This window comes from Deltaproteobacteria bacterium (genome assembly GCA_040223695.1).
GTDB lineage: Bacteria > Desulfobacterota_D > UBA1144 > Nemesobacterales > UBA2774 > JAVKFU01.
On the sequence record JAVKFU010000006.1, the window covers coordinates 1 to 57,671 of the forward strand.

General features: G+C 50.8%; 49 protein-coding genes (1 of these 49 running past the window's edge). 19 read left to right on the forward strand and 30 right to left on the reverse strand.

Annotated features, from left to right (window positions below; translation table 11 throughout):
- Nucleotides 1-864: 864 nt before the first annotated feature.
- A complete protein-coding gene (locus tag RIG61_00265; GenBank protein ID MEQ9617589.1) occupies nucleotides 865-1,866 on the reverse strand; it encodes an LLM class flavin-dependent oxidoreductase in 1,002 nt (333 codons plus the stop codon).
- 118 nt (nucleotides 1,867-1,984) lie between these two features.
- On the opposite strand from RIG61_00265, the gene RIG61_00270 reads away from it, so the two are divergent.
- The 5 genes from RIG61_00270 to RIG61_00290 all read left to right on the forward strand — a co-directional run bounded on the left by RIG61_00270 (nucleotide 1,985) and on the right by RIG61_00290 (nucleotide 8,036).
- Nucleotides 1,985-2,944, forward strand: coding sequence for an aminopeptidase (locus tag RIG61_00270; protein MEQ9617590.1), 960 nt, complete (start codon nucleotides 1,985-1,987; stop codon nucleotides 2,942-2,944).
- A gap of 42 nt (nucleotides 2,945-2,986) precedes the next feature.
- Nucleotides 2,987-5,239 carry a glutamine amidotransferase gene (locus tag RIG61_00275; GenBank protein ID MEQ9617591.1) on the forward strand — a complete coding sequence of 751 codons (2,253 nt, stop codon included), beginning with the start codon at nucleotides 2,987-2,989 and terminating at the stop codon, nucleotides 5,237-5,239.
- A 78-nt stretch (nucleotides 5,240-5,317) separates the two neighbouring features.
- A complete protein-coding gene (locus RIG61_00280; protein MEQ9617592.1) occupies nucleotides 5,318-6,082 on the forward strand; it encodes a type III pantothenate kinase in 765 nt (254 codons plus the stop codon).
- Nucleotides 6,066-6,464 (forward strand): DNA polymerase ligase N-terminal domain-containing protein, encoded by a 399-nt coding sequence (locus RIG61_00285; GenBank protein MEQ9617593.1) that lies wholly within the window; start codon nucleotides 6,066-6,068, stop codon nucleotides 6,462-6,464. Before RIG61_00280 ends, RIG61_00285 begins: the two co-directional genes overlap by 17 nt.
- Before the next feature lie 231 nt (nucleotides 6,465-6,695).
- Nucleotides 6,696-8,036: an SLC13 family permease gene (locus tag RIG61_00290; GenBank protein MEQ9617594.1), complete on the forward strand. Its 1,341-nt coding sequence runs from the start codon at nucleotides 6,696-6,698 to the stop codon at nucleotides 8,034-8,036.
- A 50-nt stretch (nucleotides 8,037-8,086) separates the two neighbouring features.
- Here RIG61_00290 and mce read toward each other — a convergent pair whose 3' ends face one another.
- The 7 genes from mce to RIG61_00325 form a co-directional block, all read right to left on the reverse strand.
- The gene (gene mce, locus RIG61_00295; GenBank protein ID MEQ9617595.1) at nucleotides 8,087-8,515 is read right to left on the reverse strand and encodes a methylmalonyl-CoA epimerase; all 429 of its coding nucleotides are present in this window, start codon (nucleotides 8,513-8,515) and stop codon (nucleotides 8,087-8,089) included.
- Between the two features lie 41 nt (nucleotides 8,516-8,556).
- Nucleotides 8,557-8,979 (reverse strand): thioesterase family protein, encoded by a 423-nt coding sequence (locus RIG61_00300; GenBank protein ID MEQ9617596.1) that lies wholly within the window; start codon nucleotides 8,977-8,979, stop codon nucleotides 8,557-8,559.
- Between the two features lie 129 nt (nucleotides 8,980-9,108).
- Nucleotides 9,109-10,173, reverse strand: coding sequence for a lipocalin-like domain-containing protein (locus RIG61_00305; protein ID MEQ9617597.1), 1,065 nt, complete (start codon nucleotides 10,171-10,173; stop codon nucleotides 9,109-9,111).
- Between the two features lie 85 nt (nucleotides 10,174-10,258).
- Nucleotides 10,259-12,823, reverse strand: a complete 2,565-nt coding sequence (locus RIG61_00310) for an FtsX-like permease family protein (GenBank protein ID MEQ9617598.1) — start codon at nucleotides 12,821-12,823, stop codon at nucleotides 10,259-10,261.
- 26 nt (nucleotides 12,824-12,849) lie between these two features.
- Nucleotides 12,850-13,563: an ABC transporter ATP-binding protein gene (locus tag RIG61_00315; GenBank protein ID MEQ9617599.1), complete on the reverse strand. Its 714-nt coding sequence runs from the start codon at nucleotides 13,561-13,563 to the stop codon at nucleotides 12,850-12,852.
- Nucleotides 13,564-13,685: 122 nt separating this feature from the next.
- Nucleotides 13,686-14,441 (reverse strand): Ig domain-containing protein, encoded by a 756-nt coding sequence (locus RIG61_00320; protein MEQ9617600.1) that lies wholly within the window; start codon nucleotides 14,439-14,441, stop codon nucleotides 13,686-13,688.
- Between the two features lie 80 nt (nucleotides 14,442-14,521).
- The gene (locus RIG61_00325) at nucleotides 14,522-16,009 is read right to left on the reverse strand and encodes an Rne/Rng family ribonuclease (protein MEQ9617601.1); all 1,488 of its coding nucleotides are present in this window, start codon (nucleotides 16,007-16,009) and stop codon (nucleotides 14,522-14,524) included.
- Nucleotides 16,010-16,203: 194 nt separating this feature from the next.
- Here RIG61_00325 and RIG61_00330 point away from each other — a divergent pair, with 194 nt between their 5' ends.
- On the forward strand, nucleotides 16,204-17,205 hold the full coding sequence (locus RIG61_00330; protein ID MEQ9617602.1) for a LysM peptidoglycan-binding domain-containing protein: 1,002 nt from the start codon (nucleotides 16,204-16,206) through the stop codon (nucleotides 17,203-17,205).
- 104 nt (nucleotides 17,206-17,309) lie between these two features.
- On the opposite strand, the gene RIG61_00335 is transcribed toward RIG61_00330, so the two are convergent.
- The 4 genes from RIG61_00335 to RIG61_00350 all read right to left on the reverse strand — a co-directional run bounded on the left by RIG61_00335 (nucleotide 17,310) and on the right by RIG61_00350 (nucleotide 22,157).
- Complete coding sequence (locus RIG61_00335) at nucleotides 17,310-18,026, reverse strand: protein-L-isoaspartate(D-aspartate) O-methyltransferase (GenBank protein MEQ9617603.1); 717 nt, start codon at nucleotides 18,024-18,026, stop codon at nucleotides 17,310-17,312.
- 308 nt (nucleotides 18,027-18,334) lie between these two features.
- Entirely contained in the window at nucleotides 18,335-20,044 is a 1,710-nt protein-coding gene (locus RIG61_00340; GenBank protein MEQ9617604.1) for an NAD-binding protein, read from the reverse strand.
- Nucleotides 20,045-20,740: 696 nt separating this feature from the next.
- Complete coding sequence (gene meaB / locus RIG61_00345) at nucleotides 20,741-21,700, reverse strand: methylmalonyl Co-A mutase-associated GTPase MeaB (protein MEQ9617605.1); 960 nt, start codon at nucleotides 21,698-21,700, stop codon at nucleotides 20,741-20,743.
- Nucleotides 21,701-21,743: 43 nt separating this feature from the next.
- Nucleotides 21,744-22,157, reverse strand: a complete 414-nt coding sequence (locus tag RIG61_00350; GenBank protein ID MEQ9617606.1) for an EVE domain-containing protein — start codon at nucleotides 22,155-22,157, stop codon at nucleotides 21,744-21,746.
- Between the two features lie 128 nt (nucleotides 22,158-22,285).
- Between RIG61_00350 and RIG61_00355 the strand changes: the two genes are divergently transcribed.
- The 7 genes from RIG61_00355 to RIG61_00385 all read left to right on the forward strand — a co-directional run bounded on the left by RIG61_00355 (nucleotide 22,286) and on the right by RIG61_00385 (nucleotide 28,931).
- Entirely contained in the window at nucleotides 22,286-22,945 is a 660-nt protein-coding gene (locus RIG61_00355) for a hypothetical protein (GenBank protein MEQ9617607.1), read from the forward strand.
- On the forward strand, nucleotides 22,946-23,668 hold the full coding sequence (gene hisA / locus RIG61_00360) for a 1-(5-phosphoribosyl)-5-[(5-phosphoribosylamino)methylideneamino]imidazole-4-carboxamide isomerase (GenBank protein MEQ9617608.1): 723 nt from the start codon (nucleotides 22,946-22,948) through the stop codon (nucleotides 23,666-23,668).
- On the forward strand, nucleotides 23,668-24,426 hold the full coding sequence (gene hisF, locus RIG61_00365; protein MEQ9617609.1) for an imidazole glycerol phosphate synthase subunit HisF: 759 nt from the start codon (nucleotides 23,668-23,670) through the stop codon (nucleotides 24,424-24,426). Before hisA ends, hisF begins: the two co-directional genes overlap by 1 nt.
- Nucleotides 24,427-24,462: 36 nt before the next feature.
- The gene (locus RIG61_00370) at nucleotides 24,463-25,512 is read left to right on the forward strand and encodes a deoxyguanosinetriphosphate triphosphohydrolase (GenBank protein MEQ9617610.1); all 1,050 of its coding nucleotides are present in this window, start codon (nucleotides 24,463-24,465) and stop codon (nucleotides 25,510-25,512) included.
- A 106-nt stretch (nucleotides 25,513-25,618) separates the two neighbouring features.
- Entirely contained in the window at nucleotides 25,619-26,413 is a 795-nt protein-coding gene (locus RIG61_00375) for a menaquinone biosynthesis protein (protein ID MEQ9617611.1), read from the forward strand.
- A gap of 26 nt (nucleotides 26,414-26,439) precedes the next feature.
- Nucleotides 26,440-27,273, forward strand: coding sequence for an MqnA/MqnD/SBP family protein (locus RIG61_00380; GenBank protein MEQ9617612.1), 834 nt, complete (start codon nucleotides 26,440-26,442; stop codon nucleotides 27,271-27,273).
- 218 nt (nucleotides 27,274-27,491) lie between these two features.
- Complete coding sequence (locus RIG61_00385) at nucleotides 27,492-28,931, forward strand: aldehyde dehydrogenase family protein (protein MEQ9617613.1); 1,440 nt, start codon at nucleotides 27,492-27,494, stop codon at nucleotides 28,929-28,931.
- Between the two features lie 24 nt (nucleotides 28,932-28,955).
- Here the strand turns inward: RIG61_00385 and cofC are convergent, their stop codons facing one another.
- Complete coding sequence (gene cofC / locus RIG61_00390) at nucleotides 28,956-29,609, reverse strand: 2-phospho-L-lactate guanylyltransferase (protein ID MEQ9617614.1); 654 nt, start codon at nucleotides 29,607-29,609, stop codon at nucleotides 28,956-28,958.
- Between the two features lie 206 nt (nucleotides 29,610-29,815).
- Between cofC and RIG61_00395 the strand changes: the two genes are divergently transcribed.
- Complete coding sequence (locus RIG61_00395; GenBank protein MEQ9617615.1) at nucleotides 29,816-32,707, forward strand: FAD-linked oxidase C-terminal domain-containing protein; 2,892 nt, start codon at nucleotides 29,816-29,818, stop codon at nucleotides 32,705-32,707.
- Here RIG61_00395 and RIG61_00400 read toward each other — a convergent pair.
- The 5 genes from RIG61_00400 to RIG61_00420 all read right to left on the reverse strand — a co-directional run bounded on the left by RIG61_00400 (nucleotide 32,685) and on the right by RIG61_00420 (nucleotide 37,169).
- The gene (locus tag RIG61_00400) at nucleotides 32,685-33,734 is read right to left on the reverse strand and encodes a gamma-glutamylcyclotransferase (GenBank protein MEQ9617616.1); all 1,050 of its coding nucleotides are present in this window, start codon (nucleotides 33,732-33,734) and stop codon (nucleotides 32,685-32,687) included. The two genes, RIG61_00395 and RIG61_00400, sit on opposite strands and share 23 nt — an antisense overlap.
- 17 nt (nucleotides 33,735-33,751) lie before the next feature.
- Nucleotides 33,752-34,987, reverse strand: a complete 1,236-nt coding sequence (locus tag RIG61_00405; protein MEQ9617617.1) for an amidohydrolase family protein — start codon at nucleotides 34,985-34,987, stop codon at nucleotides 33,752-33,754.
- Between the two features lie 72 nt (nucleotides 34,988-35,059).
- Nucleotides 35,060-35,926 carry a diaminopimelate epimerase gene (gene dapF / locus RIG61_00410; protein MEQ9617618.1) on the reverse strand — a complete coding sequence of 289 codons (867 nt, stop codon included), beginning with the start codon at nucleotides 35,924-35,926 and terminating at the stop codon, nucleotides 35,060-35,062.
- A 122-nt stretch (nucleotides 35,927-36,048) separates the two neighbouring features.
- Nucleotides 36,049-36,717 carry a septal ring lytic transglycosylase RlpA family protein gene (locus tag RIG61_00415; protein ID MEQ9617619.1) on the reverse strand — a complete coding sequence of 223 codons (669 nt, stop codon included), beginning with the start codon at nucleotides 36,715-36,717 and terminating at the stop codon, nucleotides 36,049-36,051.
- Between the two features lie 47 nt (nucleotides 36,718-36,764).
- The gene (locus RIG61_00420) at nucleotides 36,765-37,169 is read right to left on the reverse strand and encodes a septal ring lytic transglycosylase RlpA family protein (protein ID MEQ9617620.1); all 405 of its coding nucleotides are present in this window, start codon (nucleotides 37,167-37,169) and stop codon (nucleotides 36,765-36,767) included.
- A 96-nt stretch (nucleotides 37,170-37,265) separates the two neighbouring features.
- On the opposite strand from RIG61_00420, the gene RIG61_00425 reads away from it, so the two are divergent.
- A complete protein-coding gene (locus RIG61_00425) occupies nucleotides 37,266-38,450 on the forward strand; it encodes an aminotransferase class I/II-fold pyridoxal phosphate-dependent enzyme (GenBank protein ID MEQ9617621.1) in 1,185 nt (394 codons plus the stop codon).
- A 54-nt stretch (nucleotides 38,451-38,504) separates the two neighbouring features.
- Here the strand turns inward: RIG61_00425 and RIG61_00430 are convergent, their stop codons facing one another.
- Nucleotides 38,505-42,401 (reverse strand): translocation/assembly module TamB domain-containing protein, encoded by a 3,897-nt coding sequence (locus RIG61_00430; protein ID MEQ9617622.1) that lies wholly within the window; start codon nucleotides 42,399-42,401, stop codon nucleotides 38,505-38,507.
- A gap of 246 nt (nucleotides 42,402-42,647) precedes the next feature.
- Here RIG61_00430 and RIG61_00435 point away from each other — a divergent pair, with 246 nt between their 5' ends.
- Both RIG61_00435 and nuoH read left to right on the forward strand, forming a co-directional pair.
- The gene (locus tag RIG61_00435) at nucleotides 42,648-44,246 is read left to right on the forward strand and encodes a molybdopterin-dependent oxidoreductase (GenBank protein MEQ9617623.1); all 1,599 of its coding nucleotides are present in this window, start codon (nucleotides 42,648-42,650) and stop codon (nucleotides 44,244-44,246) included.
- A gap of 22 nt (nucleotides 44,247-44,268) precedes the next feature.
- Nucleotides 44,269-45,336, forward strand: a complete 1,068-nt coding sequence (gene nuoH / locus RIG61_00440; GenBank protein MEQ9617624.1) for an NADH-quinone oxidoreductase subunit NuoH — start codon at nucleotides 44,269-44,271, stop codon at nucleotides 45,334-45,336.
- Between the two features lie 90 nt (nucleotides 45,337-45,426).
- On the opposite strand, the gene RIG61_00445 is transcribed toward nuoH, so the two are convergent.
- The 11 genes from RIG61_00445 to RIG61_00495 all read right to left on the reverse strand — a co-directional run bounded on the left by RIG61_00445 (nucleotide 45,427) and on the right by RIG61_00495 (nucleotide 56,103).
- Nucleotides 45,427-45,795, reverse strand: a complete 369-nt coding sequence (locus RIG61_00445; GenBank protein MEQ9617625.1) for a cupin domain-containing protein — start codon at nucleotides 45,793-45,795, stop codon at nucleotides 45,427-45,429.
- Between the two features lie 35 nt (nucleotides 45,796-45,830).
- Nucleotides 45,831-48,266 (reverse strand): DNA topoisomerase (ATP-hydrolyzing) subunit B, encoded by a 2,436-nt coding sequence (gene gyrB, locus RIG61_00450; protein MEQ9617626.1) that lies wholly within the window; start codon nucleotides 48,264-48,266, stop codon nucleotides 45,831-45,833.
- A 219-nt stretch (nucleotides 48,267-48,485) separates the two neighbouring features.
- Nucleotides 48,486-49,040 carry a dCTP deaminase gene (gene dcd / locus RIG61_00455; GenBank protein ID MEQ9617627.1) on the reverse strand — a complete coding sequence of 185 codons (555 nt, stop codon included), beginning with the start codon at nucleotides 49,038-49,040 and terminating at the stop codon, nucleotides 48,486-48,488.
- A gap of 118 nt (nucleotides 49,041-49,158) precedes the next feature.
- On the reverse strand, nucleotides 49,159-50,178 hold the full coding sequence (gene pheS, locus RIG61_00460; protein ID MEQ9617628.1) for a phenylalanine--tRNA ligase subunit alpha: 1,020 nt from the start codon (nucleotides 50,176-50,178) through the stop codon (nucleotides 49,159-49,161).
- Between the two features lie 3 nt (nucleotides 50,179-50,181).
- Nucleotides 50,182-50,688: a DUF456 domain-containing protein gene (locus RIG61_00465; GenBank protein MEQ9617629.1), complete on the reverse strand. Its 507-nt coding sequence runs from the start codon at nucleotides 50,686-50,688 to the stop codon at nucleotides 50,182-50,184.
- 38 nt (nucleotides 50,689-50,726) lie between these two features.
- Nucleotides 50,727-51,644 (reverse strand): protein translocase subunit SecF, encoded by a 918-nt coding sequence (gene secF / locus RIG61_00470; GenBank protein ID MEQ9617630.1) that lies wholly within the window; start codon nucleotides 51,642-51,644, stop codon nucleotides 50,727-50,729.
- Between the two features lie 26 nt (nucleotides 51,645-51,670).
- Nucleotides 51,671-53,269 (reverse strand): protein translocase subunit SecD, encoded by a 1,599-nt coding sequence (secD, locus tag RIG61_00475; GenBank protein ID MEQ9617631.1) that lies wholly within the window; start codon nucleotides 53,267-53,269, stop codon nucleotides 51,671-51,673.
- The gene (gene yajC / locus RIG61_00480; protein MEQ9617632.1) at nucleotides 53,266-53,649 is read right to left on the reverse strand and encodes a preprotein translocase subunit YajC; all 384 of its coding nucleotides are present in this window, start codon (nucleotides 53,647-53,649) and stop codon (nucleotides 53,266-53,268) included. The genes secD and yajC overlap by 4 nt, the downstream gene beginning before the upstream one ends.
- Nucleotides 53,646-54,761 carry a tRNA guanosine(34) transglycosylase Tgt gene (gene tgt / locus RIG61_00485; protein ID MEQ9617633.1) on the reverse strand — a complete coding sequence of 372 codons (1,116 nt, stop codon included), beginning with the start codon at nucleotides 54,759-54,761 and terminating at the stop codon, nucleotides 53,646-53,648. The genes yajC and tgt overlap by 4 nt, the downstream gene beginning before the upstream one ends.
- A 55-nt stretch (nucleotides 54,762-54,816) precedes the next feature.
- Entirely contained in the window at nucleotides 54,817-55,617 is an 801-nt protein-coding gene (gene dapB, locus RIG61_00490) for a 4-hydroxy-tetrahydrodipicolinate reductase (protein MEQ9617634.1), read from the reverse strand.
- Nucleotides 55,618-55,620: 3 nt separating this feature from the next.
- Nucleotides 55,621-56,103, reverse strand: a complete 483-nt coding sequence (locus RIG61_00495) for a hypothetical protein (GenBank protein MEQ9617635.1) — start codon at nucleotides 56,101-56,103, stop codon at nucleotides 55,621-55,623.
- Nucleotides 56,104-57,036: 933 nt separating this feature from the next.
- Here RIG61_00495 and RIG61_00500 point away from each other — a divergent pair.
- Together RIG61_00500 and RIG61_00505 are read left to right on the forward strand one after the other, a co-directional pair.
- Nucleotides 57,037-57,573: a DUF4416 family protein gene (locus RIG61_00500; GenBank protein ID MEQ9617636.1), complete on the forward strand. Its 537-nt coding sequence runs from the start codon at nucleotides 57,037-57,039 to the stop codon at nucleotides 57,571-57,573.
- On the forward strand, nucleotides 57,570-57,671 hold the start of the coding sequence (locus RIG61_00505) for a YicC/YloC family endoribonuclease (protein MEQ9617637.1). 768 nt of this gene lie beyond the right edge of the window; the window shows 102 of its 870 coding nt (coding positions 1-102); the start codon lies at nucleotides 57,570-57,572; its stop codon lies off the right edge, out of view. Before RIG61_00500 ends, RIG61_00505 begins: the two co-directional genes overlap by 4 nt.

Sequence of the window (57,671 nt, forward strand, 5' to 3'; positions counted from 1 at the left end):
TTCGGGATCGTACCCTAAAATATTTTTACGATTCCGTAATTTATTTTTTTAACGCAATTTCTGTAATGTCGGGAAAGGAAAAAGACGAGATCCTGAATCGGTGTTCAGAATGACTGCTAAAGATTAAGGACTGGATTTCTCTAGGTTATACGGCGCAAGGTAAGTGAAGGCGTCCAGCTGCTCTTATTCATCGCAGCTGTCCCCAATCCTGACCTTCCCCCAATTTGGGGGGAAGGAACTGTATTGTACAGGGTAGGAGTATGCGGAGGAGTAGGGAAGAAGGGGGGTATCCTTCGACTGCACACTTCGTGTGCGCTCAGGATGATTGGGTTCTTTGTCGGCTGCTGGTGATATTCGGAGGAGCACCGAAGAAATCGTATATGAGCGGCACATAACATGTGTTTGTATTCGAGAGTAACGAAACGGAAGAAGATAATCGATCAGGCTGGGGAGATAGGAAGAATCGAGTATCAGCGGACATTGTCCGCAGAAATCGTATATGAGCGGCACACCACGTGTGTGTGCTCAGAACTAGCAGGTGCTTAAAATGATACCAATTGATAAAATCCACCCTATTTTGGTTACAAGTAAGCAATGCATGGAGTTAATGAACCTCTATGCCTTTGGCGGGGTTGTCCGATTTGTTTGGATTACACAATACGTTCCCAGGAACATCAACAATGTTGCACTCAGCTCAAGGTGTCCGAATGTTTCGTTTTCAGAAAGTTTGTCCGAAGTTCAAGCACATTCTTGCATTTAGCCAAGGTCGACCAGCTCTTCACTCGCTCAAAACTGTTGCATTCTCGAATTCGTTGCACGCTCAAAATCGTTTCCTTTTTCAAGGGAGGGAATCAAAGACAAGGATTAGCCCCCGGGAGCGAGACCGAGGATCGTCTCTCTCACAAGCGGACGCGAGGCTTTAGGGGGGAAAACAAGAATGGGGAAATCGACCCCATGTCTGTAGTACTCATTTATTATCGACTTGCCGTGCGCGGCGTCGCCTGAAACCGACAGGGAGTCGAGCATGCGGCCGCTCACACCGTCTGCGGCATCGTTCCTGCCGCCCTTCTTCCACGCATCGTATATGACGCGCGCCTCGTCACCGAAACCGTAACGGCTCACTGTATCCCTGTAAAACGCTCCCATCCCGCCCACGTAGTAGGCGATATGCTCTTTAACGGCGCTTCTCGCCGAATCCGCGTCCTCTGACACCAGGGACGTGACATAAGGGCATATCATAATTTTCTCAGGCTCTCTTCCCCTTGACCGAGCGCCTCGACGGAGATGTTCTGTTGCGTCTTCTATATGCTCCACGGGTATCATGAAGGGAATCCATCCGTCCGCGACCTCCCCAGTAAGCGTGATGTTTTTAGGCCCGATGGCCGCAACCAGAACGGGGACGTCGCTCCTCAAAGGGCTGAACTGGAGACGAAAACCGCTCAGAGAGAATATTTCCCCTTCGTAATTAGCCCTCTTTGAATCGAGAATCATCTTTATTATCTCTACATATTCTCTCGTGCGCTGAAGGGGCTTCTCGAATTTAAGGCCGTGCCAGCTTTCTATTACCGCAGGACCGCTCGTACCGAGGCCGAGCATCATGCGGCCGCCTGAAATCTCATCGAGCGTCGCCAGAGTCTGGGCGATGACAGCGGGCGTGCGGCTATAGACCGGTATTACGCCGGTGCCGAGTTTTATCTTATTCGTGCAAGTAGCCAGGAGACCCAGGATTGAAAACGCGTCCCTCCCCCACATCTCGGGAACCCAGAGGGAGTGGTACCCGAGCTCCTCGGCGAGCCGCGCTACCTCGATGAGCTCTTCTTTTTTAATATCGCTCCAGTAAGGGACAACGATACCGATTTTATTCATATCTGCTCATATTGATTATTTAGCTTGCGCATAATGTTTACAGCGGAGTAGAACATAGGGCATTATTATAATGTCTAAATAAGTGAGCTCAAAACGCGATATACCGGAGGCCTGTCGAATGGATAAACTTATGAGTGCTGCGCATATTGCTGTAAGGGACTGCATGGCTGTGAAAGAGGGGGAGAACGTGCTCGTTATAACGGACGAGCCGCTGAGAAAAATCGGATACGCCCTGTGGGAAGCGGCCCGGGACGGGGAAGCGGAAGCGGTGATTGTAGAGATAATACCCAGGAAATCTAACGGCGAGGAGCCGCCTGCGCCCGTGGCCGAGCTGATGAAGCTAATGGACGTGGTACTGATACCCACGTCGAAATCTTTAAGCCACACGGACTCAAGAAGAAACGCATGCAAGGCGGGCGTAAGGATCGCTACACTGCCTGGAATTACGGAGGAAACGATGGTCAGAACTCTTAACGCCGATTACGAGAAGATCGCCGAGAGGAGCGATAAGCTGGCCGGGGTTATAAGCCGCGGCTCCAGGGTACAAATCACAACGGACAAGGGAACGGACATTAATCTCGTGATCGAGGGGAGAGAGGGGAATTCGGACACGGGATTAAATCACAGCCGGGGGGATTTCAGCAATCTGCCCGCGGGAGAGGCCTACGTGGCCCCGCTCGAAGGGAAGTCAGAAGGGGTTATAGTTTTTGACGGCTCCATGGCGGGGGTGGGGAAGCTCGACAATGAAGTTATCAGGGTCAAGGTCGAGGAGGGATTCGCCACTGAAATCACAGGAGGGAAAGGGGCCGAGAAGCTGCTGTCAATAATGGAGCCCTTCGGGAAGCCCGCTTTTAACCTTGCCGAGCTCGGCATCGGAACCCATGACAAGGCTCTTATCACCGGAAGCGTGCTCGAGGATGAAAAAGCGATAGGCACAATACACATAGCTTTCGGGGACAACAAAAGCATGGGCGGTACCGTGAGGGTCGCGAGCCATCTGGACGGAGTGGTAATGAACCCGACGGTGGTGGTTGACGATGCGGTAATAATGAAAAACGGAAAGCTTCTTATAATATGATTTTATAAGAAAACCCCCAACCCTTGTGGTAAATTTAAATTAATGGACAAAGCGGTAAGCAAGCTCGTTTTTCTCAACCCTCCAGGCGCGGTGGAATGGGTTTTATTAATCCTGTTTTTTCTGATTGTCATATACGGCTCTCTCAGAAGCGTGAGGCACCTGCGAAGCGCGCGAAGGAAAGCCGCGATAGTCTCGCTCCATATTACGGCGTTCATTCTAATCTCGATAATTCTGATGAACCCCGCGTTGAGAATAGAAAGTTATAAAGAGCAAAAGAGAAACCTGGCGGTTCTCGTCGACGGCTCGTGGAGCATGAATCTCGCTGGAGACAGAAGCGGCGAGTCCAGAATAGAAGCGGCGAGAGGCTTTTTGGAAACGAACAACGATTTCTTCACCGGTCTTGAAAAGAACTTTTTTGTGGACTACTACAGTTTCGATGAGAGCCTGAAGCCCGTGACTCCGGAATCGATCTTGCGGGAGACGCCCGAAGGCATACACACGGATTTAAGCGGGATGGTCGGCCAGCTAAGGAACAGGGCCGAAAGGGGGGAGCTCGACGAAGTCATTCTGATATCGGACGGGGGAGACAACGGGGACGAGTCCGAAAACACCGGTGAAAACCTGAAGGACTCCGGAGTAAGAATTAATACGGTGGGAGCGGTTACAGAGGAGAGAACGGATGATTTCTGGGTCGATGAAATAAATTCGAGCGAGGTTTCCTTTCTCAGATACCCTTACTCCGTTGAGGTCGTCGTTAAATCCGCCGAAAGGGGCGGAATGAAAATTCCCGTGTCCCTCTACGAGGGAGATAAACTGATTTCGATAAAAGAGGCCCCGATAGACTCCGCCTCTAAACAGGGAAAGGTGGAGTTCGGGATTAATCCGATAACGCTCGGGAGAAAGATTTATACCGTATCGATCCCCGTTCTATCCGACGAGCTCGTACACGAGAACAACCAGAAGTCCTTTTATACGGACGTGATAATAAATAAGATCCGGGTGCTGCACGTGGCGGGAAGCCCGTCCTGGGACGTAAGGTTCCTGAGAAAGACGCTCAAGCGGAACCCGAATATCGACCTCGTTTCATTCTTCATCTTGAGAGACCCTTCGGACCTGGTATTCGCCACGGAAAACGAGCTCAGCCTCATACCCTTCCCGGTGAACGAAATATTCGGAAGCGAGCTCGGGACATTCGACATCGTTATATTCCAGAACTTTAATTTCCAGCCCTACGGCATCTTCGGATTTCACCTGAGGAGCATTAAGGACTACGTGCTTAACGACGGGGGGGCGTTTCTGATGATAGGAGGGAGCAAGAGCTTCGACAGCGGCAATTACGGGAGGACTCCGATCTCCGAGATTCTGCCCGTAGAGCTCGATTACCTGCCCCGCACACTGTCGGAAACAATAAGCGACGACACATTTCACCCCAAGCTCACAATCGCCGGCAAGAACCACCCGATAATGAAAATAACTCCGAATAAAGAGGAGAACGAAAGACAGTGGAACAATATGCCGGAGCTTGAGGGATTTAACATTGTGCAGGGATTAAACCCCGAAGCCGTGCCGCTTCTTGTCTCTCCCGAGGGAGAGCCCATATTTGCCGTGGCCAAGGTTAAATCGGGCAAGGTCGGGACATTCCTCTCGGACTCCTCATGGAAATGGAATTTTGTAAAGGGAAGCGAGGGCGACGTATCCCCTCATTATGAGAGATTCTGGAACAGGCTCTTTCTCTGGTTCGTAAACGACCCGGAGCTCGATGATATACGCATTGAAACCGATAAGGCCATATACAATCCGGGAGAGAACCCCGAATTAAAAATAAACGTGCTGAACCTCGAAGAGGACGAGGTCGAAATTAAGCCTCTGCTGACGCTCCCGGACGGGAGCAAAATCGATATTACTCCCGAGAAGGTATCCTCCGAGAGATATACCGGGCGGATAGAGGCCCCGGAGCCCGGAACATACGGCGTATCGCTGGACAGAGCGGGGGACACGGGACCGCACGCGGATTCCGAACCCGGACGGATATCGTTTATTGTCATCCCTCCCGATAGGGAAGTGCGGGGACCTACCGCGAATACGGGACTTTTAAGATCTATAGCCTCCGGGACGGGCGGGAGCTATATCAACGTAAAAGACGATCCCGAGAAGCTTAAAATAGACCGCTCCGGAAAGAAAACCATAACGGGTTACGAGACTGTAGCGCTGTGGGACAAGCCTGTATTTTTTCTCCTGATAATGGCATTATTATTCTCTGACTGGTTTTTGAGAAGAAGGTGGGGTCTCAAATAAAAGTGGGACTCCGCCCGACGAACCCGCATTCGAAATTAATAAAAAAAGAGAGTTAAGAGAGACCGGGAGATAAAAGATATGCTGCTTGCGGTTGACATCGGCAATACGAACATCGTTTTCGGTATATTCGAGGGCAGTAAAATTGCCTGCCACTGGAGAATCGCAACGGACAAATCAAAGACAGCCGACGAATACGGCATATTGTTCAGAAAGCTGATGGAGTTAAAGGAGATAGATATAAAATCGGTGACCGGAGCGGTGATTTGCTGCGTCGTGCCGCACATACAGTCAACCGTTTTCGATGCCCTAAAAATCTATTTCGATGTAAGCCCTGTTGTCATAGGCCCCGGGGTGAAGAGCGGAATGCCGATATTATATCACAACCCCAGGGAAGTGGGGGCCGACAGGATAGTGAACAGCGTGGCCGCCTTCGATAAATACAGGAAGAGCATTATAATAGTCGATTTCGGCACGGCCACTACTTTCGACTGCATATCGGAGAAAGGGGAATATATGGGAGGGGTGATCACGCCCGGGCTCCTGATCTCCGCAGACGCCCTTTACAGGGAAGCGTCCAAACTGCCGAGGGTGGAAATACTAAAGCCCGAGAGCATAATCGGAAAGACCACAGTCGAGAGCATTCAGTCGGGGCTTGTGCACGGGTACGCGGGGCTCGTGGACGGTATAGTGGAAAAAATAAAATCCGAGATGAAAACGAAGCCTCACGTTCTCGCCACGGGGGGAATCGCGCATCTTATAGCTCCCGAGAGCAGGACAATCGAGACAGTGGACGACTTCCTCGCGCTCAGGGGACTCAAACTCATATATGAGAGAAATACCTGAATTCGCAGTACGAAAACATAAAACGGAAAAGCCTCACTTCGATCTTGTGCTCATTCGGAACGGGCAAAGAAGGCACTGGATTATCCCGAACAGCATTCCGAAAAAATACGGGGAGAAGAGAATCGCGGTAGAGGAGGACTATCATGATGAGGTTGATGCGGGCGGAAAGTCATCGAGAGCCCCGGAAGACAGATACGGCGGCGGGGCATCGGAGCTCTGGGACAGAGGCGATTGCGAAGTTGTCGAATCCAAGAAATTCAAGCTCGTCATAAAAGCAGGCGGAGAGAAATTCCGGGGTAATTATCTTTTGTTTCTTCCGGGCTGGGGCAGATGGACGAAAAGAAGGCTCTGGGTGATTGAGAGAATCAGGGGAAATTCATAATCGCGTATATCTTTTATCTCCTCCATATGTTTCTTATAGATTCTGCCTGTTTGCTCATGCCTGTTAATTCCCCCGAATTAACACTCCCCTGGGTCCTTCCATTTCAAGCACCCGTTTTCCCTTTATTTGCAATAACCTGGCGTGTATTCTAAGATGCTAATGTCATATATACCCATTTTTAATATTAAGCAGATTTAATCGGATCCGAGCTTGGATCCGACCGGTTCCGTAATGAAAAAGAATCTTGTTATAGTTTTAAGCGGCCTGGTTTCATTCGCGATTTACTTTCTTTTACCCGTAGAAAAAGAAATTCTCAAAGGCCTGTCCATTTTATTTTTCATAGCCGCCCTGTGGCTGACCGAGGCTGTTCCCCTTACCGTAACCGCGCTGCTCACGCCGATTCTCGCGGTACTGACCGGAATCCTGGACGTGAAGGGGGCGCTCAGCCACTTCGCCAATCCGGTCATATTTCTATTCATGGGCGGGTTCGCGCTCGCCGCGGCGCTCCACAAACACGGCCTCGATGAGCTTATCGCGGGGCGGATAATGAAGGCCGCGGGCAAGAAATCACTCTATTCGATTCTGGGGTTATTTTTATCGACGGCGCTCCTCAGCATGTGGATAAGCAATACCGCTACCGCCGCGATCATGCTTCCGGTGGCGCTCGGAATTATATCGAATTTTAAAGACCCCTCCCCCTCAAGGGACGCCTTTATACTTCTGGGGGTCGCGTATTCGGCAAATATAGGGGGGATCGGGACCATTGTAGGAAGCCCCCCAAACGCGATAACCGCCGCCAATCTCGGACTCAGCTTCAGGGACTGGATAGCGGTGGGGGCACCTATCGTGGCAATCCTGATGCCGATTATGATCGCAGTCCTTTACTACGTGCTTAAACCGGCCCTCCCCGAGCGAAATATTCAGCCTTCAGGCAACATCAACGCCCCTAAAACAAGGGATATGTACAAGGTGGGTCTTATATTCCTGGTCATCGTCACGCTGTGGCTGTTCAGCAGACCGATCTCTAAAATGCTAGGAATAGAAGGGGATTTCGACTCCATAGTGGCCCTCTTCGGGATTTTCCTCCTCGTCTTTTTCAGGACCATAAAATGGAACGAGATACAAAGATTTACGGACTGGGGCGTGCTGATTCTTTTCGGCGGGGGGCTAGTCCTGAGCGCGGTCTTATCGGAGACGGGCGCAAGCGGCTATCTGGCGGGGCTTGTGGAAACCCATATGTCCGTATACGGTCCGTTTCCGCTTATTCTCGGCTCGGTGCTGCTCATGATATTCCTTACGGAGGTAGCGAGCAACACCGCAAGCGCGGCAATAATGGTCCCGATTTTTCTGGCGCTCGGTCAGGAGACGATTCATTCCTCGCCCAGGACTATCGCGCTGAGCGTGGGGATAGCAGCCTCGTGCGCGTTCATGCTCCCTGTGGCGACTCCGCCTAACGCGCTCGTCTACGGGACCGAGAAGGTACGGCAGAGGACAATGATAAAAACGGGGCTTTATTTAAATATTATCTTCGCGGTGGTGATATCGGTCGTCGGCTATATTTTCTTGAAATAGTCCGCGGGGCCGGGAGTAAGAAGACCGGAGCACACTTCGGCTTTGAAAAATTATTCATCCTCCGAGAGCTCGGCGAGCTCTATGAGCACTCCGTTTACGGCTTTGGGGTGTATGAAAGCTACCCTTGAATTGTAAGCGCCCGGACGCGGGGTCTCGTCTATAAGTCTCACGCCTTCTTTTTTAAGCCTCTCGAGAGCAGACTCTATATCATCGACCATGAAACAAATATGGTGAATACCCTCTCCCCTTTTGTCCAGAAATTTGGTAATCGGGGAGTTTTCGTCGAGAGGCTCAAGAAGCTCTATGGCCGTCCCTCCCTTCTCCGGCACGAGCATGGAAGTCCTGACTCCCTGCTCCTCCACCACCTCCCTGTGCTCTACCCTGAGACCGAGCGCGGTCTCGTAAATTTTCTCCACCGCGTCGATATCGTTAACGGCGACCGCCACGTGATACAGGTTTTGAAGGATGCCTTTACCCACTTGATTCACTCCGTCTATCCGTATGAAATCCGAGCCCTGAATTACCCCGTCTCCGCCTTCGGGGACTGAAATTGCTGCTTTCTTCTGATGCCCTTCTTGAACCTTTCCTCGTTGATAATGTACATATCATTATATCCCGTCGCTATCTTCTCCACGTCGTCATAGGCTTCGATCTTGAAATAGACCTTATCGCCTTCTATTTTAACGATCTCGGCCCTGATATTTATTGGAGATCCGATCGGGGCGGAGGCGAAATGACTCATTTCGATCCTGACGCTGACCACCATTTCCGTATTGTCCAGGAAGGGGGCCATCAGATCGGCGCATGTCGTCTGCATGAAAGTTACGAGCGAAGGACTCGACAGCACGCGGGGCGAGTTCTCATGAAAGCGGGAAGCCGCCATTTCAGGCTTCGTCTCTATCTTTTTTTCTATGAACATCCCGGTCTGAAACGATTTTCTCATAATGACACCCTGACGATTATAAAATAATGATCCTGCACTGAACACATAGTCCTTATACAATAATAGGACAATCTAAATATACCTGCGAATTAATATTCTGCATATGTAAAAAGCCCGGAACGCGGTCGTTTACAAGCTGTCCCCGTAACCGGTGAGCTCTACGTACCCGCTCCCTTCGAGCCCGCCGCCTGATACACCGACAGCGCCCTCCCAGTATACAAACGAGAGGAGGAGCTCCTGCCCGGCCTGATATGGGGTAACAGCAAATTCCATTCCGAGACCGGGAATTTTAATCAGCCATCCGGAGGGGTACACGATCCCGGTATCGGGACTTTTCCATCTGTCGAGGACCTCGATCTCAAACTCGTCCGCGCTCAATGGGACTACCGATCCGTCCTCGCTTACGAGTGTCCCGGAGGAGGACGCGTCCATACCTCCGCCTTTCAGTCTCAGCCGGTAAAGCATCAGTTCCCGGCCGTCATCAAACTGAAGGGAAAACCAGTCCCACCCCTCCTGCTCGGGCCCGAGCGCGCTCGTGCTCCATTCGCGGTCAAGCCAGCTTAGACCCCGGACCTCATATTCCCCGCCCTCTACGGAAACAGTGCCGCTTGTCTCAAGGCGGGTTTGAGAAAAGTAATAGGAGGCGTTTCCGGGCTCCTTACTCTTCTGGCTGAGACCCTCATCCCCTTGAAGCACAACCGGTTTTAAGGGATTTAATTTTAAGTCGATTGAGACCGATTCGGCATTCGCGGCAAGCTCGTAGAGGTCGCCTGTCTTTTTGACCGACCACTCGCCCACCCATACCTTGAAAGGCCCGGCTGCGGCGCCGGCAAGCCCCATGCTCCCCCTCCCCCACCGTTCATACGAATGGAATTCTTCCTCCCGTATGTCGCTGAGCGCGAAGTGGGCGAAGTAAACCTGGTTCGTCCCCCACTTCGATTCCCTATCAGGGTTTTCCGGACTGAGCCCCCTTCTGAAAAACGTAAGCTGGTATCCGAAGCGCCTGCCGGACGGAGAGGTCACATTGCCGGTGTAGTACCACCATTCAGTCTGGAATTCGGGATGCGGCCCGAAGTCCTCCGGAAAAACGAAGGGGCGTTTTTCATAAGCCCTCTCGAACCCCTCCGCTCCGTCTTCCGAAAGCATCCGGGCCACGTCCAGCTTGGGAGCGGCCCGTTGCTCAGGTCTCTTCATTAAAATCCACGCTCCCCCCAAAACCGAGGCAAGCAGAAAGAATAATATTAAGAAGCGCAATTTTATTTTAACCATGATCGAGCGCCTATTCTTCCCTCATGAGGGAAGCCGTGTTTAGTTTTCCAATTCGGAAGGCTGGATATATACCGGCGCATACGGCCGCTACAAGGGCTATCACAAGGGCCTCTATAAAGTACCGGGGCTCGGCGGAAAATTCGAGCGTCCAGCCGAACGAACGGAGATTCACAACATAAATAAGTATAAGGGAGAGAACCACGCCGATAGGTATGGAGAGCATACCCGCGGTCAGTCCTATAATACCGTTCTCGAGAAACGTCATCCTTCTCAGTTGTGAGACGGTCACACCGAGCGCCCGCAACACCCCGAACTCTCGCGCCCTCTCAAGCTGGAGGGACATCAGCGAGCTGAGCACTCCGATAAAAGCGACAATTACGACGAGTATTCGAAGAGCGGTCGTTATGGTGAAAGTCCGGTCGAAAGTGTCGATCGCGGATTCCTTAAGTCCCCTGTTCGACCTTAAGGTCAGATTGTATCGTCCCGAAATCGAATTTCGCATTTCCTCCATAACCCTTCCCACATCAGAGCCGGGGGAAACAAACGCGGCGACGGAGGTGATTAGCCTGTCTTTCCAGTATTCGCGGTAGAGCTCGTCGGACATTAGCACTATTCCCCCCTGAGCGCCGTAATCGTAATAGACGCCGGAAATTTTGAACTCCATTGACCCGCTGTCGGTCGGAAGCTCCACAACCGCCCCCGGAACATGTTTTATACCGTTACGGTTGGCGAAGGATTCGGAAACAAGTACGGAGCCGCTTTGCATCTTCTTCCAGAGATCGGCTCCCCCGGATTCGCTCCAGAGGAACTTTCTGTTCTTTATTCCCACATCCTCGGTTACGGCGACCAGATTCAGGCGGCCGTAACGGGGGGTATTGAGTATCACCCTTCTTACGGTGGCCGCTCTATCGACACCGGGAACCCCTTTGAGCCTGTCTATAATGCCGGGGTCTATTCCCGCGTCGCCGCTTATGCTTCCCGAGGGCATCGAGATAAAAATGTCGGCGTTCAGGGTATAGTCCAGCCAGTCCGCAACGGTTGTCCTGAAACTGCCTATCATTATGTCTACGCTTACGATTACCGAGACCGCTATTGTGAGTGAGGCGATCGCGACTCCGGTCCTGCTTATGGAACGGATGATATTCCCGGGGGCCATACGGTAGACAGCGCCCGCCCTTCTCAGAAGAACCGAGTATAAACGGGTGAGCCGGTTTGTAGCGAGAGGGACAAGAAATGATGACCCGAGCAGTATCAGGAATAACGATACGAGGCTCAGACCGAGGCCGCTTCCAGGCAGGTATATAGCGAAAACGCCGAGTAATAACAAAGCTATACCGATCAGGCTTAAAACCGGAATCGATTTAAGGAGAGAGCTTTCCAGCAGAGAGCGCCGGAAGGCGCCCGCCGGCTTGACCCCGGAAGCCTCCGCAGCCGGTATGAGGGCGGCAAAGACGGAAGCGGCAACGCCTAATAATAGTCCTTTGAGTAAGGTGTAATAGGAAACCGTGAAATCCGTTACGGTGAGCGTGAAGTAAAGATCGTTTATCGTCCTCGTAACGAGACCGACTATACCCCGTCCCAGTAATACGCCCAGAGCGAGCCCGGCAAGGGCGCCGATTAAACCGATTACCAGCGCTTCGGACAAAACCATACCGAAGACCTGCCGCCTCGTTACGCCCAGGGCCCTGAGCGTGCCGTACATTTCCCTCCTCTGTAAAACGGAGAAAGTAACCGTGTTATAGATAAGGAAAACGCCTACAAAGAGCGCGAGCAGGCTGAGCGCGAGCAGGTTGAGCTCAAAGGCCCTTGTCATGCTTCTGGTGGATTCCGCTAAATTGCCGGGACGCTCGACCCTGGCGCCCGCAGGCAGAATTTCCCTTATCCGGCTGAGCGCAGCTTTCCCCTCAGGCGTGTCTTCATCGACGGCAATGTCTATGTAAGTAAGAAGACCGATCTTGCCGAGAAGCTCCTGAGCGGTGGAAATATCGGCGATAAAAACGCCGCCCAGACTTTCGGGAACGCTCTCTTCTCCGGTATCAATAATGCCTATAACACGCACGGCGATCGTGTCCGCTCCGTATTCAAGCTCCAGGGTTGTGCCGACATCCAACTCGTATTTACTAGAAATATCACCCGAGACAAGCACCCCGCCGGGCTCTGTTAATAGCTCATCCAGTGCTCCTTCGGGGACATATTCCATGTAGCTCCGCTCGCCTCTGCCGGGACCCGCGCCCGCCAGGGGGTCGATGCCCAGGATGCGGAATGTCCTGCCGTCAAGGGGGGGCGCTTTCACATAACCCTCAACGTGAGGGGAGATAGCGCGGACACCCGGCACCAGTGTCAGCTCGCGGTATAACCGCTCTTCTATACCGGAACCGTCGGCGGTAATCCTGTGACTAAACCCGCCTGTAAGGGTTTCCGTCGAGAGGGCGAGCGAACGGTTCGCGCTCTGATTCGCAAGGTCCACCGACACTACCAACGCCACACCGAGCGCGATTCCCAGAACGAGCAGGAAGCTCTGGAGTCCGTGCTTCGAGATGTAGCCGATACTCACATTTAAGAGTGAAAAATTCATTTTAAGGTTGCTGACCGATTTTACGCTCAGGTTCGCAGGACACGGGAATCTTTGTCATCTGATACCGGAATGAGCCTCCCGTTGTGAATCGTGTAAACGGCATCGGAGAAACTCTTTATCTCGGCGCTGTGAGTGGCGATTATCATCGTTTTACCCGACTCCCGGACCAGATTGAGGAGGAGGGACAGGACCTCGCCCGCGGTGTCTTCGTCCAGATTGCCCGTGGGCTCATCCGCCAGAATAAGGTCGGGATCATTGATAAGCGCCCGCGCTATGGCAACCCTCTGCTGCTCGCCCCCCGACAGGCGGTCGGGATAGGAGTTACTCCTTTCAACGAGGTTTACCCTTTCGAGTAGCCCCGCCGCTTTCCGACGGCTCTCCGCGCGGGCGAGGCCGTTTAGCTCCCCTGGGAGCGTAACGTTCTCAATTACGGTGAGAGTCGGAATGAGATGAAAAAACTGGAAAACAAGCCCTATACGGCTCCGGCGGAACAAAGTAAGCTCCTCCTCGGTCATATCTGAAAGCGAAGTATCCCCTATCAGCACCTCTCCCTCGTCGGCAGAGTCTATGCCGGAGATTATGTTAAGGAGCGTCGTTTTGCCGGAGCCGCTTTTTCCCAGAAGAGACACAAGCTCCCCGTTGTAAACCACGGCATTGACGTCCTCGAGTATATCGACCCTTTTTCCGCCTTCGTCAAAATGCTTGCTCACGCCTTTTAATCGCAATTTAGCTTCTTTCATAGTTTGACGTATTGAAATCCCTTGTGAGAGGTCAGGATTATGATTGGGAGCGCCATAACTCACAGAATATTAAGGGTAATGATTAGACGATTGTTTTCAAGGAAAAGCGGCGGCGGGAGGATCTATTGAAAGGCGGATTCCTCATCCGGGTTTATCGACAGCGTGAGCTCCTGTACGGCCTGAGCGCCTTCTGAATCCGAAACGATAATTGTAACAATATAGTCCCCAGCATCTTCTCCTCCGTATTCCCAACGGATAAGACCCGTAGCGGGCTCCATCGTCATACCCGCGGGGGCGTTCCGGAGGGTAAAATCGACGGGGTCTCCGTCAGGGTCCTCCGCCATGACCGTGTAGCTGAACCCGCCTTCTTCAAAAGAAGCCCCCGGCTCTGAGATTATAACGGGCGGAGAGTTGGGTATCCTGAAGCTGCCCTCTGCCGACAGGGCGCCCTGCCCGAGACCGCTGTAGGGCGTGACTGAGACCGTTATGGTATCCCCTTTTTTAAATTCATCGCGCCATTCGAGCTCCTCGCCGCTTTCGCCCGTTATATCATCTCCGTTCAGCTTCCAGTCATACAAAAAGCTCGTATCATCGGGTTCGTTCCCGGAGTGAACGACTTCGGCCTTAAAGCCGTCTCGCGGATTCTCGGTGAGTGTAACAACCTTTATCGCCTCTACCCGGGATAATGACGGCACGGATGAATCGTAATCATCGTAAACGGGCGTTGTCCCGGCGAGCTCATCCTCCGAAAACGAAGGCGCCTCCGGGGTCGCCTCGGGCGAATCCACGCCCGCTTCGACCGCTTTTTGACTTTCGTCGCCGCAGCCTGAAGAAAAGAGCATGATTATAAAAATACATAACGTGAAAAAAATTCGCATTGATGATCCGTCGTTCATTCCGAGCACAGCCTCAACACTAATAATAATGCCGACTGAAAATCAAATACAGTCCTCACTGGTCAATTAACGATTAGCTCGTATTTCCCGACTTTACCGTCAACCGACTTAAAACCGATTTTGATGCCGCTCTCCTTTTCGAGCTGTTTCAGATTTTGAAGCTCGGACTCCTTTAACCTTTGTATCACACCGGGATCCGCGTGCACCTGGATCTTCTTCACATGGGGTTTTGAGACGTGGTATTTAATATCCCTGATGATTTCGTAAGAGACAGTGTGCCTGGATTTGAGCAGACCGACGCCGTCGCAATTCGGACACGGCTCCGCAAGCTCGGTCAACAGGCTCTCTCTGATACGCTGACGGGTCATTTGTATTACGCCGAACTGGGACATCTCAAGAACGGCGGACCTGGCCCTGTCCTGCTTGAGCGCCTCGACAAAAGCCTCATATATCTCATCGCGGAGCTGCCTGTTTTTTATATCGATAAAATCCACAACGACAATACCCACAAGATTTCTGAGCCTGATTTGCCTTACAATCTCAGTGGCGGCTTCGAGGTTTAATGTATAGATAGTCTCTTCCTGGTCTTTTCCGCTCTGGTACCTGCCCGTATTCACATCCACTACGGTAAGCCCCTCGGCCTCGTCTATGATTATATGGCCGCCCGACTTGAGCCATACCTTTTTACTGAAAATTTTCTTTATTTCACTCTCCACCCCGAACCTTCTGAACAGAGGTTCCTGGTCCTCGTAGAGCTCGACGGTCATATCCGCGTCAGGGAAATTGCGCTTGAGATAATCGGTTATCTCACCGTAAACCGGCTCGGAATCAACCAGCACTTTTTTTATGTCCGCGGATATAAAATCCCTTATAGCCTTGATATACAGCCTGGGTTCCTCATAGAGCAAAGACGGTCCTTTTTTCTCTTCGCTCTTCCGCTTTACGTCTTCCCAGATTTTAATTAACTCCCTCGTGTCCTGTTCCAGCTCCTCTTTCGAAATACCCTCGCTGGCCGTTCTGGCAATGAACCCTATACCCTCTGGCCTGATATCTCGGATGACTTCGCCGAGCCTCTCCCTCTCCTCTTCATCGTCTATTTTCCTGGAAATACCAACTATATCGGCGGAGCCGAGGAGGACTGTATATTTCCCCGGTATTCCAATATATGAGGTAAGCTTGGCGCCCTTGCCGCCTACGGATTCCTTCAGGACCTGAACAAGAACGTGCTGCCCCTCTCTGAGAATATCCTGTATAAGTGTTTTATCCTGCTTCGCGCCCTGCCCGCTCGTGTCTCCGTTCTCGAGAAAAAAATCAAAAAGCGAATCCTCGTGAACATCTTCAACCGATATAAAGCCGGATTTTTCAAGCCCTATATCGACGAAGGCGGCCTGCATGCCGGGCACCACTTTCCCCACTATTCCTTTGTATATGTTTCCGACAATACGAGGGGTGGATTTTCTTTCTACATAGAGCTCGGCCACCGAGCCGTTTTCAATCACCGCGACCCTGGTTTCATTGAACGTAATATTAATCAGTATCTGATTATACATACCGGTCGTTGGAAACCGCCTTTCATCAAACCTTATAAGCGTTGTTAAGTATAGTATATAAGTTGTCTATATGAAAGCTTAATAGAGTTATTTATCTCTTTTAATTTTATACAAACAAGTGTAAAATTGAAATACGCTGCGTTTAAGGCGGTCCGGCTCGGCAGTTATAACGGCTTTAACGGAGGATAGAGAGGATGCATTTCAGAATTTTCTTAATTGTATTTCTGTTGACGGGAATGGCTCTGGCCCAGGGCAGCCTTCCACAACCCAAGGACGGCACAACTATTTATATTGTTAAACCGGGCGATTCTCTCTGGAAGATCTCCGGCAAATTTTTCGGGAACCCGCTGTTCTGGCCGAGACTATGGGAGATAAATCCATATATCGACAACCCCAATCTCATATATCCCGGAGACGTTATATCGCTAAAGGCCCAGCCGCCCGACATACCTGTGGTGAAGGTAGAGCCGAAAGCCCACAAGGTATCATTCGAGGACATAGAACCGCCTCCTCCGGTCTATTATTATTCGAGAGGGGGCACAGAAGGGTTTATTACACGGAAGCAGTGGGAACACATGGGCACGGTACTCACATCGGAGCCTCCTAAGTTGTTACTGGGCACGGGCGATATAGTTTATACGAACGTAGGCTCGAAGAACGGCGTCGGCACGGGGGACAAATTCACGATATTCCGGACTTCGAAACCGGTGCTCCATCCCCTCAATGGACAGAGAATAGGATATAAGGTTCAGATCGAGGGCGAGCTCGAGATTATAGAAGTACTGGGCAAGAGAAAATCGACCGCTGTCATCACTTCATCGTATGTGGAAATCACCAGAGGGGCGAGAATACGGCCACAGGAGCCGTTTGTAAAAGAGGTGGTCCTGAGAAAAGGCGAGCAAAGGGTCGACGGCTTTATAGTGGACAACAAAAACAATACGGCCCTGAGCGGCAAGGGAGACGTAGTGTATATCGACGCGGGAGAAGTCTATTCGGTAGTACCCGGCAATACATTTTCAATATACACCCTGCCCAGAAAGGTTTATGACCCTGACGCCAACAAAAGGGTGGTGATTCCGGGCACCCTTATCGGGAAGATGGTGATACTCGAAGTCGAGGAAGAGAGCGCCACGGGAATAATAACGGATAGCTCAAGACAAATAGAGCTCGGCAATATAGTGAGCCTGGATATCTGATTTTTTAGCTTTCCGGCATTTAATAAGAAAAGACCCTAATCCCGGCATGCGAATTACTCGCTGCCGGATACCGCTTAATCCGATTCCTTAACGTTTTCCGGACGTCACTCCTTTTCCGGCTCTCCGGTCATGGGTACGAAGCGTACGGACGTTATCCTTTTAGTTACAATCCCCTCTTCGGTTTTCTCGATCAGGAGAAGCTCCTGATTTTCCTCCCCGACGGGTATTATGATTCTTCCATAGGGTTTTAACTGCTCGACGAGCTTCCGGGGAATATGGCCGGGGGCGGCGGTCACTATAATTCCGTCGAAGGGAGCGTGCTCCTCCCATCCCTCATAACCGTCGCCGATCTTATAGCGGATTCCGGAGTAACCGAGATCATCGAGAATTTTGCGCGCCCTTTCCGCTATATCCTCCAGAATCTCGATCGTGTAAAGCTCGCATCCCGTCTCCACCAGCACGGCGGACTGATAGCCGGACCCTGTGCCGACCTCGAGCACCTTCATACCCGGGACGGGTCTAAGCAGCTCCGTCATGAGGGCGACTATATAGGGCTGGGAAACCGTTACTCCCCTCCCAATAGGGACCGGGTTGTCGTTGTAAGCCGCCTGTCTGTGCTCCCGGGGAACGAACTCCTGCCTGGGCACTTTTAACATGGCCTGTATTACGCTTGAGTCTCTTATGCCGCGGGAGATAATCTGATTCTCCACCATCTCCCAGCGTCTCCCCGCATCCGGGTCGCTTCCGTCCCCGGGAGGAGAGCTCTTCGACAGGAGGAAAAGAAGAAAGGAAACTGACGGGAAAAATAATTCGAGCTCCATATGGTAGAAGAATACATCAAGCGGGCTACGGTTAACAACGCATAAAACCAGTACTTGTTATAAATTACGTGATTGTATAGATAACAAACCCAAACACAACGTTTAGGACCCAATATGAGTACCATTTTTAATCAAGAGAGCCACCGAGTAAATCCGCTCTTGTGGGTTAGGCATCATATTGTGTTGCTATGCTGGCTCTCAAGTTTTATTTGTCTTTCTGCTTTTTCCGTTTCACCCGAGCCTTTTCGTTTATTTGCTTATTCTCTTTAGATGGAACAGATAGTAGGGCTTTCATAAGCCGATTAAAATTAACCGGTCATTTCATATAATTCCGCGAATTCTTCCCGCTGGTCCGCATTTCCGAGCATAACCAGTTCACAACCTGCTGAAAGAGTTGTTGAGGCGGGAGGATTGGTCACTACATGACCATCCTGCTGAATCGCAATCACATTAAGACCCGTGTGTGCGCCAATGCCGCTTTCGGCAAGTTTTTTTCCCTCCAGCGAGCCGGGCAGCGAAACATAGAACAGGTCAAATCCCTCTCCCAGGACCACAAGCTCCTTGCCTTGGAGAAGAGAAAGAAAGGCTGAAACGCCCAGCGAGTCGGAGCTGAGCACGAAATTCGCACCTGCGCGGTGAATGGATTCCATATTCCGTTCATAATTTATGCGGCTTACTATATGCAGTTCCGGGTTGAGATGGCGGCAGTAAGACGTTAAATAGATATTCATAGCGTCGTCATTCGTCGTTAGCAGCACAGACGGGGCTTCCCGCAGACCGGCTCGCATGAGCAATGCATGATCGGCTGCATCCCCGATAAAGATATCATCCAGAATCTCCGCTATACGCCTGTGCAAATTTTGATCACGTTCAATCAGATGCACCGGGATATCCTTATTTTTGAGTGCCTGCGCTGCGGCACGCCCTACTTTACCTCCGCCGATCACCAGGACAGGATTAGGATTGACATCATAGTCAGCAAGCAAGCTGTCGAGCTCACTCAGCTGCGAGGCTGTTCCAACCACCGTGAGGACACACGCATCGGAGAGTAGAACATCAGGATGAGCCGGCAGCAAGACGCCCTGTTCCCATACGGCAACTATACTTATACCCGTTCTCGAACGCAGCCGTGTATCCCTTATGGTGCGGTTCGACAGCGGCGTGTTATGAAGAGGCAGCTCGGCAATGAGCAAATCTTTGTATCTGCCGACCACGTGTGATTGTGCTCGAACCGCCTTTATGCGATTCGCCAGTTGTTCACCCAGCCACTTTTTTAGAGGCAGTACATGTGTGGAGCCGCTGAATTCAAGAATATCAATCGAGTCCTCGTAGTTGGCAATTGAAACAATGGGCACGTCCGGTGCGACCGCTCGAATGGTGAGAGCGATATTTGTATTGACCGTGTCTTCTCTATTAGCCAGCACCATGCGCGCATGGGGGACGCGCAAGGCTTCATAGGTCTTATTACTATCGACTTCGCCCGCGACCACAGATACGCCCTCTTCATGTAAACCCGCAGCTACGTGAGGATCAGGCTCAATGACGAAATAAGGAACTCCTATAACCTTTAGTCTCTTAATCAGCTCGGGCGACATTGTGTCGTATTTACATATCACAACGTGTCCCTTCGTTTCATCGGGAACGCTGCGCGGGGCTCTCATCCGTATCTGCGCCTCAAGCCAGGGCGCGTAGAAAAAACGGATAAAAGCAAATGGGAGAACTATGAGAAGTAGTACGATGCCGGAAAGCAGTACGACCATGCTGAAAATCCTTCCCACATCACTGTGAAATGTAATGTCTCCGAAGCCAAGCGTGCTCATCACGGTTAAAGTCCAGTAGACGCCCGTAATCCAGGAATAGTTTTTTCCTTCTATATGGAGCATAATCAGGTGGAATATGATGGAATAAACCGCTACGACAACGATTAAAAACGCCAGGTATTTCAGCAGCGCGCGGACATTCCGCTTCACTTGCCGGTCAGTCAGGAAGTAGGAAAGCTGAGTGCTAAGAAACTTCATGGATTACACAGTTCTTTGTGCATGCCACCCTTTTAAGATTCAATATATACCAGTTTTAATACCCGTTCTCAGAAAACTTACTACTTAAAAGAAATTATAACCTATATATTTGAATTATCGGAAAGCCTCTATGTACAGTCGGTTAAATTGACAAATGGTAAAAGCCCCCACTTTAGTCCTCCCCCCTGTAATGGGGAAGGAAATTGATGGCTCAAGGTTAGGATATATGCATGGATGGGGTACGCATTCGGCGGACAGAAGATATTTTCTTTCCACTGATAAAAAAATCACACACACATAGTGTGTTTTCTGAAAAGATTCCGTGTGCTTCCTGAAAAGAACACATAGTGTGTGTTTATAAAAAAATGCCGTCCTTCGATTGGACTCAGGACGAGCGGGCGAATGGCATCCGCTGCACGCGTGTCGAGTAGAAATCATAGAGACACACATCGTGTGTGTGTCCGCCGGTTATATTGGAGGAGTTCGCCCCCCTCCTTAATCCTCCCCTCTGTAATGGGGGAGGAAATTGCTTCGCTTCATCCGCTCAGAACTGTTTCCGGATCGCGTTCGTTCCTTTATAATGGTTTAGAACCGTGAAATAGTATTACAGGTGCGTGTTTAGTGATTAAACAGAAATTGATAAAAAGGGGAGCAGTACATTCGTCGTATAGACATTGGCAACGAATCAAAAATAAATTATGACGCTGCGATTTTTGCTAATACAAGCCGGGCGGCCTCGTATGGATCGAGCTCCCCTTCCCGTACACGGGAGAATATCTCTTTCACTTCCTCGTCACGCATTACATCAGCAACGCTATTCTCAAGCACTTCCTTGATAATTTCAGAAAATTCTTCTTCCCTTCTTCTTTCCCTCTTTATCTCAAGCCCGCCGGATTCGCCGAGATAGGCTTTGTGCTCCTCAATCCGCTCCTGTATTTCATCGATTCCCTCGTCTCGGATGGCGCTTGAAAGAAGGACCGGCATAACCCAATCGCAGCCCCCGGATTTTAGCGACACGATTTGCTGTATCTCCTTTGAAAGGAGCCGTGCTCCCTCCCGGTCCGCTTTATTCACTACAAATATATCGGCTATCTCCATAAGGCCGGCCTTCATAGTCTGAACCTCGTCCCCCGCCTCAGGCACCAGCACGACGAGCACCGTATCCGCGACGCCTACGATGCCGAGCTCTGTCTGCCCTACCCCTACGGTTTCGACAATGACGTAATCCATCCCGTAGGCGCTCATGAGCTTGATTATGTCCTTCGTCGCCCTGGCGAGCCCGCCGTGAGTGCCCCTAGTGCTGATGCTCCTAATGAATACGCCGTCGTCGAGTGCGTGGTCGTGCATGCGTATCCTGTCGCCCAGTATAGCGCCCCCGCTGAAGGGGCTCGAGGGGTCAACGGCAAGAACACCTATCTTTTTACCCGCTTCTCTGTAGAGCTGAATCAGCTTGTTCGTGATAGTGCTCTTCCCCGCTCCGGGAGGGCCTGTTACGCCGATAATATAGGCATTTTCGGCTTTGGAAGTAAGGCTTTTCAGTATCCCGGGAGTGGAGGGATGCCTGCATTCGGCAAGGGTAATCAGGCGGGCGAGCGAAGCGCGGTCACCCTGCAGCATATTGTCGATTAACCCTAGTTCATTTTCGGAAAGCGGCATCGGGAGATACGATAATGCGGCTGGGGTTGATTGTCAAAATAGACTACCGCTTGCCGGAGCCCATTTGTACGATAAGCTCGTATTCCTCTTTTTTAACGGGCATTACGGAAAGGCGGCTCTGTTTTATAAGAGACATGTTCTGTAAGCGTTTCTCCTCTTTAACCTCCGAAAGCGGCACTGACCTTTTGAGAGCCCTGACCGGTTTAAGGTCAACTACTACCCATCTTTCATCCTCCGTCGTGGGGTCCTGATAGAACTCCTTTACGACTTCGGCTACGCCCACGACCTCAAGGCCTTCGTTGCTGTGATAATAGAGCACCCTGTCACCTTTCTTCATAGCCTTGAGGTTATTCCTGGCCTGATAGTTCCTGACTCCGTCCCAGTAAGTGCGGCCGTCCTTTGCGAAGTCGTTCCATGAGTACTTAAAAGGCTCCGATTTCACAAGCCAATAGTTCATCCCGATTATTATGGAGAAAACGGGGGATAATTCAAATTCGTGGGCCCGCTCCGTTACAGGGTTCTTTTACTAACCGTATATTACTGTATATTTATTAGCAGATGGAAATCATTAACCGCATTCCGGTCATGTATATACTGGTATTTATCTTTGTTTGCTGCCCGAACCTCACGGCGTTCAACGAAACGAAAGCCTATGGTCAAATCGAGGAACCGGAAGCAACGGAAACCATCAAGAAAGAAAAGATCAAGGCCCTCGCGTTGATACCCTTCACCTCCAAATCCGGTATCGCGGAAACAAAACCGGAGGAAGAAATCACGACAAACGAAAGGTTCTTGACCGTTTCGCTCTACGACGCGCTTATAAGAGAGACAGGCCGAATAAAAATTACCCCCCTTCAGGAATCAGAAGCGGCATATGCGCAAATAAAGTCGGAAAAGGAATTCTCCTATTACAGGGACATAGCGGTCAGCGCCGGGAAGAAACTAAACGTCGATGCCGTCATGACGGGCGTGATTTCAGAGTACAGGGAAAGAGAAGGTTCCGAATTGGGGGTCGAGTCTCCCGCTTCGGTCGCGTTCAGCGTCCAGGTTCTGGATGCGGAAGACGGGACCATACTCTGGGAGACTTATTTCACCGAAACGCAGAAGTCGCTCCTCGAAAACCTGTTCGAGATAGATAAATTTTTCAAAAGGGGCGGTAAATGGATTACCGCTGACGAGCTTGCCAAGGAGGGGGCCAGAAAGGCCGCCTCGGAATTTAACCAGTACCTGCTGACGGAGAACTGAATGATTATCATTCCCGCTATCGATCTCAAGGACGGAAAGTGCGTGAGACTCTTCAAAGGAGAGGAGGGGACTGAAACGGTATTTTCGGAAGAGCCTGCCGAGGTCGCCCGGAAATGGGAGGCCTGCGGGGCAGAGTGGATACATGTGATCGATCTCGACGGGGCTTTCTCGGGGGAGCCCGGGAACATGGAGGTAATAAAAAACATCGCAGGCTCGGCTTCGTGCCCGATACAGGTGGGAGGGGGGATAAGAAATATCGAAACCGTGCGGGAGTACATCGGCATCGGCGTTAAGAGAGTAATAATCGGAACAGCCGCTTTTTCGGACGAGGAATTTTTGAGGGAGGCCTGCCGGGAGTTTCCCGGAAGAATCGCCGTGGGCATAGACACGAAGAACGGAAAGATCGCGGTCAAGGGGTGGAAAGAGGTAATAGACGCTGACACGGACGAGGTGCTCGAAGGCCTGCGGAACATCGGCGTCTCCCTGGTACTGAATACGAACATCGACAGGGACGGCACTATGGAAGGGATCAATATCGAAGCGGCCAGGGATTTCATAGAAAAGTCCCCGCTCCCGGTAATAGCCTCGGGGGGAATCGCTACGACCGGGGACCTGGATAAACTGGCGCCTCTCGAAGGGCTCGGACTCTACGGCGCGATACTTGGAAAATCGATTTACACCGGAACAATAGAGCTTAAAGACGCAATAGAAAGGTACTCATAATGCTGTCAAAGAGAATAATTCCGTGTCTTGACGTAAAGGACGGAAGGGTCGTTAAAGGGGTAAATTTCGTCAACCTAAGGGATGCCGGAGACCCGGTAGAGATCGCCAGGAAGTACAGCGACGAGGGCGCGGATGAAATCTGTTTTCTCGACATCACGGCTTCGCACGAAGAAAGGAAGACTATGATCGATGTCGTGGAGCGGACTGCGGGAGAGGTGTTCGTACCGCTCACTGTAGGCGGAGGGGTGAGGACTCTTGACGACGTAAGAGAGCTGCTCCTCGCGGGCGCCGATAAAGTTTCAATCAACACGGCGGCGGTTAAAAATCCTGACTTTGTGAGAGAGGCCGCCCAGAGATTCGGCAGCCAGTGCATAGTGGTTGCGATAGACGCGAGGGCGGTATCGGACGGAAAGTGGGAGGTTTATACGCACGGCGGCAGGAACCCGACCGGAATCGACGCTGTGGAATGGGCAAGGAAGATGGAAAACAACGGGGCGGGCGAAATATTACTTACCAGCATGGACAAGGACGGAACTAAATCGGGTTACGATCTCCCGCTCACAAGGACTATATCTCAAGCGGTTTCAATCCCGATAATCGCCTCCGGCGGCGCGGGAAATCTGGAGCACCTGTCGGACGGGGTCGTGGGAGGGGAAGCGGACGCGGTTCTGGTCGCCTCCATATTTCATTACGGGGAATACACGATAAGTGAAGCCAAGGAATTTCTGGACTCGAAGGGAATATCGGTCAGGATGTAATTTCATGTTTTTCGCAACGAACCCCCGGGACACGCCATGAATATAAGGGAGCAGCTAGAAGAGATTGAAAGAAAAACCCTATCCCCCTTTGCCGCTCTCAGCTCCGAGACCAAGGGGAGAGTGGTTCGTGAAGAGCCCTGTTCGATACGAACCGACTATCAGAGGGACAGGGACAGGATAATCCACTCGAAATCCTTCAGGAGGATGAAGCACAAAACGCAGGTCTTTCTATCCCCCACGGACGATCACTACAGAACCAGGCTCACTCACGTAATCGAGGTGGCGCAGATAGCCAGGACGATATCGAAAGCGCTAAGGCTGAACGAGGACCTTACGGAAGCAATCGCGCTCGGACACGATCTGGGCCATACCCCTTTCGGGCACGCCGGAGAGGCCGCTCTCGACGAGATATACCCTGAAGGGTTCAAGCACGTAATTCACAGCCTTAGGGTAGTGGACGTGCTCGAGAAGGGAGGAAGGGGACTCAATCTGACCTACGAAGTGAGGGACGGCATAGCGAAGCACTCCAAGGGAATGGGAGCGGTCGACAACCCGAAATACCGCCCCGAGACGCTCGAGGGGCAGGTGGTACGCGTCTCGGACCTCGTGGCATACGCGAATCACGACCTGGACGACGCCATAAGGGCCGGGATTATCACAATAGAGGACGTACCGAAAGCGTGCGTTGAAGAGCTCGGAAAGACGAACTCCGAGAGGATAAACAGGATGGTAACGGATATTATAACGGAAACAATCAAGCATAACGGGGAGAAAGTGGCGGCGAGCGCTGAGGTCGAGCAGGCGATGGTTGAGCTCAGAAGTTATCTGTTCAACACGGTTTATATGAACGAGAAGATTAAGAACAACTTCCTTAAAGCTAAAAAAGTCATCAAGGAACTTTATGAATACTTCTGTGAAAACGAGGATGAATTCTGGAAACACTATAAAAAAGGACCGAGAGAAGGGGAAACAATCGAGCGCGCCGTGTGCGACTTCATAGCGGGCATGACCGATTCCTACGCAATCAGCATTTATGAGGCGATATTCCTTCCCAGGAGATGGCAGGGTGACTTGAGCACGTTTTAAGATCACCGAATTCAGGTAACCTTATTCACCTCGAATACATCCGTCATTAAAAGTTTAAACAAGCTGCGGTTAAATAAACTACTTACGGCTAGAACGGGTTACAATATTGATAAGATTAGGTTCCGTATCCTTCATTAACGCAAAGCCCCTTACATTCGCGCTCGAGAAGAGGTTGATAGACCACGGTTTCGAGATAATATTATCCCCTCCTTCGGTGCTTTCGGAGATGCTTTTCAGAAAAGAGATCGATCTGGGGTTGATACCCGTGGCGGAATTGCTGAAAAGAAAAAACTACAGTGTGGTTCCGGATATATCAATTTCCTCTTACGGAAAGGTGGACAGCGTGATTCTGCTCACAAAGGGAGATTTGAAGAATATAAAAACTGTAGCCGTGGACAGGAGATCTCAAAGCTCAACCGCTCTTCTGAGAATCATTCTCGAAATTTTTAACGGCGTTTCCCCTGCATATATACCGAGGGACACAGGTAAGGATTTTTTAAAAGACGCCGACGCTGGGATGCTGATAGGGGATACGGGCCTCGAAAAAGCCGGCGCCCCCCCTGATGGATACAGGGTATTCGATCTGGGGGAGATATGGTCCGAGGAAACGGGGCTCCCCTTTGTGTACGCTGTGTTCGCAGTAAACGAGGGAGTCGCGCTCTGGGAAAACCTGGAAGCGCTTCAGAGGTCGAAAAACTACGGACTCGGCATCGTGGGGAAAATAGCCAGGCTCGAATCCGTAGCTGCCGGAATAGACGAAGAAACATGCTACAAGTATCTAACGGAGCGGATCACATACGATCTGGGCGAGAAAGAGATCGAGGGCATGATTAAATACAGCGAATATCTATCCAGGCTCGGAGAGTCGGAGAAAATTTCAGGTATCAGAATGTACTCATAATAAAGGGAAAAAAGGAGAACCGAAACGTGAGCAAGAAAACAATGAGACTTGGGCACAGCCCGGATGCGGACGACGCCTTTATGTTTTACGCTATAGCCAAGGAAAAAGTGACCTCTGACAAAATCGATTTCGTGCACGTCGTAGAAGACATACAGTCCCTCAATAAACGCGCGCTCGGGAAGGAGCTTGAAACTACCGCCATTTCGGCGCACGGATACCTGAAAGTACAGGACAATTACCGGATTCTTTCCTGCGGCGCCAGCATGGGAGAGGGATACGGGCCTATTGTGGTGTCGAGAGAGCCTGTGGAAAGCCTCAAGGGGAAAAAGATCGGAGTGCCCGGAAAGCTGACTACGGCGTTTCTTTTGCTGAGCATATATGCGGACGATTTTATACCCGTTGAGATGCCGTTTGACGAGATCATGCCCGCCGTCGCCAACGGGGAAATAGAGACCGGTCTTATAATCCACGAAGGTCAGCTTACGTACAGGGACTACGGCCTGGAGATGCTGTTTGATTTAGGGGATATGTGGGCAAAAGATACTTCGCTCCCTCTCCCGCTTGGCTTAAACGTAGTGAGGCGGGACATAGGCGAAGAGCTCCAGAAAGAGGTGCACAGAGTACACAAGGAAAGCATAGAGTACGGACTCGCTCATAAAAAAGAGGCGCTCGAGTATGCAATGGAGTACGGACGGGGGATGGAAGAGAACGTAGGGGAGAAATTCGTCCTGATGTACGTAAACGACCTCACGCGCGATCTTGGGGAAAAGGGCAAGGGGGCGCTCGAATACCTCTTCGACAGGGCCCATCAAAAGGGGATAATATCGGAGAAGCCGAGACTGGACGTACTGGAAGGCTGATTTTTAATAAGCTGTAAATAGTTCGTTCAAGTAAACGTACAGCCATTCATTAATTCTTAGCGGAGCTATATTTTTCCGCACATAATCCTTTTACCACCCTTTTTCTTCTATATACGACATCTGGCAGAATTTGCTTGTTGTGCAAAATAATTAGAGTACTATTTTTAAAGCGCCTGTATTTTAAAAGGACTCACGAAACTGAAAAAAGGAGTTTAAAAATGGCCCGGGAATACGGATACCTGCTTAACGGGAAATGGATAAAAAGCGGCGAGAAAAAAGAAATTAAAAGCCCTTATAACGGTGAGGTGGCCGGAGTAATTACGGTCCCCGCTCGGGAAAAGGCTATGGAATCGATTGGGGACGCCCAGAGCGCATTTGAGAAATTCAGGAATATTCCGAGCTACGAAAAGAGCGGGATTTTAAAAAAAATAGCCGAGGGGATAGAGGAAAGAAAAGAGGAATTCGCCAGAACGCTAGTGCTTGAGGGAGGGAAGCCGCTTAAGACGGCAAGGGTGGAAGTAACGAGGGCAATCACGACTTTTTCCGTCGCCGCGGAGGAGGCAAACAGGTTCTCTGAAGGCAAGCTTATTCCCATAGATATCACTCCGGGTAATGAGGGAATGTTCGGAATCGCGAGAAGATTCCCGCTCGGGATTGTGGCGGGGATATCCCCTTTCAACTTTCCCCTTAACCTCGTTGCGCACAAGGTTGCACCCGCTATCGCCTCCGGAAACGCCATGATACTTAAACCCGCATCCCAGACACCTCTATCCGCCCTGATACTCGGGGAGATAGTTGAGGAAGCCGGGCTGTCCGAGGGGATGCTTAACATTCTTCCACTACCCGGGTCCGCGATCGAGCCTGTGCTCGACGACGGACGCATAAAGAAGATTTCATTTACCGGCAGCGACGAAATAGGCTGGGAGCTAATGGGCAGGTATTCCAAGAAGAAGGTAACGCTTGAGCTCGGAGGAAACGCGGCGACTGTAATCGACGAGGACCCGCCCGACCTCGACTTCGCGGCAAGCAGGAACGTGTGGGGGGCGTTTTATCAGGCGGGGCAAAGCTGTATCTCGGTACAGAGAATTTACGTGCACGAAAAAGTATTCGACAGATTCACGGAGAAATTCGTTGAGGAGACAAGGAAGCTGAGACTGGGCGACCCTATGCTGGAAGATACCGACGTCGGGCCAGTGATAGACCGGGGGGCAGCAGACAGGATCATGAGCTGGATCGGAGAGGCTCTCGACAACGGGGCCGAATTGCTGTGCGGTGGGAAGAGCGACGGAAGCCTGATTGAGCCTACTGTTCTCACGAACGTCACGCCTGATTCAAGAGTGAGCCGGGACGAGGTATTCGGTCCTGTAGTGCACATCGAGAGCTACAGGGATTACGAAGACGCTCTTGCCTCGGTGAATAACTCGAGATACGGCCTTCAGGCGGGCGTATTTACCAAAGACATGAAGAAGGCGTTTATGGCTTATAACGCGCTCCAAGTTGGGGGAGTGGTAGTGAACGATTATCCGAGCTTCAGGGTGGAGAATATGCCTTACGGCGGGGTCAAGGACTCCGGCGTGGGGAGAGAAGGCCTCAAGTACGCGATAGAGGAAATGACAGAGTTAAAGCTGATGGTCGTGAATCTGGACTACAAGGTATGATAAGTCCCGAATCCGCACGGCCTCTCAACCCGCGACTTTGTTAAGGAGGTTCATACCTGACAGAAGCTCGTATGTCTTCGTATCGCTCTTGATGGAAGCGAATTCCCTTAGATCATCGGGATTGTCGATATCGAGAGCTATCCTCGGATTCTCAAACGTATCGATTTTTATATTTCTTCCGGCTGCTTCATCGAGATGCTTCCTGAAGCTGTCGTGTCCGAAGAGTGAAGGAAACGCGTCGGGCGGTTTTCTCAGTATTGCGTTTGTCCCCAAATAGTCCCGCGCCGGCACGAGAATCGCGGAAGGCGCGTCACTCTCCCTCTCCAGAATGAAATCTATGTCTTCCGTGGTAATGAGCGGAGCGTCTCCCGGAATCACCAGTACCGATTGAGCCCCCATCTCTTTACAAATCCGCGAAGCAAAATCGACCGACGCGCTCTCTCCCTTCTGCTCCGTCTCGTGAATGACCTCGATACCTAAATCCTCCGCGATTTTAATCGCGGTCGTGTCGAGAGAGACTATGAACTTCCGGTCGAGCAGCCCGGAGCCGGCAAGCGCAGTCAGCACATCCTCAAGCATAGCATAGGCAAGCGCGGTCCTTACATCCTGGGGCAGGATTGAGGAGAGTCTTTCTTTTGCCCTGGACGGGTCTTTTACAGGTACAATTGCAAACTTCATATAATGTCTTGGTCGTGCGGATTATTCCTCTATCTTTTGACACCCGCGTGTTTTACAGGGCCTTTTAAAAACAGGTTATGATACCCGTAATTTCTAAAATTCTATAATCGGCAAGGTAAAACCTTTGCAACACAGGCGGTATCCGCAATACTCAGATTGGATTAGCACGGCTTTCACAAGTTATAATTATCACCCTGGCGGCTCTTATGAAAAGCAACCCTCTTTACCGCGAACTCGAAGCCGAGCTCACAAAAAAAATGCGCGGAGAAGTCCGGTTCGACACCTTCACGAAAACCCTTTACAGCACCGACGCGAGCAATTACCAGATCGAGCCCGTAGGCGTGGTAATACCCCGAACCGTCGACGACGCTGAGGCTACGGTCGAGACGGCCGTTAGATACGGGGTCCCCATACTGCCCAGAGGGGGAGGAACGAGCCTTGCAGGGCAGGCAGTGGGACACGCGCTCGTAATTGATTTCTCGAAGTACCTGAGCAATATCATCGAGGTGGACAAGGAGCGTAAAACTGTCCGCACGGAACCCGGCATATATCTTGAGCAGCTCAACCGGAAGCTGAGGCCGCACGGTCTCAAGTTCGGACCCGACCCCTCAACCGCACGAATAGCCACCGCAGGAGGCGCGGTGGGCAACAACTCCACAGGGGCGCATTCGATACTCTACGGCATGGCGGGGGATAATGTGGAAGCCGCGACTATTCTTACCGCTGACAACGGTCTTCTTGAATTACACGAGCTGAGCGAAAACGGCCCGGCGGCAAAAGCGCCGGGACAGAACGGAGCGCTCCTCGACAGGCTTTACAAGCTGCGAGAAGAGAATGCCGGGATAATAAAAAGTAAATTCCCCCGCCACTGGCGGAGGGCTTCGGGATACAGCCTGAACTATCTCACTGACAATCCTTTTAATCCCGCGAAGCTCCTGGCCGGCGCGGAAGGGACGCTGGGGCTGGCTACCGAACTGACACTAAGGCTAGTCCCGATTCCCTCTTATACGGGGCTTTCGATACTTCAGTTCGGCGATGTAAGATCCGCTATGGAGGCGGTGCCCCTGATTCTGGAGCAAAACCCGTCTGCAATCGAGCTTATTGATTCGATGCTTATCCGTCTTACAAAAGCCCACGCCGGTTACAGAAAGATGCTTTCGTTCGTGGACGGGGAGCCGGAAGCGCTGCTGGTAGTCGAGTTTTACGGGGAAACAGGATCTGAAATTAGAGGCAAGACCAGAAACCTTGCCGCACTGCTCGGAGAGAAAAAAATAGGCTGTAGCACGACCTGCGCGCTCACACATAAAGAGCAGGAAAATGTATGGGGGGTAAGGAGAGCAGGCCTCGGGCTTTTGATGAGCAAGCGGGACGAGTATAAACCCGTAACCGGCATAGAGGACCTTTCGGTTCCGGTTAATAGACTCCCTGAATTCGTTTCGGATATCTCCGACCTCTTCGGACGCATAGGAACAAGGGCCGCTTTCTACGGGCACGCGAGCGCGGGATGCCTCCATATAAGGCCGCTCGTGAATCTGAAGACGGAACAGGGAAAATCCGTTATGAAGGAGCTTACCGAGGAGTCTCTCAAGCTGGTACTCAAATACGGCGGTGTCCTGAGTGGTGAGCACGGGGACGGCCTTCAGAGAAGCTACCTGAACGAAAAGCTGTTCGGGCCCGAGCTATACGGAGCGATGCGCGGGCTTAAAGCGGCCTTCGACCTTGACGGATTATTTAATCCCGGGAAGGTGGTAGACCCGCTACCCCCGGACGAAAACCTTCGCTACGGAAATGATTCTAAATCGTACGAAGTTGATACTTACCTGGACTGGTCACCTGACGGCGGGTTCTCAGGCGCGGTCGAGATGTGTAACGGTCAGGGCGTGTGCCGTAAGCTCGGCGAGGGAACCATGTGCCCTTCCTACATGGCGACCCGCGACGAGAGGGACACGACCAGGGCGCGCGCAAACGCTTTAAGGGCCGTGCTTTCAGGGAGGCTGGAGAAAGAATCGCTTACTGGCGGGGATATGCACAGTGTATTTGACCTGTGCCTTTCATGCAAGGCCTGCAAGAGCGAGTGCCCGTCGCGTGTGGACGTGGCCAAGATGAAGCTTGAATTCATGGCTCATTACAACGCCGAGAACGGGGTCGGGCTGAGGGACCGTATCTTAGGGAACGTACATAAAATGAGCAGGCTTGCCTCCCGCGCGCCGGGTCTGTCCAATTTTCTACTCTCCAACCCCGTTACGAGAAGGATAATGTCTGGTATCGGCATCCATCCCGCCCGGACGCTTCCGCTTTTAGCGGGGGAGAGCTTCACCGACTGGTTTTACGGAAGACAGCCGTCGGCGAGAGACAGCGGACGTAAAAAAGTCGTCTATTTTCACGATACATGGGCCGCTTTCTACCATCCGGAAACGGGCAGGGCTGCTGTCAGGCTCCTTGAGGAAGCCGGGTTTGAAGTCGTGCTCGCCGAGAAGAGAGCGTGCTGCGGGCGTCCCATGCTGAGCAAGGGGATCATAGAGCCCGCAAGGGAGATGGCCCTCTGTAATACCGTGACCCTGGCCCCGTACGCGCGTGAGGGAATACCGGTGGTGGGAACGGAGCCGAGCTGTATCCTGACCTTCAGGGACGAATACAGGGACCTTCTACCGCACAGCGCGGACGCAAAGCTGCTCGCCGAAAACTCGTATCTTCTGGAGGAATTTTTATATGGACTCTCGGAGGCGGGAACCCTGGATATATCGTGGAAAGAAGACGTGCCTCCGGTGCTGTACCACGGGCACTGCCATCAGAGGGCGCTCTCGGACATGGAAGCGCCGTTAAAACTACTCTCACTCTCAGGCTGCGGCGTGAGAGAAACAGGGGCCGGCTGCTGCGGGATGGCCGGGAGCTTCGGATATGAGAGCGAGCACTACGAGGTCTCCCGCGCCATAGGCGAAGACCGCTTGTTCCCCGCGGTAAACGAAGCGCCGCCTGAAACGGAGATCGCCGTCTCGGGGGTATCGTGCCGACATCAGATCGAGCATTTTACGGGCAGAAAAACTAGACACATAGCTGAAATACTGGCAGAACGCGTCATCGGGAAACGTGCTCTATAAATTCCGTAAGGAATTGAAACAGCCTCGTAAAATTCGAAGGCGTCCTCTCGGGCTGCCTCAAGTCCCGGTTAATTTCGAGCTGGATTGCCGGAATCCCCAGCCCCGTGGCCGCGAATTTTGTTACGGTCATTTGTCTCACGGCGGGGAAGACATCCAGTCCGCCGAGGGAGATATTGTTCAAAGCCGCGGCTTCCTCAAGCTCGGACAGAAAGTGATTGTTACCCAGGAGGAACTCACCGCCCCTTCCGACTCCCGGATAGATTTCACTTTTTCTCTCACTCCCCGTTCCGTGAATATCTATAATTAATCCTATATCGTAATTCGAGGCAATACCGGCGAGCCTTTTCTTAAAGGGGGATTCGTCGTAGTAGTTCGGGTCGACCCCGGATAGACGGTCAGTATACAGGGCGTGACAGCCGGTCACGGAATGGAGCATTACCGAAAGCGCCCCCGTGTAGAATTCCTGCCTCTTCAATTTACCCATTCTCACATGGGCCGTCGCGTGTGGCGACGTGACGAGCACCGGGATATGACCCCTTACGTAGAGGGTTCCGTCCGACTCCGTACCGGCGGCCTGCCTGTAGGTCTTCTTAAGATGATTTTCAAAACCGAGGGCGAAATCAACCGGGTCGGTCAGTGCGAGAGACGAATGATTTCTCCAGACTCCGCGCAAAATCCTGTTTTTATCCGAAACGCATTCTTCGAGCAACCTGCCCGGCTCATAGCTGTAGAATTCAATCCCGCCCTGATTGATTTTTACTCTTTTGAAGAGACCGTCCCCGGTGCCCTCAACTTGGTCAAGCTCTCTCAGTTTCGTAACGGCGTTTTCCATCAAGTAAAGCTCGCCGTACACGGTTTCTTTTAACGCCGCATCGAATACGGCGGCCGGATAGCCTTGCCCTGTATCGAATATCCGGCCCGGGACCTCAAATTCCCCCGAGAGCTCGCAGTCTTGCATGAAACGGCTCCGGGGCTCGCCGCGGAGAAGGGTTCCATATACGAATATCTTTTCAAGAACGTCCGGCATGGCTGATTAATTGAGAACTACATGTAGTCTGAGAATAGAATATTTCCCCGGACCATGAGAAATCTGAGATCTTGGGAAGTCGATGATATTACGGAGAGGTAAGGGTCTTTTGATTTGTTTTTCGGCTTAAGAAAAATCAGATCGGCCTCCTTACCCGCTTCGATACTGCCTGTTTCCTCTTCCATATATAGAGCTCCCGCGCCCCCCAGGGTAGCGCAATGAACCGCCCTGCGAGCCGCCTCCTCCGTAAGAGAGCGGGACATCAGAAGATGAAGAAACCTTATCTCCTCGAAGAAATCGAGGTTATAGTTGCTGGATAGACCGTCCGTGCCGAGTCCTACCCTTTCGAGCCCGGCGTACTGTTTTAGCGGGGGCTCGCCCACCTGAAGGAGGAAGTTGCTCCTCGGGCAGAGAACTATGCCTATATCCCTGTCTCTTAATTCACCGGTCTCTTCTTCGCCGACATGCACCATGTGCACAAGTGTTATCTTTGCGCCGGGCGCGAGACCCGATTTCTTCAGGTATGCGTAAGGGGTCTCGGCAACGGGTCTTTCGAACGGGGTTTTATTTATGAGGGGGAAGACCTTCTTCTCTATTCCGTTCTCCTCACCCCTTACGAACCTGACCTCATCCGTGCTCTCGGCGAGATGAATACCGAGCGGAACACCATTTCTGTCATGGGAGTCGAGAGCCTTCTTTATGAGACGGGGACCGCACGAATAAGGTGCGTGAGGAAAAAGCCTCTCCTGAAATAGTCCGCCGCTCTCAAGCGTATAGAAATCGACTTCATTTTCATTGCTGTCCATGATTTCCCTGTAGAGGACGGTCCTTAGGCCCGAATTCTTCAATATGGGCTTATCGACGCCCCCGTAGGACGATATCTCGCCGACCGTAGTGACCCCTGTTCCGATTAACGCATCGATTCCCTCCCTGACCGATTTCGTCAAGCTGTTTTCAGAGACCCCGTCCCTCTTGGTTTTCACAATCTGCTCGAGCCAGCCCGTAAACCCGTCAAAATTGCCCAGCCTCTCTTTTATCCAGCCCAGCTCCAGATGAGTGTGCGCGTTCACAAAGCCCGGGAGCAGAATCCCTTCCCCAAGGTCCAGTTCTTTCACGCTTTTATTGCGTCTCCTTATGATATCGGTTTTCCCGATTTCGCGAATCTTGCCGCCAGCTACAAGAAGGGAGACATTTTTAAGCGGCTTTGAGGAAACGGGAAGAACCGTCCGGGCCGATAAGATGAGTTTATCCATAACTAGCACCGCTCTTGGGACTAAGATGTAAGTTTAATAGAGGCAACGCGTTTCAGTAAAAATTTGAAATTGCTACACATTAAGCGCTTTTATTCTGTCAAGGATATCATCGCTCAGTGTGCCGTGAGCGACCTCTTCCACGGGGCCCCTCATTTTAATAGACCAGTCGTCCCTTATTTCTATATCAAGCTCCCCTCCCGGCATGGATACGGTCACTTTTTTATCGGTGAAACCGTTTTTGACGCAAGCGGCCGCGGCCGCGCAGGAGCTGCTTCCCGAAGCGAGCGTGTAGCCCGCCCCCCGCTCCCATATAAGAATCTCCACTTTATCCCGGGAAAGCACTCTGGCGAACTGTACGTTTATTCGGTTGGGGAAGAGCTCGTGATTCTCGAGAAGCGGGCCCATTATCCTTAAATAGCCCTCGTCCAGCTCATCGAAGAAAACGACACAGTGAGGATTGCCGACCGAAACGGCGGTGATTTTTAATGGTTCGCCCTCGACCCGCAGCTCTTCATCGATGACTTCCCTCTCCTCGCCTTCCACTGGTACCAGACGGCTGTTAAAAGTCGCCTTACCCATTTCTACAGTCACGAAACGGACTTTATTATCCGTTATCTCAAGCTCAGCGGTTACTATTCCGCCCATCGTGTCGATCTTAAAAATATTTTTATCCGTGTGTCCGTGATCGTATAGGTACTTGGAGAAAATCCTGAGCCCGTTTCCGCTCTTTTCGGCTTCGCTGCCGTCGGGATTCAGTATCCTGAGCCCGAAATCCGCCCTGTCCGAAGGCACGAGAAGGAGAATACCGTCCGAGCCTACGCCGTAGTTCCTGTTGCAGAGAAGCTTCGTCACCCGAGGCGTGAGCTCAAAGGATATCCGGGAGGCGTCCAGCACGAAATAATCGTTTCCGAGCCCGTGAGATTTTACGAAATTGTTCATATGCTTATTCCTCCACGCAGCCTGCCGATTCAGACATATAATGCCCAGGCCAATCAGAATGTTAGCAGCGTGCTATTCTATGAATCCGCTAACCCGCAGCGTCCCTTCAAGCCCGGTTTTCATTATTCGATTATAACCCTCCCCCTGTGCCCGTCCCTTCTGAGGTTCGAGGCGGCTCTTTCGGCGTCGCGCTTATCGGAGTACTGCCCGACCCTGACCCTGTAATAGTTATTACCGCTCACCTCTATGGACTCGACTCTGACGTCATCGTACCTGACATCGAGCTTTCTTTTCAGGTTAACCGCGTTAATCCGGTCGCTGAAGGAGCCCACCTGTACTGTGTAGAGCGCGTTGAAAATTCCACCCTGCCTTGTTGAAGGCGTAGAGACGACTTCAACCTTCACCTTGACCGTGCCTTTCTGAACCATGCCGATAGATTGTGCGGGGGCGTGGGATAGGTCGATGATGCGGCCTCTGACGAAGGGGCCCCGGTCGTTAATCTTGACGAGCACGTCCCTGCCGTTCTCCAGATTGGTGACCCTGACCACGGTTCCCATCGGAAGGCTCTTGTGAGCAGCCGTGTATGCGTGCTTGCTGAAGCGCTCACCGTTTGCGGCGTAACGGTTATGCTCCTCTATCCCGTACCAGGAAGCTATGCCGACTTGCGTGTACCCCTCTTCGACATATCCGCCCGAAGGATAATCAGGCATACGGGTCGATTCAACCCCCTTTTTCGCGCACGAAAACACTACAGGGAGAAGTAACAATAATAGAATTATTCTATTATTCATGCTCTCTTGCGTTCAGATAGGGGATGTAAGCAACGATGAATTCCCGCCTATAGCATGGAGCCGGGGGTCGGGGCCAGGCCATAGGGATACGAGATCACTTCGATACTGACCCTTACAATTCCCCTGTTTACGATTCCTATAGCTTTGGCCGCCGCGCGGGAAAGGTCGATAACGCGGCTTCTTACAAACGGTCCCCTATCGTTAACTTCCACTATTACCTCTTTACCGTTTCTTAAATTCCTGACCTTTACCTTTGTTCCGAACGGGAGGTTTCTGTGAGCCCCGGTAAACTCGTTCATATCGTAATATTTACCGCTTGCCGTTTTCTTGCCGTGAAAAGCCTTCCCGTACCAGGAAGCGTTTCCGTACTGCATCGGCTGTTCGGAAGACACAGAGGGCAGGACAAAGAAAAGAAGCAACAGAACTGAAAATAAGCCTAGTTTGATCTTCATAGCGTCTAAACTCTGTAATTTATCTATTTTCCCTTAATTTTCTTGAGATTGTCAAGGATTCGAATAAAATTAACTCAAAACAGGAAAGGACCCAGCATGCAATACTCACCCGAAGAGTTCTCACTCATAAGAAGGCTGCCGCCCTATGTATTCAGTATAGTGAACGAGCTTAAGCACAGAGCACGGGCACGGGGAGAAGACATAATCGACCTGGGAATGGGCAACCCCGACCAGGCCACGCCCGAGCACATCGTCAATAAACTGATAGAGACATCGAAAGACCCGAGGGCTCACAGGTACTCGTCTTCGGCGGGTATCCAGAAGCTGAGGATCGCCATAGCGGACTGGTATAAGAGGAATTACGACGTGGACGTTGACCCGGATTCGGAAGTGGTGGTTACAATAGGCTCAAAAGAGGGGATATCCCACCTCATGCTTTCGATCCTTTCTCCGGGGGATACGGTCATTGTTCCGAACCCCTCCTATCCGATTCATATATACTCCGTTATCATCGCGCGGGGGGACGTGCACAGCATACCTTACACGAGAGACTCCAACCTACTTGAAGGAATCGAGAAAGCCGTCAGGGAAACCTGGCCGAAACCCAAGGTGCTCATGATTTCCTTTCCGAATAATCCTACTACGAAAGTTGTCGATCAGGATTTTTTCAAGGACGTCTATGAGCTCGCAAGGGAGGCCGGATTAATAGTCGTTCATGATTTCGCCTACGCGGAGCTTTGCTTCGACGGCTACCAGGCACCCAGCTTCCTGCAGGTGCCCGGCGCCAAGGAATTAGGGGTGGAGTTCTACTCGCTTTCCAAAAGCTACAGCATGCCGGGATGGCGCGTGGGATTTATGGTCGGAAACGCAAGAATAGTATCCGCGCTGACGCGGATTAAAAGCTATCTGGACTACGGAATCTTTACCCCCATACAGGTCGCGTCCATAACGGCGCTCAACGGCCCGCAGGACTGCGTGGAGGAAATCAGACAGTCCTATAAACTCAGAAGGGACAGGCTGGTAGAGGGACTATCAAGAGCGGGCTGGGAGATACCCAAGCCGAAAGGGACGATGTTCGTCTGGGGGGAAATGCCGGAAGAATACAAGGAAATGGGATCGCTCGAGTTTTCCAAGCTTCTGATCAATGAAGCCAAGGTCGCCGTTTCCCCCGGCATAGGCTTCGGGAATTACGGGGAGGGCTTTGTCAGGTTCGCGCTTGTAGAGAATGAAAAAAGAATAATGCAGGCCGTAAGGGGTATCAGGAGATTTTTGAAGAGTTAATTATAAATTCCTAAATTTTCAGAAAGCACCACAATAAAAGCTGACGTATGAATATCAATAGTCGAAGTTAAAAAACAAGTCCGCGCCCGACTCCTCCCCTATTTCACTCTCAACTGTCATGAAATCGGTAACCCTGTATTCGATAACAGCCCTGTTGGCTGTAACGGTCGAGGAAGGAAGTCCCGGACTGAAAAAATACCTTTCGTAAAAAAAGCGCTCGTAGGACATGCGCTCGTAACCCACATAGAGGTCTTCCGTGAGATATTTACCTATCTCGAGGTGAGTGTCCCTGAAACCGGTTTGCCCTCCCTTGATGGTCATGACGTCGATCGCGAAGTCGTCTCCGAACATCTGCCTGAGCTCGCCCACAGCCATAGCTCCGAGAACCTCACCGGCCTTTTCCTGAAACTCTATCCTTTCATCCGTGCCGAGCTTGTCGGAAGAGGTGCCGAAAACCAGATAGGAGACTATTTCATTCTCGTCAAGGGGAGGATCGCTTAAGAGGTGTATCCTGGGCTTCTCGGCCGTCCCGGTTATGTTGATGTAAACCTGCACACTCGAGACCTCGTAGAGAGCACGGAGGTCCAGGAAAGGGTTGATTATCTTCTTACCCCTGAAACTCACCGTGCCGCTTTCGATATTGAAAATCCTGCCCATGAACTGATAATCGCCCCTGATGACATCTATATTTCCCGAGACGAGGTAGGGATCCCCGTATCTCTTGTCAATACCGAGTTTCCCCTCTACCTCAATATTTGCTCCGCTTCCCTTGACCCAGGAGTTTTTGGGAATATCCACATTCAGATCAAGAGCGATAAACTCCTCGACGTAATCGTCCTTCTTTTCACCCCTGAAAATGAATTCCTCCCGCTCGTCATCGTTTTCATCGACGAACTTGATATTTTCAATTTCCTTCAAGGGTTTTTGAGGCACCACGGCTTTTAGATTTTTGACATCAATATCACCCTTTATGAAAGCGTTCAGAAACTTTCCCTCGACCTCCAGATTTCCGTCAAGGTTGGCTGTGACATCGGCGAGAGACGTTTTCATAAGCATACCGGACATTTTGCCCTTTCCTGTGTAGGAAAGATCCCGGAAATCCAGAGTGCCTTCAAAAACCCCCTCCCCCTCCCCTGTTCTGATAGTCACGGGACGGAGGTAACCCGACTTGCCGCGCATATCCATTACGGCGCTGTCTATCGTTATCTTGTTTCTCATTGCCAAGATTTTTAACGAGATGTCCTTAAGCTCGAGGCTTCCCGATACGTTCGGATTTCCCCCGGACCCCTCTGCGACCACATCAACCAGTAATTTCCCGTCCAGCTCCTGAATCTCTTCGTTTAAAGCGGTAATAGGACTTACATCGACACCATTTGACTTTATCACGGCCCTGTAGGACGCCTGCCTCAGGCTCCTTTCCATGTCCTCCATATTCAGATTAAATCTCGCTTCAACTACAGCTGACAGAATTTCTTCAGAGTTATCGGTAATTCCGAGATTTAATTGGAGTGCGCTTGCTGAAAAAAGAAGCGACATCTGAAGCTCATCGCTCTTAAAATTCATATATTCCAGTTTTTTTGCCGTGATATTGGCCTTGATATCGGGATTCTTCAATGATGTTCCCAGGCTTATCTCCCCCGAGACCTCTCCTTTAACGGGAATCTCGACGTCCAGCAGCTGCGAGAGATCAAGCAGGCTTAACCGCTCAAGCTTTATTGTTCCTTCCATGCTTTGATCCAGACCCAGACTGACGTCTCCGATCACGAAATTGTCCTTGTGATAGAGGTTAAAGGAATTGAAATTTATCTTATCGCCGAGAAGGGTTATATAAATAGGCCTGCGGTTCTCCAGAACGGCGTCCTTGAAATTAATAAGAACCTTGCTCACCTCGAGCTTCGTTTTATCCTGGCCGAATTCCATAAGCTTAAAATTCATTGAATAATTTCTTTTCGGAGTTTCCCGGATACCGAGCTCCCCGTGTATTTCTTTGCCCAGGCTGCGGGCTTTGAAATCAATAAGCTGAATCTCCCGCTCCTGAATCTCAACACCCTTGAGCTCTCCACCGGCGTTTAACCCGAGGTCATTCAGATTAAAGTAGCTTTCTCCCTCGAGTTGAATCTTTTTTATCTTGATTCCCTGTTTTTCATGCACAAAATCGGACCCGGCGGCGGAGACGAAAAGCCTGGGATTCTTGATACTTCCCCTTATATCGCCTTTGAGATCAAGGGAGCCGGACAGGTCGATTCCGTCCGAAAACCGCGAAAGAACGCCAAGATCGCTGAAACTAATATCGTATTTAATCCCCCCGCCCCCTGAATCGGCAATATCCCCGGAAGCCACGATCTTTAGAGGTTCCGTATCGATTGAAAGAGATTTTATCCCCAAGCTCGTCTTATCATAATAGGCGTCGATGACGGCCCGGTTCAGATTGATGCCCATGATTTGAGAAGGCCTTACCTGACCCTCGACAGAAACCCGGAGGACATCGGGAGTTTCACCGCTGGTGTCCAGAGAGCCTTTCAGGCGAAGATCCGAATTAAAATCGCTCGCGTATCTTTCATCATTCAGAATCTTCCCGAAATTAGTATTCGCAAATGAAGCGGCAATTTCATATTCCACTCCGGAATCCGTAATATGGAGAGGGCCCGTTAAATTGATCCTGCCTATATCGCTTTCATCTATAATCATCTCCTTTATGTCGATATCGGCATTTACAAGAGAGGATTTCCTCCATTTGCCTTTAATATTTAATTCGGACTTAATAAGGGCGGCTATATTATTATTGATCCCGTTTTCCTTAATCTCGCTTTTTTCTTCCAGCATCTCTAGGGTATCGGACAACCTGAGAGACTTAACCAGCACCTGAAGATCGAATTCATTATCGCTGCGCGGTCTGGCCATCTCTCTGAGAGAAAGGGCGCCTTCAAACCCGGCGCTGCCGAAATCGGCTGTGAGCGTGCCCTTTTTGAGCTCAACATCGGTATTTGTAACTATTACGGTCTCTACCCCGCCGTTTATCTCCCTGTCAAGAAACACGGAATCTACGAAAACCAAGCTGCCTCTGGCATGCAGGTCCTTCCATAGATTTGAATTGCCTTCCGCCTCGATTTTTACATTGAGACTTCCCATTTCAGGGATATCTATCCCCCTTATTACTCCCTCGAGTTCAAAACTGGGATTCATAAAATTTCTGATGATCCCCTTTGCCGAGTAGTCCGCTTCATTAAATTTAAAAACCACTTTCTCTACGTCGAGTTTATCAATTATCTCCTTGTTCGAATATACGGCTCTCCCGGATATATCGTTGAAGTGCATCTTTTCGTAATCGCTGCTCTCGAAAGCGGCGGTAAGGTCGGCGTGGTTCAGCTCCAGCACCGCCCTGTCAGTCATTTTAAACATGCTGAGAGATAAATCGGCATCCCTTAACACGAATTCGGACTTTTCCCCGTTCATCCGGTCATCTATCCACATTTTCGCGTTCCGGATATCGCCTTTCTGCATAAGCACATTCCAGTCGGGATTCTCCCTCCTTTCCCCCTGAACAATCAACTCATTGAGTTTTTCAAAATTCCAGGAATCATCCGGGTAGTGCACAAGATAAATCTTGAGGCCTTTAACGGATACCCTGCCGAGCGGCACCACCTTGCTGAAAAGCATCGAGCCGTCGAGTATGAGCGGAAGCGAGTAATCGATGTAAATCTCCTCAAAATCGAGAAACCGCTCGTTCTCAATATCAAATCTAACGTTTTTGAGTGTAATTCCCTTCAGGAAGTTGCCCTCGATGCTTCCTATACTGAAATTCTGGTTGGTAAGCGCGGTTACTATAGAATTCGTTGTAATTTTAACGAAATTTCTGAAATAACGGGTCTGTACAACGACCACTAGAACCGCTGCGAGCAAAGCCAGAATGAAAAGGAATATAGCTATCGGTTTGAGGACTTTGGAGCGCATAACCTGTATTTTGAATTATAACATAAGCCGCAGCCGGAGATACGGGGAAAAACGCATATTTAAGCAGACGCGAACTGAAAGCTAAAAACACTGAAAGATAAAAAGCTCCGGCTTCACCGGCGAATCCGTATTTTTAACCGTATAGATATTATAACCTTTTCCGATCACTTCATATTTTCCACGCGGCTTGCTAATGTAAAATTGCTCAGATAATCTTTTCCGAATACTCGCTACATTGATTTTTCTATGCCTAAACTCACAATAGACGGAATAGAGATTGAAGTAGAAAACGGTCTTAACCTTATCGAGGCCGCTTCCCGTGCGGGAATAGACGTCCCTCATTTCTGCTACCATCCGGCCCTGAGCGTCGTAGCGCAGTGCAGACAGTGCCTGGTGGAGGTAGAGGGCGTGCCAAAGGTAATGCCCGCCTGTAATACCTACGTCAGGGACGGCCTGATAGTCAAAACGAATTCGGAAAGGGCGATAAAGGCAAGAAAAGCGACTGTCGAGTTCACCCTGATTAATCACCCGCTGGACTGCCCGATATGCGACAAGGGAGGGGAGTGTCCTCTTCAGCTTACGACTGTAAAGCACGGCCCGGGATACAGCAGGTTCGAAGGGCCCGAGGAAAAGAAGGTGAGAAGAAAGTATTACCTGAGCGACAGGATATTGTACGACCCCAACCGCTGTATCATGTGCACGAGATGCGTCAGATTTACGGATGAAGTCACAAAAACACATGAGCTCGGATACGAGGGAAGAGGGTTCAGGAAAAAGATAGTTGTGTTTCCGGAGAAAGACCTCGATAACGAGCTTGCCGGAAATGTTACGGACCTCTGCCCTGTGGGGGCGCTTCTAAATAAGGAAAATCTCCACGAGGAGCGCGTATGGTACTGGAAATTTACGGACAGCGTGTGCTCTCTATGCAGCAACGGCTGCAACATAACGGTGGGCGTGGACCCGAGAAAAGGCAGGGTCGCGCGCGTTAGGCCGAGAATCAACATGGATGTAAACGAGTACTGGATCTGCGACAGGGGAAGATACGACTTCAAGGAAGTACAGGAGGGGAAGACGCGCCTCAAGGACCCGATAGTGAGAAAGGGGGAGGGGTTTGAGATCTCAGGCTGGGTTGAAGCCATTGAGCTCGCATCGAACCAGTTAAAAAAAATCAGCCGTACAGACCCTGAATCGATAGCAGTCATCGGGTCGCCGACTCTGACAAATGAGGAGCTGTATCTGCTTAAAAAACTGTCCGGGACTCTTAAAACGGGCAGAATCGCTTCAAATATCGGGACCGTGAATCAGGAAAAACGGTACGGCCTTATCAGCTCCGACCCCTATCCGAACAGCAGGGGGGTCAAGGACATGGGGTACCCTTCCGGCGCGGAGAAGATTCACGAGCTGATCGAGCAGATACTGGGAGGGCGTATAAAAGCCCTCTATGCCGCGGGAGAGGATTTATTTAATTTCGTCTCGGTGGAGGAGCGACCGAAACTGATAGAGGCCCTTACGGGGCTTACGCTCCTGGCGGTTCAGGATTACAGGATTACGGAAACCGCAAAACTGGCCCACGTCATCCTTCCGGGCGCAAGCCCTTACGAAAAGGAAGGCACATTTACGAACGACAGGGGGAGGGTTCAGAGAGTAAGACAGGCGATAGCCCCTCCGGGCACGGCAAAACCCGACTGGGAAATACTGGCGCTTCTCGGAACTACATTTGAGGCGGAGACGTTCAGCTATGAGAATCCTTCTGAAATAATGGCGGAGATCGCGGGCGCATTCCCGGCCTACAGGGGAATGAACTACAGCAACATCGGCATGCTCGGAGCAGACACGGCTGACTGATTTCTCATAACAGGTCAAAATTATGATTTGGGTCGAACTAGGAATCTCACTCGTAAAAATAGCGCTTCTGTTCTTTGTCGTGCTTACGCTCGTGGCCTACCTCACGCTGGCCGAGCGCAGGGTGAGCGCTTTCATACAGGACAGACTGGGACCCAATAGGGTCGGCCCCTTCGGATTTCTCCAGCCCCTGGCCGACGGCGTAAAATTCATATTCAAAGAAGATATAATCCCAACAAAGGCCGACAGGACTTTCTTCGTCGTCGCCCCCGCATTCGCGCTCATCACAGCTTTAATCGCTCTTGCCGTGATCCCGATAGGCAAGGGGTTCTACACGACCATTTTCGGGCTTCTGCAGGACCCGGTATATGTAAAGCTGCAGATAGCCGACCTGAACGTGGGCGTGCTCTACGTGCTCGCCATAGGCTCGCTCAGCGTTTACGGCGTGGTGCTGGGCGGCTGGGCCTCAAACAGCAAATATTCTTTTCTGGGGGGACTCAGGGGCGCCGCGCAGATGATAAGCTACGAGCTTGCCATGGGAATATCCATCCTCGGCGTTGTCGCGTGGACGGGCTCTCTCAGGCTCGATGATATCATCGAAGCGCAGTCTCAATACTGGTTCGCCTTTCCCCAGATACTGGGCTGTCTGGTGTTTATCATAGCTGCGTTTGCGGAAACCAACAGGCTCCCCTTCGACATGCCGGAGGCCGAAACCGAGATAGTCGCGGGGTACCACACGGAGTACAGCAGCATGAAATTCGCGATGTTTTTCATGGCGGAATACACGCACATGATCGTGGTATCATGCCTTGTTGTGGCGCTCTTTTTCGGAGGCTGGTATCCGCTGCCCTTCGGAGGCTGGTTCGGAATAGATATAGATACATACTGGTACCTGCCGCCTCTCGTATTTATTGGAAAGGTGCTCGCGTTTCTGTTCTTCTTCATCTGGGTGAGGTTTACGCTGCCGAGGTTCAGGTACGACCAGGTTATGAACCTGGGATGGAAGGTGCTCCTTCCGGTAGCCATAGCGAATATAATCATCATCAGCATCGCCATACTGGTGCTTCAGAATTACGGATATCTGCAAGCCTGATTACTAATTCAAAGATTTAGGCAAGCTGCCGGAATCTATAAACGCCGTATAGTAGAATATTAAAGCCGCAGAGCCGACCGGGAAAGGCCCTCATTTCTTTTTTTCTATGAGCGATATTTTATCGTCCTGATTGGGCACCATGCAGAGGAACTCGAAGTTTTCATCCCCCAGCACCTCGTACCAGTGGGGAACGCCCGCCGGAATGAATAGCACGTCGTCGGGCTTAACCTCGTAAACGGCGTCGCCTATGCCTATCCTCGCCCTGCCGCGGAGCACAAACTGCTCGTGCTCGACCGTGTTGGTGTGAGAGGGAATACCTCCTCCGGGCTCCATGATGAACCGCCTCATCGCGAAGTTGGGACCCTCTGCGGGGCCTATCAGAACCTGTCTGTAGGTGGATTTACCGGCTCCGAGCTTTTCAACGGGGATTTCACTTAAATTTTTTACGGACGCGGACATGGCTTCCTAATATTAAAGAATTTCATACTCCCGGACTATACGTCGAGGTTGCTTACGTTAAGGGCGTTGGTTTCGATGAATTCCTTTCTGGGCTCGACCTGATCGCCCATGAGGATCGTGAAAATCTCGTCCGACTCAAAAGCGTCCTCTATCACGACCTTTTTGAGGACCCGGGTCTCCGGGTTCATCGTAGTCTCCCAGAGCTGCTCCGGGTTCATCTCGCCAAGCCCCTTGTACCTCTGAATCGACATACCTTTTTTACCGCGAGAGAGTATGTGCTCGGCAACCTCGGCAAGCGTCTGAAGCTCAACGGTAGTCTCTTCATCAACTACCCCGTAGGGAGGGTCTCCAACGACTTTTATCGAGTCCCTGAGATTCTTCAGGTCCGCGAATTCGGGAGAATTCAGGAAATCAAAGTCTATTAACGTCGTCCTGTTCCTTCCGCTTTCCTTAAAGGTGTAAAATATTTTCGATGACCCGTGCTCAGGGTCATCCTGAAGCTCCCAGTCAAGACCCGTGACTTCGGGATGTCTGCTCTCGATTCTTTCCTTGATAGCCTGAAGGTGCGTATCGAGCTCGGCCTCATTTCCGATTTGCAGATTGCTTTTTCTAAAGCCCTCCCGGCTCGCGAACGCATCCACGATTCTTCTGTCCCTCCCCCACCTGGCTATTCTGTCAAGCGCCTTGCCGTAGGAAATGGACTTTTTAATTACATCCAACAGCCTCGTCCCTTTAATTTCCCTGGAACCGTTTCCGTTCTCGGATACGCTCATGGTAACGCCGTCCGTGCCCCGTTCGAGAAAATAGTCCTCATACATGAGGTCGTCTTTGAGATAACGCTCTTCCTTGCCGCGTTTTACCCTGTAGAGCGGGGGCTGGGCAACGTAAAGATGTCCTCTATCGAGTATTTCAGGGAACTGCCTGTAGAAGAACGTCAGGAGAAGGGTTCTTATGTGCGAGCCGTCGACGTCCGCGTCCGTCATCAGTATTATTTTGTGATAACGAAGCTTGGATATATCGAAGTCATCGCTGCCGATACCGGTGCCCAGGACCGTAATCAGCGTTCTTATTTCCTCGTTGCTGAGCATCTTGTCGAATCTGGCTTTCTCGACGTTCAATATCTTACCGCGCAACGGCAGAACCGCCTGATTGTACCTAGCTCTCGCCTGTTTAGCCGAGCCTCCCGCCGACTCACCCTCTACTATGAAAAGCTCGCACAGCTCGGGGTCGCGCTCCTGGCAGTCGGCGAGCTTCCCGGGGAGGGAGCCCGACTCAAGGGCGCTTTTTCTCCTGGTCAGCTCACGGGCCTTCCTGGCCGCTTCCCTCGCTCTCGCCGCGTCAACGGCCTTCTCGATGATTTTTTTGGAAACCGAGGGGTTCTCCTCGAAAAAGGCCCCCAGTTTCTCGTTCAAAAGCACTTCCACTATTCCCTTCACGTCCGTATTGCCCAGTTTGGTCTTGGTCTGACCCTCGAACTTCGGATCGGGGAGCTTAACGCTTATTATGGCTGTAAGGCCTTCCCTGGCGTCATCGCCGCTCAGGGATACCTTGGCGTTTTTCAGCAGACCCTTGTCTTCGGCGTACTTGTTTACTGTTCTGGTGAGGGCTCCCCTGAATCCGGTGAGGTGTGTGCCGCCCTCGATATTGTTAATATTATTGGCGTAAGCGAATATGGTCTCCGTGTAGCTGTCGTTATACTGGAGAGCCACCTCGACGATAATGTCGTCTTTCTCCCCGGTCACGTATATCGGGCTCGGGTGAAGCGCCTTTTTGTTCCTGTTGAGCTCCTCGACAAAAGCCACAATTCCTCCCTTGTAGTAAAACTCCTGACTCTTCCCGCTCCGCTCGTCGGTGAGGCTTATAACGAGGCCTTTGTTGAGAAACGCAAGCTCCCTTATTCTATGTGCCAGCGTATCGTAGCTGAATTCGCCGACCTCGAAAATAGTGGAGTCGGGTTTAAAGCTTATCTTGGTCCCGGAGCGCTCCGTTTTTCCCGTTTCCTTAAGCTCGGTAACCGCCTGGCCGCGCTCGTATTTCTGATACCATACCTTGCCGTCCCTCCTTATCTCCAGAATCAGGTATTCGGAAAGAGCATTGACAACGGTGACACCGACCCCGTGCAGCCCGCCCGAGACCTGGTAGACCTTGCCTTCGAACTTTCCGCCCGCATGCAGCATTGTCATAACGACTTCGGCGGCTGATTTGCCGGTCTCTTTATGTTTATCGACCGGAATACCGCGGCCGTTGTCCTCAATCGTAACGCTTTCATCGACGTGTATGGTTACATTTATCCTGTCACAGTATCCCGCGAGCGCCTCGTCGACGCTGTTATCAAGAACCTCGAAAACAAGGTGGTGAAATCCCCTCGTGCTCGTGTCGCCGATGTACATATCGGGACGCTTTCTTACGGCTTCGAGCCCGGGAAGAACCTTGATTTTTTCCGCCGTATAAGAACTATCTTCCTTTAGCATAGACTTCTTTTCCAGGTCTGTTTTTACTTCCAATATACACTACCTCCGCATACGCATATAGGGGGGAATAATTAGACAATAATTATACCATGACAGGGGAAAAAGGGAAATAAAATCAGGGGGTTTAATCGCATGAACGCGCGGGGACCACGAGGGCATGAAAAGCCCGGAGCATAGCGGTCTCGGAGGACCCGGACAGGGGAAAATCCCGAGCGGCCTCTAAACCTTGGGCGGGGTGATTCCAACCTGCTTCTGATACTTGCCCTTTTTGTCGGCGTAGGATACCTCGCACATCTCGTCCGCCTCGAAAAAAAGGACCTGCGCTATCCCTTCATTCGCGTAAATCTTTGCGGGAAGCGGGGTCGTGTTCGATATCTCGAGCGTCACATAACCCTCCCACTCGGGCTCGAAGGGAGTAACGTTAACTATTATGCCGCATCGCGCGTACGTGGATTTTCCCACACAGAGGGTAATAGTGCTTCTGGGAACCCTGAAATACTCGACGGTCCTGGCCAGAGCAAAAGAATTGGGGGGGATCATACACACATCCGACTTGATTTCGACAAATGACTTGTCGTCGAATTTCTTGGGGTCCACTACGGAATTATATATGTTCGTGAAGACCTTAAATTCATCGCTGACCCTGATATCGTATCCGTAAGCCGACAGACCGTATGAAATCGAGCCTTCCCTTATCTGCCCGTCTATAAACGGTTCTATCATATTTTGCTCAAGGGCCATCTTTCTAATCCAGTGGTCAGGTTTTACTCCCATTACAAATGCTCCTTAGATGTAATATTTCAACCGAAGAGGAAAAGCATAGTACCATAGACGCGGGCCTTACTCAATTTACGGGCCTCCTGCGGGATTAATCGCAGTACGCGCATAATCCCTACACGAACTGCTTTAAGAAACGGACATCGTTCTCGAAAAAGAGTCTTATATCATTTATGCCGAATTTAAGCATAGCGATCCGCTCGATCCCCATGCCGAAGGCAAATCCGCTGTACTTATCAGGGTCGTAACCCACGCTCCTGAATACTTCGGGATCAACCATGCCGCAGCCCAGAATCTCGAGCCATCCGGTATTCTTGCACACCCTGCAACCCTTTGCGCCGCATATTACACAGCTCATATCCACCTCGGCGCTGGGCTCCGTGAAGGGGAAGAAGCTCGGCCTGAACCTCACCCCTATGCCCTCTCCGAAAAAGAGCCTCACAAACTCCGTGAGAACCCCTTTCAGATCCCCGAAGGTGACTTGCTCATCCACGAGCAGCCCCTCGATCTGGTGAAACATCGGGGTGTGCGATACGTCGCTGTCACACCTGTAAACCTTACCCGGCGCGATAATCTTTACGGGCGGCTCCTGTTTCTCCATAACCCTTATCTGAACCGGTGAAGTGTGGGTTCTCAAAACTATTTCTTCCGAGATGTAAAAGGTGTCCTGCATGTCCCTCGCGGGGTGGTTTTTGGGTATATTGAGAGCCTCGAAATTGTAGTAGTCAGTCTCAATCTCGGGCCCTTCCGCGACCTGAAACCCCATCCTCTCGAAAATCGAGACAATCTCTTCCATCACCAGGCTTACCGGATGCTTTCCCCCCCCGGGCATTCCTCTTCCCGGAAGGGTCACATCTATTTCTTCCTCCAGAAGGGCACGGTTCTTCTTTTCCTCTCTCAGCTCCTGATGCCTTTTCTCAAACATCTCCTCGACGAATGTCTTGGTCTCGTTAATGAGCTTCCCCATTTCGGGGCGCTCGTCCGGGGGGACGTCCTTCATACCCTTCAGAATTTCCGTGATTACGCCCTTCTTACCCACGAATCGCGCTTTGAGGTTCTGAAGTGACACCTCGTCCCGTATTTTCTCCAATTCGTCCCGCGCCTCGAGCCTGAATTGTTCGAGCTTTTCTTCCATAACCTAATTCCTCACCACGGAGACTATCGTAATTGCAATCATCGTCAAACCGATCGCGCCTTTTGAAATCGCGCCGCCCACTCTTCCGAGAAGAGCGCCCTGACCCGATTTCACTGCCCTGTCAAAATTCTTCTCAAGCAAAAGCTCAATTATAAAAGCGCCGACAAAGGCCCCTATGAATGCGCCGATAACCGCCCCTATTCCGAAGAAAAAGGGAATCCCGAGAACTCCGCCGATGATTCCAAAAATAATCGAACCCACTACCGCCTTGTTGCTCGATTTATATTTCTTGGCTCCCAGTATTCCCAAAATAAATTCTATAACCTCCGCAAGCACTGCGAGAGCGACGAGGATAATTATAATCTTAACGGTAATTTCCCCGAAACCGCCGTACCAGCCGTAAAGAATAGAGGCCCCGAGAATTATAAAGTTACCCGGCAGTCCGAACACGTGGGATATTAAACCTGCTGCGGCTATCAGAATAAAAAGGGCAAATATAACATAATCCATAGGCTCGGGACTCGGACGTCATAACGTCAGGGACGTTCTCAGGTGAGCGTGCCCTTTCTTTTCCTCCAGTATATTACGGCCGCGCTCGCGACGAATATCGAAGAATAAGTACCGACAAGGACTCCGACTATCAACGTAAAAGCAAAATCATGTATCACGGAGCCGCCAAGCACGAAAAGGGGTATCAGTACGAGGAACACGGTGATGCCCGTAAGTATTGTCCTCGACAGAGTCTGGTTAATCCCCTCGTTGACTACATCTTTAAAGCCCGATTTCGAGCTTTTCTTCATATTCTCCCTGATTCTGTCGAATATTATTATAGTATCGTTTACTGAATAACCGATAACGGTCAGAAGCGCGGCAACGAGGGCGAGGTTAAATTCCTTATCCGTTATAGAAATTGCGCCGAGAGTGATTACGGTATCATGAACGAGCGCTATGACCGCGCCCATGGCGAACGCGAACTCGAATCTCATCATTACGTAGATAAGAATTCCCACACAGCCGAGAAGTATTGATATAACTGCCTTTCTTATGAGCTCACCGCCTACCTTCGGACCTATATAATCCACTCTGAGAATTGAGCCCCCCTGGAACTGGGGATTTTTCTCAATCAAGCTCTCGAGCTCGGTCTGAAAAACCTGTATCTCCTCGAACTTCACAAGCTCGGAGGAAAACCTTATCAAATACTCGTTATCGCTCTGAAGGCCCAGCCTCTGAACTTCTTCGGGCGGATAACCGACCTCGCCCAGGGTATTTTTTATATCTTCAATGCTCACGTCTTTTGCCAGTTTTATGTGTATCTCCGTGCCGCCCGTAAACTCAACGCCCCAGTTAGGCCCTTTATGATAAATAAGCGAACCGATAGATATAATAATCAGAACCAGAGACAAAATAACGGCCTTCCCCATTTTCCCCACAAAATTTATACGAGTGTTAGGTTTTATTAAATCCAAAGTTCGTGATCCTCCTGGGTTTTCCGTCAGATGCTTAGGGCCGGAACCTTTTTATCCTGGTAAATGAGATTTGTAATGACTCGGGCAACCACCACGTTGCTGAAAACGGTTGAAATAATACCTATGGAAAGGGTTGCGGCGAAACCCTTGATCGGACCCGTGCCGAACCAGAAAAGGATAAGAGCCGTTATCAGAGTGGTTATGTTCGCGTCAAGCACCGTCCAGAGCGACCTCGAGTAACCGGCGTCAATGGCGGCGATAGGGGACTTCCCGACTCTGAGCTCCTCTTTTATTCTCTCCAGAATGATTATATTTCCGTCAACCGCCATACCCAGCGTGAGCACGAGCCCCGCTATGCCGGGGAGTGTGAGGGTAACCCCGAAGGCGGAAAGAAAGCCCATAATGAAAAGCATATTAAGCGCAAGCGCAATGTCGGACACAACTCCCTGCAGCTTGTAGAAAAATATCATAAATATTATGACCAGCACGCCTCCGACCATCATGGAAAGCTTCCCTTTTTCTATGGAGTCCTTTCCGAGCGAAGGGCCGACTGTGCGCTCCTGCTCTATATTTACCGGGACCGGAAGGGCTCCCGACCGGAGAACGAGGGCGAGGTCCTTTGCCTCCTCCGCCGTGAAATCCCCCGTAATCCTTCCCTGAGAAGTAATCCTCTCCTGTATAGTGGGCGCGGATTTAATAGTGCCGTCCAGAACGATGGCAAGCCTGTTGCCGATGTTCGTCTCCGTCAACTCGCCGAACTTACTGGCCCCCTCTCCCTTGAAATTAAAGCCCACCGCCGGCCTGCCGAATTCATCGAAAATAAGCCTCGCGTCCGAGAGGGACTCGCCCGTTACCTGCGCCTCTGAAGTGGTCACAAAAAACTTCTCGTTTTCCGAACCCGTAGCGCCGGGATGGAGCATTAAATCCTGGCCGGACAATTCGTCAGGATTGCTTACGCCGTACTTCGCGAGAACTGTTTCCTCGGCTGCCCCTGTGTCCCTGACGATTTTAAATTCGAGTACCGCCGATTTTTTTATAATATCTATTATTCTCTGTCTGTCCTTTTCCGAGGCTCCGGGAACCTGAATCAATATCCTGTCGGAGCCCGCCTTCTGAATGGACGGCTCGACCAGACCCAGCTCCTGAACTCGATTTTCAATGACCTGTTTTACCTGGTCGATGGCCCTTATCTTTATATCATCCAGATAGCCATCCTTGAGCGCGAATCTCAGCGACAGGCCGTCCCCGTCTATGTCCGCTCTGTCACTGTAGTTGTCATCGGCGATTTTTTTGGCTTTCTCCAGATCCCCCTCAGAGAAAAAGCTGAGCGTTAGATCCTTTCCCTCTATCTGTGTCCCCTTAACGAGCACCTTTTCATTTTTTAACTCACTCGCCGTAAAATCCTTGATACCGGTGAGCTCATGCTCCACAGCGGCCTCCGAGTCCACACCTATGAGGAGAAAAATACCCCCCCTCAGGTCGAGGCCCAGTCTTATTCCCCTGTCGGGGAACACTTTGCCCCACCAGCCGGGAAGCGCGTCACCCAAAAAAGTAGGGGCCAGAAGAATTACGGATAAAACCGCTACGGTAAATATGGTTATAAGCCAGCCTTTAGAAGCTCTCATTTCCTGGATTTATCCTCCTTTTCCTTCAACTCTTGTTTTTCGGAAGGCTGTAAACCCGCTATGCCTGAACGGCTTATGCGTATGCTGACGCCTTTAGCTATTTCAAGCGTGACGACGTCGTCATCTGAAATGTTCAGAATTTTACCGTAGATCCCGCCCGAGGTAATAACGCTGTCCCCGCGCTTAAGATTCCTGATCATTTCATCCCTTTTCTTGCCCTGCTTTTGCTGAGGCCTGAGTATGAGGAAATAGAAAAGGACAAATATCAGGATAAACGGAAGAAACGCCAGAGGGCCGCTTCCCGCCCCGCCCTCACCGCCGGGGGCGCAGCCTCCGATCGTAATTAAGGCTATCGCTATTATAATAACCAAGTTCTTCAACACTGCTCTTTACCTCCGAGGGATTTTACCCGACTTAAAAGATTCGGAAAATTATCGTTATTTATACTCTCTCTTATGTCTCTCATTAATTTCCCGTAGTAACCGAGATTATGAAGCGTGAGAAGGCGTAAAACCAGAACTTCTTTCGCCATGTAGAGATGTCTCAGATATGCTCTTGAAAATTTCCTGCACGTATAGCAATCGCAATTCTCGTCAATGGGCCTCTCATCCTCAGCATACCGGGCATTTTTTATAACCAGTTTTCCGCCGCTTGTAAAGAGAGTGCCGTTTCTCGCATTTCTCGTGGGAATAACACAGTCAAAGAGGTCCACGCCCATAGATACGGCGATTACGATATCCTCGGGCCTGCCGAGGCCCATAAGATATCTCGGTTTGTCTTTGGGGATAAAAGCCAGTGTGGAATCGGTTATCTCGTAGGTCCTTTCAGGGTCCTCTCCGATGCCGAGCCCTCCGAGAGCGTATCCGTCGAACCCTATTTCAAGGAGGCCGGAGGCGGACCTTTGCCTCAGATCGGGATAAACGCCTCCCTGAACAATTCCGAAAAGCGCGCTTTCATCTTTATTCCGCGACTGCATGCACAAGCTTGCCCAGCGCGTAGTCAAATCCACGGATTCCCTCATATATTTTTTCTCCGAGGGATAAGGGGGGCACTCGTCGAGACACATCATAATATCAACGCCGAGGGCTTCCTGTATCCGAACGCACTTCTCGGGGGTGAGCAGATGCCTGCTCCCGTCGAGATGGGACTGAAAAATAACCCCTTCCTCCGTTATTTTCCTCGACTTCGCGAGGCTGAGAACCTGAAACCCACCGCTGTCCGTCGTGACGGGATTCTTCCAGGACATGAATTCGTGAAGCCCGCCCAGTTTTTCGATAGTTTCATGCCCGGGACGTATATACATGTGGTAGGCGTTTACGATAATCATTTGAAACCCCATGTTCTCGACCTCTTCGGGGCAAAGGGCCTTGACCGTAGCCTGCGTGGCCACAGGCATAAAGGCGGGCGTGTCGACCGCGCCGTGCGCGGTATGAAGCCTGCCAAGTCTTGCTCCGGTTCCGCTTTCTCCCTTCAGGATTTCGAAATTGAACATTTTGGAATGGTAATCCGGTGAGCCCGGTAGAGGAATAAACCGGGAGCGCTGCCTTCTAAAGCGCAAGTACGTCTTTCATCGTGTAAATTCCAGGGGGCTTACCGTATATCCATTTTACGGCTCTCACGACCCCTTTGGCGAAATTATCCCTGTTAAGCGCCCTGTGGGTGAGCTCTATTCTCTCTCCCTCACCTATAAACATTACGGTGTGCTCACCGACTATGTCTCCTCCGCGTATGGTCTGCATGCCTATCTCTTTTTGTTGCCGCTCCCCTATCCTCCCGTGTCTCTCGAACGTGGCAACATCCTGAAAATCCCTGCCGAGACCCTCGGCTGCGGCTTCGCCCAGCCTGAGCGCGGTTCCGCTCGGAGAGTCCACCTTGTGCCGGTGATGCGCCTCAATTATCTCGACGTCGTATTCATCCCCGAGTGTCCGGGCAAGAATTTCCGTCATTTCAAACATTACGTTTACCCCAATGCTCATATTGGGGGCTATCACGCAGGGGAAGGTCTGCGACAACTCCTCAAGCTTACTCCGCTCTTGAGGCGTGAAACCAGTGGTTCCGATGACCATAGCCTTTCCCTCACGGCTCGCGTATTCCGCAGCCGCCAGAGTAGAATCAGGAGAGGTGAAATCCACAATCACGTCGGCTTCGGACGAGGATTCGCTTAACTCACTCGTCAGGGGGACGTTTATATCCCCGATGCCGGCCAGAGTCCCCGCATCGCTGCCCAGAGAGGGATGTCCGCTCTCTTCCACGGCCCCGATGATTTTAATTTCTCGCTCACGGTCCAGAAAATTAATAATCCTCTGTCCCATCCTCCCCGCGGCCCCCATTACGGATACTCTAATCATAATCTATTCTGTTATCTGGACCTCGGCTTCCTTTTCCACGCAGTTCTTTATGCATTTATCATTCGTAATCTTCCACGCATCTTCAAAAAGACCGAGATCGTACTGGCTTCTCTGGGTTCTCTCCACGAGGCTTCCCGTCTTAGGAGAATTACGCTTGATCGTAATTTCGGCGACAACGATCGATGTCCTGTCATATATCTGCGTTCCAAGTATCTTGTAGCTTACGATGGAAACCTGATTGGCAGACACCGTGTTTTTCATTTGATTCACGTAGCCTAATTTATCCGAATAGGGCACGTATACGTATTTGTAAGCCTTATCAAAATTCTCGGCTTTAAGGGCTTTAAGAAATTCCTGAACGACCTCGGTGGGTGAGGGATCGATTTCCTTGCGCTCGGGAATTACAGGCTCGGGATTTTTAGGTCCGCAGGAGAGCAACCCCAGAAGGAGAAAACCAATTATTACGGGATAATATCTATTTTCCATCAATGCTTTCAAATTTCCTCTGTTTTCAGATAATTAGAATAAGTTGTTAGAGACTATATATCAAGAATTTTTTCAATTCCCAACCGGCCAGGGTCCGGTTACGAGACACTCTACTCATTTTTCCTTTATCGGCTGAATAAGATATTGTCCGAAATCACGAGGCACGGCAAATTAAAATCGACCAAGTATTATTATAGACGGCACTACGGAATATCTCAGGGCGAAATAATACCCGTGAATGTGCGAATGTGTATATTAAGTGCATCGCTCGCCATAAAGAATGGGGCAAATATCAGCGGGGAGATTTCTGATGGAAACAATATAAGGAAAAAGAGATTCTGAAACAAGTTCAGAATGACGTGCATGAATTCAGGACATGGGGTCAGAAAGAATAGAACCTGACACGGATCCAGGGTGACAATGAAAGAGAGATTGCTTCGCTCATAACGAAGATGAAATCCCCCTTAATTTGGCTACAAATATGCAGTGCCGGATTTCGACAGACTTCTATAAATTTAGCCAACGGCGTCCGATTCTAGCGCGCGCTCAGAATCGTTCCCCTTTTTCCAAGCGGGAAATCAAATATAAATCACAGGTTCGCTTCGGCTCTCTTTTTCGCCCAGCTCCCCGAACGGAGGAAGGTATTTTATACTGCCGATAATTTCTACCTTAACCCTAACTTTCCCAATGTGGACATGTACAGCACCGGTGCGGCTGGCCGGCAATAGATAAATAATTGAAATTCCGGTGTTAATAAACCTGAGGCAATATTGTATTATTGAATACAATCCCGGCAGCAACAGTATAGAAATATGAATCCGCAGGAACAAAAAGGAATTAACATGCTGACGACGCGTTCTTATTGCGATCGAAAGGGCCTTATATAAAACGGATGACAGCCACGAATAATTTGCTAAGTCAGCTTATGCAAACATGAGCGAACTCAGAGAGCCTAAACCGGTAAGGCTTATTGCCGGAATCATATATAAACCCGATTCCAGACTGGACGACTGTATCGAGAGCCTCGGAGCGAGATTCGGGGAAATAAATTTTATAAGCGACGCGCTGCCCTTCAAAAATACAAAATATTACGAAGACGAGATGGGTCTTGACCTTGAGAGGAAAATTATCGCATTCGAAAAGCTCATAAGACGGCAGGATATAGCGGATGCAAAAATATTTACAAATAAACTGGAAAAAGTATATTCATATGGTAATAAAAGGACTATAAACATAGATCCCGGATACATTGCCCAGGAACATTTGATATTGGCCACAGGAAAAGGATACTCTCACCGCCCGTACATCGGCAAAGGGGTGTACGCCGATCTTACGCTCCTCTATGTAAACGATGAATTCAGACCGCTTGAGTGGACATATCCGGATTATAAAACACCGGAAGTGAGAGGATTATTCAAAAGGCTCAGACAAGAGTACGCAAACCAACTGAAAGAGGAACCCGATTTATGAAAAGTATGACAGGATACGGAAAAAGCGAAGCGGAAACGAAATTCGGAAAGGCGGTTATCGAGGCGAGATCGGAGAACCACAGGTTCCTCGATATCAAG

Coding starts and splice junctions, on each gene's coding strand:
- RIG61_00300 (MEQ9617596.1), bottom strand. CDS start 8,979: ATGAGAAAATCGTTTCAGACCGGGATGTTCATAGAAAAAAAGATAGAG.
- RIG61_00495 (MEQ9617635.1), bottom strand. CDS start 56,103: ATGGAAAATAGATATTATCCCGTAATAATTGGTTTTCTCCTTCTGGGG.
- RIG61_00340 (MEQ9617604.1), bottom strand. CDS start 20,044: ATGAAGTTTCTTAGCACTCAGCTTTCCTACTTCCTGACTGACCGGCAA.
- RIG61_00435 (MEQ9617623.1), top strand. CDS start 42,648: ATGCCTAAACTCACAATAGACGGAATAGAGATTGAAGTAGAAAACGGT.
- RIG61_00445 (MEQ9617625.1), bottom strand. CDS start 45,795: ATGTCCGCGTCCGTAAAAAATTTAAGTGAAATCCCCGTTGAAAAGCTC.
- tgt (MEQ9617633.1), bottom strand. CDS start 54,761: ATGTTCAATTTCGAAATCCTGAAGGGAGAAAGCGGAACCGGAGCAAGA.
- RIG61_00465 (MEQ9617629.1), bottom strand. CDS start 50,688: ATGGATTATGTTATATTTGCCCTTTTTATTCTGATAGCCGCAGCAGGT.
- secD (MEQ9617631.1), bottom strand. CDS start 53,269: ATGAGAGCTTCTAAAGGCTGGCTTATAACCATATTTACCGTAGCGGTT.
- RIG61_00330 (MEQ9617602.1), top strand. CDS start 16,204: ATGCATTTCAGAATTTTCTTAATTGTATTTCTGTTGACGGGAATGGCT.
- RIG61_00335 (MEQ9617603.1), bottom strand. CDS start 18,026: ATGGAGCTCGAATTATTTTTCCCGTCAGTTTCCTTTCTTCTTTTCCTC.
- dapB (MEQ9617634.1), bottom strand. CDS start 55,617: ATGATTAGAGTATCCGTAATGGGGGCCGCGGGGAGGATGGGACAGAGG.
- RIG61_00405 (MEQ9617617.1), bottom strand. CDS start 34,987: ATGGATAAACTCATCTTATCGGCCCGGACGGTTCTTCCCGTTTCCTCA.
- RIG61_00420 (MEQ9617620.1), bottom strand. CDS start 37,169: ATGAAGATCAAACTAGGCTTATTTTCAGTTCTGTTGCTTCTTTTCTTT.
- RIG61_00350 (MEQ9617606.1), bottom strand. CDS start 22,157: ATGAACTATTGGCTTGTGAAATCGGAGCCTTTTAAGTACTCATGGAAC.
- RIG61_00305 (MEQ9617597.1), bottom strand. CDS start 10,173: ATGAAGAGACCTGAGCAACGGGCCGCTCCCAAGCTGGACGTGGCCCGG.
- cofC (MEQ9617614.1), bottom strand. CDS start 29,609: ATGAAGTTTGCAATTGTACCTGTAAAAGACCCGTCCAGGGCAAAAGAA.
- pheS (MEQ9617628.1), bottom strand. CDS start 50,178: ATGGAAGAAAAGCTCGAACAATTCAGGCTCGAGGCGCGGGACGAATTG.
- RIG61_00325 (MEQ9617601.1), bottom strand. CDS start 16,009: ATGTATAATCAGATACTGATTAATATTACGTTCAATGAAACCAGGGTC.
- RIG61_00425 (MEQ9617621.1), top strand. CDS start 37,266: ATGCAATACTCACCCGAAGAGTTCTCACTCATAAGAAGGCTGCCGCCC.
- hisA (MEQ9617608.1), top strand. CDS start 22,946: ATGATTATCATTCCCGCTATCGATCTCAAGGACGGAAAGTGCGTGAGA.
- RIG61_00320 (MEQ9617600.1), bottom strand. CDS start 14,441: ATGCGAATTTTTTTCACGTTATGTATTTTTATAATCATGCTCTTTTCT.
- RIG61_00265 (MEQ9617589.1), bottom strand. CDS start 1,866: ATGAATAAAATCGGTATCGTTGTCCCTTACTGGAGCGATATTAAAAAA.
- RIG61_00270 (MEQ9617590.1), top strand. CDS start 1,985: ATGGATAAACTTATGAGTGCTGCGCATATTGCTGTAAGGGACTGCATG.
- RIG61_00290 (MEQ9617594.1), top strand. CDS start 6,696: ATGAAAAAGAATCTTGTTATAGTTTTAAGCGGCCTGGTTTCATTCGCG.
- RIG61_00275 (MEQ9617591.1), top strand. CDS start 2,987: ATGGACAAAGCGGTAAGCAAGCTCGTTTTTCTCAACCCTCCAGGCGCG.
- RIG61_00500 (MEQ9617636.1), top strand. CDS start 57,037: ATGAGCGAACTCAGAGAGCCTAAACCGGTAAGGCTTATTGCCGGAATC.
- RIG61_00355 (MEQ9617607.1), top strand. CDS start 22,286: ATGTATATACTGGTATTTATCTTTGTTTGCTGCCCGAACCTCACGGCG.
- RIG61_00280 (MEQ9617592.1), top strand. CDS start 5,318: ATGCTGCTTGCGGTTGACATCGGCAATACGAACATCGTTTTCGGTATA.
- RIG61_00310 (MEQ9617598.1), bottom strand. CDS start 12,823: ATGAATTTTTCACTCTTAAATGTGAGTATCGGCTACATCTCGAAGCAC.
- RIG61_00395 (MEQ9617615.1), top strand. CDS start 29,816: ATGAAAAGCAACCCTCTTTACCGCGAACTCGAAGCCGAGCTCACAAAA.
- gyrB (MEQ9617626.1), bottom strand. CDS start 48,266: ATGCTAAAGGAAGATAGTTCTTATACGGCGGAAAAAATCAAGGTTCTT.
- nuoH (MEQ9617624.1), top strand. CDS start 44,269: ATGATTTGGGTCGAACTAGGAATCTCACTCGTAAAAATAGCGCTTCTG.
- RIG61_00315 (MEQ9617599.1), bottom strand. CDS start 13,563: ATGAAAGAAGCTAAATTGCGATTAAAAGGCGTGAGCAAGCATTTTGAC.
- dcd (MEQ9617627.1), bottom strand. CDS start 49,040: ATGGGAGTAAAACCTGACCACTGGATTAGAAAGATGGCCCTTGAGCAA.
- RIG61_00370 (MEQ9617610.1), top strand. CDS start 24,463: ATGAATATAAGGGAGCAGCTAGAAGAGATTGAAAGAAAAACCCTATCC.
- RIG61_00285 (MEQ9617593.1), top strand. CDS start 6,066: ATGAGAGAAATACCTGAATTCGCAGTACGAAAACATAAAACGGAAAAG.
- meaB (MEQ9617605.1), bottom strand. CDS start 21,700: ATGCCGCTTTCCGAAAATGAACTAGGGTTAATCGACAATATGCTGCAG.
- RIG61_00400 (MEQ9617616.1), bottom strand. CDS start 33,734: ATGCCGGACGTTCTTGAAAAGATATTCGTATATGGAACCCTTCTCCGC.
- RIG61_00415 (MEQ9617619.1), bottom strand. CDS start 36,717: ATGAATAATAGAATAATTCTATTATTGTTACTTCTCCCTGTAGTGTTT.
- RIG61_00385 (MEQ9617613.1), top strand. CDS start 27,492: ATGGCCCGGGAATACGGATACCTGCTTAACGGGAAATGGATAAAAAGC.
- dapF (MEQ9617618.1), bottom strand. CDS start 35,926: ATGAACAATTTCGTAAAATCTCACGGGCTCGGAAACGATTATTTCGTG.
- RIG61_00430 (MEQ9617622.1), bottom strand. CDS start 42,401: ATGCGCTCCAAAGTCCTCAAACCGATAGCTATATTCCTTTTCATTCTG.
- hisF (MEQ9617609.1), top strand. CDS start 23,668: ATGCTGTCAAAGAGAATAATTCCGTGTCTTGACGTAAAGGACGGAAGG.